Annotated in this window: 46 protein-coding genes, 3 pseudogenes and 1 riboswitch (1 of these 50 running past the window's edge); of the genes and pseudogenes, 15 read left to right on the top strand and 34 right to left on the bottom strand. The window is 50.4% G+C overall.

What is annotated here, in order from left to right; genetic code table 11:
• Nucleotides 1–2,456, top strand: partial view of an excinuclease ABC subunit UvrA gene (gene uvrA / locus DRI82_RS05320; protein WP_114192468.1) — the 3' portion only. Its footprint begins 400 nt before the window's first position; the window shows 2,456 of its 2,856 coding nt (coding positions 401–2,856); its start codon lies beyond the left edge, outside the window; the stop codon is at nt 2,454–2,456.
• Between the two features lie 121 nt (nt 2,457–2,577).
• Here the strand turns inward: uvrA and DRI82_RS05315 are convergent, their stop codons facing one another.
• The 3 genes from DRI82_RS05315 to DRI82_RS05305 form a co-directional block, all read right to left on the bottom strand.
• Nucleotides 2,578–2,931, bottom strand: a complete 354-nt coding sequence (locus tag DRI82_RS05315) for an MmcQ/YjbR family DNA-binding protein (RefSeq protein ID WP_114192467.1) — start codon at nt 2,929–2,931, stop codon at nt 2,578–2,580.
• A 2-nt stretch (nt 2,932–2,933) separates the two neighbouring features.
• Entirely contained in the window at nt 2,934–3,350 is a 417-nt protein-coding gene (locus tag DRI82_RS05310) for a secondary thiamine-phosphate synthase enzyme YjbQ (RefSeq protein WP_114192466.1), read from the bottom strand.
• A 130-nt stretch (nt 3,351–3,480) separates the two neighbouring features.
• Complete coding sequence (locus tag DRI82_RS05305) at nt 3,481–4,674, bottom strand: amino acid aminotransferase (protein ID WP_114192465.1); 1,194 nt, start codon at nt 4,672–4,674, stop codon at nt 3,481–3,483.
• Between the two features lie 173 nt (nt 4,675–4,847).
• On the opposite strand from DRI82_RS05305, the pseudogene DRI82_RS24260 reads away from it, so the two are divergent.
• Nucleotides 4,848–5,051, top strand: a pseudogene (locus tag DRI82_RS24260) (aromatic amino acid transporter AroP); the annotation flags it as partial.
• Between the two features lie 13 nt (nt 5,052–5,064).
• Nucleotides 5,065–5,841: a transporter substrate-binding domain-containing protein gene (locus tag DRI82_RS05295; protein WP_114192464.1), complete on the top strand. Its 777-nt coding sequence runs from the start codon at nt 5,065–5,067 to the stop codon at nt 5,839–5,841.
• A 69-nt stretch (nt 5,842–5,910) separates the two neighbouring features.
• On the opposite strand, the gene alr is transcribed toward DRI82_RS05295, so the two are convergent.
• The gene (alr, locus tag DRI82_RS05290; RefSeq protein WP_114192463.1) at nt 5,911–6,990 is read right to left on the bottom strand and encodes an alanine racemase; all 1,080 of its coding nucleotides are present in this window, start codon (nt 6,988–6,990) and stop codon (nt 5,911–5,913) included.
• A 30-nt stretch (nt 6,991–7,020) separates the two neighbouring features.
• Nucleotides 7,021–8,427, bottom strand: coding sequence for a replicative DNA helicase (dnaB, locus tag DRI82_RS05285; RefSeq protein WP_114192462.1), 1,407 nt, complete (start codon nt 8,425–8,427; stop codon nt 7,021–7,023).
• A 191-nt stretch (nt 8,428–8,618) separates the two neighbouring features.
• On the opposite strand from dnaB, the gene DRI82_RS05280 reads away from it, so the two are divergent.
• Nucleotides 8,619–9,608 carry a quinone oxidoreductase gene (locus tag DRI82_RS05280; protein WP_114192461.1) on the top strand — a complete coding sequence of 330 codons (990 nt, stop codon included), beginning with the start codon at nt 8,619–8,621 and terminating at the stop codon, nt 9,606–9,608.
• A gap of 421 nt (nt 9,609–10,029) precedes the next feature.
• On the opposite strand, the gene pspG is transcribed toward DRI82_RS05280, so the two are convergent.
• Together pspG and dusA are read right to left on the bottom strand one after the other, a co-directional pair.
• Nucleotides 10,030–10,248 (bottom strand): envelope stress response protein PspG, encoded by a 219-nt coding sequence (gene pspG, locus DRI82_RS05275; RefSeq protein WP_114192460.1) that lies wholly within the window; start codon nt 10,246–10,248, stop codon nt 10,030–10,032.
• A gap of 147 nt (nt 10,249–10,395) precedes the next feature.
• On the bottom strand, nt 10,396–11,442 hold the full coding sequence (dusA, locus tag DRI82_RS05270) for a tRNA dihydrouridine(20/20a) synthase DusA (RefSeq protein WP_114192778.1): 1,047 nt from the start codon (nt 11,440–11,442) through the stop codon (nt 10,396–10,398).
• A 268-nt stretch (nt 11,443–11,710) separates the two neighbouring features.
• Here dusA and zur point away from each other — a divergent pair, with 268 nt between their 5' ends.
• Entirely contained in the window at nt 11,711–12,220 is a 510-nt protein-coding gene (zur, locus tag DRI82_RS05265; protein WP_114192459.1) for a zinc uptake transcriptional repressor Zur, read from the top strand.
• Between the two features lie 263 nt (nt 12,221–12,483).
• On the opposite strand, the gene DRI82_RS05260 is transcribed toward zur, so the two are convergent.
• From DRI82_RS05260 to DRI82_RS05250, 3 genes are all read right to left on the bottom strand, one after another.
• Nucleotides 12,484–12,693, bottom strand: coding sequence for a CsbD family protein (locus DRI82_RS05260; RefSeq protein WP_114192777.1), 210 nt, complete (start codon nt 12,691–12,693; stop codon nt 12,484–12,486).
• A 519-nt stretch (nt 12,694–13,212) separates the two neighbouring features.
• Nucleotides 13,213–13,821, bottom strand: coding sequence for a transcriptional repressor LexA (lexA, locus tag DRI82_RS05255; protein WP_114192458.1), 609 nt, complete (start codon nt 13,819–13,821; stop codon nt 13,213–13,215).
• A 117-nt stretch (nt 13,822–13,938) separates the two neighbouring features.
• Nucleotides 13,939–14,307 carry a diacylglycerol kinase gene (locus tag DRI82_RS05250; protein WP_114192457.1) on the bottom strand — a complete coding sequence of 123 codons (369 nt, stop codon included), beginning with the start codon at nt 14,305–14,307 and terminating at the stop codon, nt 13,939–13,941.
• A gap of 126 nt (nt 14,308–14,433) precedes the next feature.
• Between DRI82_RS05250 and plsB the strand changes: the two genes are divergently transcribed.
• Complete coding sequence (gene plsB, locus DRI82_RS05245) at nt 14,434–16,911, top strand: glycerol-3-phosphate 1-O-acyltransferase PlsB (protein ID WP_114192456.1); 2,478 nt, start codon at nt 14,434–14,436, stop codon at nt 16,909–16,911.
• Between the two features lie 70 nt (nt 16,912–16,981).
• Here the strand turns inward: plsB and ubiA are convergent, their stop codons facing one another.
• From ubiA to DRI82_RS05215, 6 genes are all read right to left on the bottom strand, one after another.
• Nucleotides 16,982–17,860, bottom strand: coding sequence for a 4-hydroxybenzoate octaprenyltransferase (gene ubiA / locus DRI82_RS05240; protein WP_114192455.1), 879 nt, complete (start codon nt 17,858–17,860; stop codon nt 16,982–16,984).
• 23 nt (nt 17,861–17,883) lie between these two features.
• Entirely contained in the window at nt 17,884–18,405 is a 522-nt protein-coding gene (gene ubiC, locus DRI82_RS05235; RefSeq protein WP_114192454.1) for a chorismate lyase, read from the bottom strand.
• A gap of 238 nt (nt 18,406–18,643) precedes the next feature.
• Nucleotides 18,644–19,567, bottom strand: coding sequence for a maltose operon protein MalM (gene malM / locus DRI82_RS05230; RefSeq protein WP_114192453.1), 924 nt, complete (start codon nt 19,565–19,567; stop codon nt 18,644–18,646).
• A 174-nt stretch (nt 19,568–19,741) separates the two neighbouring features.
• Nucleotides 19,742–21,037 (bottom strand): maltoporin, encoded by a 1,296-nt coding sequence (locus tag DRI82_RS05225; RefSeq protein ID WP_157968018.1) that lies wholly within the window; start codon nt 21,035–21,037, stop codon nt 19,742–19,744.
• A gap of 32 nt (nt 21,038–21,069) precedes the next feature.
• The gene (malK, locus tag DRI82_RS05220) at nt 21,070–22,179 is read right to left on the bottom strand and encodes a maltose/maltodextrin ABC transporter ATP-binding protein MalK (RefSeq protein ID WP_114192451.1); all 1,110 of its coding nucleotides are present in this window, start codon (nt 22,177–22,179) and stop codon (nt 21,070–21,072) included.
• Entirely contained in the window at nt 22,172–23,167 is a 996-nt protein-coding gene (locus tag DRI82_RS05215) for an alpha-amylase family glycosyl hydrolase (protein WP_114192450.1), read from the bottom strand. Before DRI82_RS05215 ends, malK begins: the two co-directional genes overlap by 8 nt.
• A gap of 393 nt (nt 23,168–23,560) precedes the next feature.
• On the opposite strand from DRI82_RS05215, the gene malE reads away from it, so the two are divergent.
• From malE to malG, 3 genes are all read left to right on the top strand, one after another.
• Complete coding sequence (gene malE, locus DRI82_RS05210) at nt 23,561–24,772, top strand: maltose/maltodextrin ABC transporter substrate-binding protein MalE (protein ID WP_114192449.1); 1,212 nt, start codon at nt 23,561–23,563, stop codon at nt 24,770–24,772.
• Between the two features lie 80 nt (nt 24,773–24,852).
• Entirely contained in the window at nt 24,853–26,424 is a 1,572-nt protein-coding gene (gene malF / locus DRI82_RS05205) for a maltose ABC transporter permease MalF (protein ID WP_114192448.1), read from the top strand.
• Between the two features lie 12 nt (nt 26,425–26,436).
• The gene (malG, locus tag DRI82_RS05200; RefSeq protein ID WP_114192447.1) at nt 26,437–27,327 is read left to right on the top strand and encodes a maltose ABC transporter permease MalG; all 891 of its coding nucleotides are present in this window, start codon (nt 26,437–26,439) and stop codon (nt 27,325–27,327) included.
• A gap of 133 nt (nt 27,328–27,460) precedes the next feature.
• Here the strand turns inward: malG and psiE are convergent, their stop codons facing one another.
• From psiE to pgi, 6 genes are all read right to left on the bottom strand, one after another.
• Nucleotides 27,461–27,868 (bottom strand): phosphate-starvation-inducible protein PsiE, encoded by a 408-nt coding sequence (gene psiE / locus DRI82_RS05195; protein WP_114192446.1) that lies wholly within the window; start codon nt 27,866–27,868, stop codon nt 27,461–27,463.
• 156 nt (nt 27,869–28,024) lie between these two features.
• Entirely contained in the window at nt 28,025–30,112 is a 2,088-nt protein-coding gene (locus tag DRI82_RS05190) for a YjbH domain-containing protein (RefSeq protein WP_114192445.1), read from the bottom strand.
• On the bottom strand, nt 30,112–30,867 hold the full coding sequence (locus DRI82_RS05185; RefSeq protein ID WP_114192444.1) for a capsule biosynthesis GfcC D2 domain-containing protein: 756 nt from the start codon (nt 30,865–30,867) through the stop codon (nt 30,112–30,114). Before DRI82_RS05185 ends, DRI82_RS05190 begins: the two co-directional genes overlap by 1 nt.
• Nucleotides 30,864–31,511, bottom strand: coding sequence for a YjbF family lipoprotein (locus tag DRI82_RS05180; protein ID WP_114192443.1), 648 nt, complete (start codon nt 31,509–31,511; stop codon nt 30,864–30,866). Before DRI82_RS05180 ends, DRI82_RS05185 begins: the two co-directional genes overlap by 4 nt.
• A gap of 99 nt (nt 31,512–31,610) precedes the next feature.
• Nucleotides 31,611–31,844, bottom strand: a complete 234-nt coding sequence (yjbE, locus tag DRI82_RS05175; RefSeq protein ID WP_114192442.1) for an exopolysaccharide production protein YjbE — start codon at nt 31,842–31,844, stop codon at nt 31,611–31,613.
• Between the two features lie 530 nt (nt 31,845–32,374).
• Complete coding sequence (gene pgi, locus DRI82_RS05170; protein WP_114192441.1) at nt 32,375–34,024, bottom strand: glucose-6-phosphate isomerase; 1,650 nt, start codon at nt 34,022–34,024, stop codon at nt 32,375–32,377.
• Between the two features lie 223 nt (nt 34,025–34,247).
• Nucleotides 34,248–34,440, top strand: a riboswitch (Lysine riboswitch).
• Nucleotides 34,441–34,554: 114 nt separating this feature from the next.
• Between pgi and lysC the strand changes: the two genes are divergently transcribed.
• Together lysC and panS are read left to right on the top strand one after the other, a co-directional pair.
• Nucleotides 34,555–35,931: a lysine-sensitive aspartokinase 3 gene (lysC, locus tag DRI82_RS05160; protein ID WP_114192439.1), complete on the top strand. Its 1,377-nt coding sequence runs from the start codon at nt 34,555–34,557 to the stop codon at nt 35,929–35,931.
• Nucleotides 35,932–35,991: 60 nt separating this feature from the next.
• Entirely contained in the window at nt 35,992–36,915 is a 924-nt protein-coding gene (gene panS / locus DRI82_RS05155; protein ID WP_114192438.1) for a ketopantoate/pantoate/pantothenate transporter PanS, read from the top strand.
• Nucleotides 36,916–37,115: 200 nt separating this feature from the next.
• Here the strand turns inward: panS and DRI82_RS23780 are convergent, their stop codons facing one another.
• Complete coding sequence (locus tag DRI82_RS23780; RefSeq protein WP_157968017.1) at nt 37,116–37,292, bottom strand: hypothetical protein; 177 nt, start codon at nt 37,290–37,292, stop codon at nt 37,116–37,118.
• A gap of 28 nt (nt 37,293–37,320) precedes the next feature.
• On the opposite strand from DRI82_RS23780, the gene DRI82_RS05150 reads away from it, so the two are divergent.
• Nucleotides 37,321–38,301 (top strand): fimbrial protein, encoded by a 981-nt coding sequence (locus tag DRI82_RS05150; protein ID WP_157968016.1) that lies wholly within the window; start codon nt 37,321–37,323, stop codon nt 38,299–38,301.
• Between the two features lie 78 nt (nt 38,302–38,379).
• On the opposite strand, the gene DRI82_RS05145 is transcribed toward DRI82_RS05150, so the two are convergent.
• From DRI82_RS05145 to DRI82_RS05120, 6 genes and pseudogenes are all read right to left on the bottom strand, one after another.
• Entirely contained in the window at nt 38,380–40,020 is a 1,641-nt protein-coding gene (locus DRI82_RS05145) for a Na/Pi cotransporter family protein (protein WP_114192436.1), read from the bottom strand.
• Nucleotides 40,021–40,166: 146 nt separating this feature from the next.
• On the bottom strand, nt 40,167–41,159 hold the full coding sequence (locus tag DRI82_RS05140) for an ABC transporter ATP-binding protein (protein WP_114192435.1): 993 nt from the start codon (nt 41,157–41,159) through the stop codon (nt 40,167–40,169).
• 2 nt (nt 41,160–41,161) lie between these two features.
• Complete coding sequence (locus DRI82_RS05135) at nt 41,162–41,947, bottom strand: ABC transporter permease (RefSeq protein WP_114192434.1); 786 nt, start codon at nt 41,945–41,947, stop codon at nt 41,162–41,164.
• Between the two features lie 35 nt (nt 41,948–41,982).
• Nucleotides 41,983–42,825 carry an ABC transporter permease gene (locus DRI82_RS05130; RefSeq protein WP_114192433.1) on the bottom strand — a complete coding sequence of 281 codons (843 nt, stop codon included), beginning with the start codon at nt 42,823–42,825 and terminating at the stop codon, nt 41,983–41,985.
• Nucleotides 42,826–42,916: 91 nt separating this feature from the next.
• Nucleotides 42,917–43,075: pseudogene (locus tag DRI82_RS24255) on the bottom strand (alkaline phosphatase family protein); the annotation flags it as partial.
• Nucleotides 43,076–43,100: 25 nt separating this feature from the next.
• Nucleotides 43,101–44,162 carry an ABC transporter substrate-binding protein gene (locus tag DRI82_RS05120; RefSeq protein ID WP_114192432.1) on the bottom strand — a complete coding sequence of 354 codons (1,062 nt, stop codon included), beginning with the start codon at nt 44,160–44,162 and terminating at the stop codon, nt 43,101–43,103.
• 217 nt (nt 44,163–44,379) lie between these two features.
• On the opposite strand from DRI82_RS05120, the pseudogene DRI82_RS24250 reads away from it, so the two are divergent.
• Together DRI82_RS24250 and DRI82_RS05110 are read left to right on the top strand one after the other, a co-directional pair.
• Nucleotides 44,380–44,544: pseudogene (locus DRI82_RS24250) on the top strand (MFS transporter); the annotation flags it as partial.
• 225 nt (nt 44,545–44,769) lie between these two features.
• On the top strand, nt 44,770–46,224 hold the full coding sequence (locus tag DRI82_RS05110; protein ID WP_114192431.1) for a DASS family sodium-coupled anion symporter: 1,455 nt from the start codon (nt 44,770–44,772) through the stop codon (nt 46,222–46,224).
• Between the two features lie 141 nt (nt 46,225–46,365).
• On the opposite strand, the gene metH is transcribed toward DRI82_RS05110, so the two are convergent.
• Nucleotides 46,366–50,049, bottom strand: a complete 3,684-nt coding sequence (gene metH / locus DRI82_RS05105; protein WP_114192430.1) for a methionine synthase — start codon at nt 50,047–50,049, stop codon at nt 46,366–46,368.
• 245 nt (nt 50,050–50,294) lie between these two features.
• Between metH and iclR the strand changes: the two genes are divergently transcribed.
• Nucleotides 50,295–51,131 (top strand): glyoxylate bypass operon transcriptional repressor IclR, encoded by an 837-nt coding sequence (gene iclR / locus DRI82_RS05100; protein WP_114192429.1) that lies wholly within the window; start codon nt 50,295–50,297, stop codon nt 51,129–51,131.
• Here iclR and aceK read toward each other — a convergent pair.
• The 4 genes from aceK to metA all read right to left on the bottom strand — a co-directional run bounded on the left by aceK (nt 51,128) and on the right by metA (nt 57,228).
• Nucleotides 51,128–52,870 carry a bifunctional isocitrate dehydrogenase kinase/phosphatase gene (gene aceK / locus DRI82_RS05095; protein WP_425452623.1) on the bottom strand — a complete coding sequence of 581 codons (1,743 nt, stop codon included), beginning with the start codon at nt 52,868–52,870 and terminating at the stop codon, nt 51,128–51,130. The genes iclR and aceK overlap by 4 nt on opposite strands.
• An 81-nt stretch (nt 52,871–52,951) precedes the next feature.
• Nucleotides 52,952–54,259 carry an isocitrate lyase gene (gene aceA, locus DRI82_RS05090; RefSeq protein ID WP_114192428.1) on the bottom strand — a complete coding sequence of 436 codons (1,308 nt, stop codon included), beginning with the start codon at nt 54,257–54,259 and terminating at the stop codon, nt 52,952–52,954.
• A gap of 57 nt (nt 54,260–54,316) precedes the next feature.
• Complete coding sequence (gene aceB / locus DRI82_RS05085) at nt 54,317–55,915, bottom strand: malate synthase A (RefSeq protein WP_114192427.1); 1,599 nt, start codon at nt 55,913–55,915, stop codon at nt 54,317–54,319.
• A gap of 383 nt (nt 55,916–56,298) precedes the next feature.
• Nucleotides 56,299–57,228 carry a homoserine O-acetyltransferase MetA gene (gene metA, locus DRI82_RS05080; protein ID WP_114192426.1) on the bottom strand — a complete coding sequence of 310 codons (930 nt, stop codon included), beginning with the start codon at nt 57,226–57,228 and terminating at the stop codon, nt 56,299–56,301.
• Nucleotides 57,229–57,671: the final 443 nt, after the last annotated feature.

The following is a 57,671-nucleotide window of genomic DNA, read 5'->3' as shown; positions in this document are numbered from 1 at the left end:
AGATGGTGGATAACGTTCTGGCACAGCCGGAAGGCCGGCGACTGATGCTGCTGGCGCCGGTGATCAAAGATCGTAAGGGCGAGCACACCAAAACGCTGGAAAATCTGGCAACGCAGGGCTATATCCGGGCACGAATTGACGGTGAAGTGTGCGATCTCTCCGATCCACCCAAGCTCGAACTGCAAAAGAAACACACCATTGAAGTGGTGGTCGATCGTTTCAAGGTTCGTGAAGATCTGGCGCAGCGTTTGGCGGAATCGTTTGAAACCGCGCTGGAGCTCTCTGGCGGTACCGCCGTTGTGGCGGATATGGACGACGAAAAAGCCGAAGAGATGCTCTTTTCGGCCAACTTTGCCTGCCCGATTTGTGGCTACAGCATGCGTGAACTGGAACCGCGTTTGTTCTCGTTCAACAACCCGGCGGGTGCCTGCCCGACCTGTGACGGTCTGGGCGTACAGCAGTTTTTCGATCCCGATCGGGTCGTACAAAATCCTGAGCTGTCATTGGCAGGCGGCGCGATCCGCGGTTGGGATCGGCGAAATTTCTACTATTTCCAGATGCTGCGCTCACTGTCCGAGCATTACAAATTTGATGTGGAAATGCCTTACAACAGTCTGGGCGAAACGGTGCAGAAAGCCATTCTTTCGGGTTCTGGCAAAGACACCATCGAATTCAAATATATCAACGATCGTGGTGATACCTCGATTCGCCGTCATCCGTTTGAAGGCGTACTGCACAATATGGAGCGTCGCTATAAAGAGACGGAGTCCAATGCAGTCCGCGAAGAACTGGCGAAGTACATTAGCAACCGTCCGTGCGCATCCTGTCATGGCACCCGGTTACGTGAAGAGTCGCGCCATGTCTTTGTGGAAAACACCACGCTGCCGGAAATCTCGGACTTCAGCATCGGCCATGCGATGACCTTCTTCCAGAGCATGAAGCTCAGCGGTCAACGGGCGCAAATTGCTGAGAAAATCTTGAAAGAGATTGGCGACCGCCTGAAATTCCTGGTCAACGTCGGTCTGAATTATCTGTCACTCTCCCGTTCTGCCGAAACGCTGTCCGGCGGCGAGGCGCAGCGTATCCGTTTGGCCAGCCAGATCGGTGCCGGTTTGGTTGGGGTGATGTATGTGCTGGATGAACCCTCCATCGGCTTGCACCAGCGTGATAACGAACGCCTGCTCGAAACGCTGATTCACCTGCGTAATCTCGGGAATACCGTGATTGTGGTAGAGCATGATGAAGATGCGATCAGGGCGGCTGACCATATCATTGATATCGGTCCAGGCGCTGGCGTTCACGGCGGTGAAATTGTTGCGGAAGGTACCGCAGAGGACATTATGGCCAATGAGAATTCATTGACCGGACAGTTCCTCAGCGGCAAGCGGGAAATCGCCATTCCTGAACAGCGTGTTCCTGCCGATCCGGCCAGAGTGCTGAAACTGGTGGGTGCGCGGGGCAATAACCTCAAGAATGTGACGTTATCGCTGCCCGTTGGGTTGTTCACCTGTATCACCGGCGTGTCCGGTTCAGGGAAATCGACGCTGATCAACGATACGCTGTTCCCTATCGCACAGCGCCAGCTAAACGGGGCGACGCTCGCTGAACCCGCCCCTTTCCGTGAAGTTCATGGTCTTGAACACTTCGACAAAGTGATCGATATCGACCAGAGCCCCATCGGGCGGACGCCGCGTTCAAACCCGGCGACCTATACGGGGATTTTCACCCCGGTGCGTGAACTGTTTGCGGGCGTACCCGAGTCACGTACCCGTGGCTATAATCCGGGGCGATTCAGTTTCAACGTGCGCGGCGGGCGTTGTGAAGCCTGTCAGGGCGATGGCGTTATTAAGGTTGAAATGCACTTTCTGCCCGATATTTACGTCCCGTGCGATCAGTGCAGAGGTAAACGCTATAACCGTGAAACGCTGGAGATCCGTTATAAAGGCAAAAGCATTCACGAAGTGCTGGATATGACCATTGAAGAGGCGCGTGATTTCTTTGATGCCGTTCCGGCGCTGGCGCGCAAACTGCAAACCTTGATGGATGTAGGTTTATCCTATATTCGTCTGGGTCAGTCGGCGACCACGCTGTCTGGCGGTGAGGCCCAGCGCGTTAAGCTGGCGCGCGAACTGTCAAAACGCGGTACCGGGCAAACCCTGTATATTCTGGATGAACCGACTACCGGTCTGCACTTCGCCGATATTCAGCAGTTGCTGGCGGTTCTGCATCAGCTCCGCGATCAAGGCAATACCATCGTGGTGATTGAGCATAATCTGGATGTGATTAAAACTGCGGATTGGATTGTCGATCTCGGCCCTGAAGGCGGAAACGGTGGTGGTGAGATCCTGGTATCAGGAACGCCGGAAACCGTGGCGGAATGTCAGGAATCGCATACGGCACGCTTCCTCAAACCGTTGCTCGCTCGCCATCTGGACAAGCGCAAAAAGTCAGCATAACGCTTTTACCAGGCGATACGATTTGTCAGGGTGATCTATTTATCAGGGCGATGTATTTATCAGGGCGATCAAAGTATCGCCCTTTTTATCGAACCTGGAACTTTTCAGGCGTCAGGTTTTTTCAAACCCCCAGCCCGTGCCGGACATCTTCCGGTAGTCCCGAAACCACCAGTTGGTAGGAACTGTCGATCATATAATAGAATTGGGAATCAGGCAGATCGCCTTCAAGAAATATGGTGTTCCAATGGGCCTTGTTCAGATGTTCGCCGGGTACGATCTGGGCATACTTTGCCCGCAATCTATCGGCAACTTCCGGGCTGGTTTTCAGGGAGATCGCAGGTCGGCCCTGAATATCGTTCACCATGGCAAACATCACCTCGCCCACTTTTATCTGATTCGCATTCCATTGATTGTCTACGCTTTGGTCCGCGCCGGGTTTGGACATGCAGTATTCAAGAAGGTCCGAACTTGTCATCTTTATTCCCCTTGTAAGGTAACGACGATTCTACGCTGACCGCCGTGTATCCGATGTTCTCCCAACCAAATGCCCTGCCAGGTTCCCAGCACCAATTTGCCGTGTTTCACCGGTAAGGTTAATGATGCACCAAGCAGCGACGATTTAATGTGAGCCGGCATGTCATCAGCCCCCTCATCGTCGTGTTGATAAGCTGCATTCTCCGGTACATGCCGCAAAAAGTGTTGTTCCATATCAGAACGGACGGAAGAATCGCAATTTTCATTCAACGTCAGCGATGCTGAAGTGTGCTGTAGCAGCAAGTGAACCAGTCCCACTTCCAGACGATGCAGGGTTGTCAGTTCGTCAACGATCTCGTCAGTTATCAGATGAAATCCACGCGCCTTGGCACTGAGGACGATGATTTGTTGATGCCACATAATCTTGCCCACCTTAATCAGTATATACCCTCGGATTGCTCCCAGATGCACATAAACAACAAGGGCGATATCTCTATCGCCCTGATAAAGGGTATCGCCCCCTGAGAAAACTGCTTTTTGCCACTGGCCATTACTGTACGGCGGCAAAAGCCTCGGCGACACGCTGCACGTTACCGTGGTTCAGGCCCGCCATACAGACGCGGCCACTGGCGATCAGATAGACACCAAACTCTTCACGCAGTCGATCAACCTGAGCAACGCTGAAGCCGGTGTAACTGAACATACCACGCTGCTCCATAAGATAATCGAAATTACGCCCAGGCACGGCTGTTTTCAGTGTTGCCACCAACGTTTTGCGCATTTCGATAATGCGGGTGCGCATACGCTCAACTTCGGCCTGCCACTCGGCACGCAGTGCATTGTCGTTGAGTACTTTAGCCACAACCTGCGCACCAAAATTCGGCGGACTGGAATAGTTGCGGCGCACGGTCGCTTTCAACTGCCCCAAAACGCGGTTGGCTGCTTCACTGCTCTCACAGACGACAGACAAGCCGCCAACGCGTTCGCCATACAACGAGAAGATTTTAGAGAAGGAATTACTGACCAGACACGGCAATTCAGCTTGCGCCATCGCGCGGATGGCGTACGCATCTTCGTTCAATCCGGCACCAAAACCCTGATAGGCAATATCAAGGAACGGAATCAACTGGCGCTCTTTGGCCACCAGAATCACTTTGTCCCACTGTTCATTGGTCAGGTCGGAACCGGTCGGGTTATGACAGCACGGATGAAGCAACACGATACTTTTCAGCGGTAATTTTTGCAGGCTGGTCAGCATCGCCTCAACATTGACAGACAAGTTCTCAGCATCAAAGTACGGATAAGTATGAACGTTGAAACCGGAACCGGAGAAAATTGCAATGTGGTTTTCCCAGGTTGGATCGCTGACCCATACCTCAGAATCCGGGAAATAGCGCTTAAGGAAATCGGCCCCCACTTTCAGCGCACCCGATCCCCCCACCGTTTGGATGGTAGCAATGCGCTGTTGCTGCAACATCGCGTGATCGGCACCAAACAACAACTGCTGGATAGCAGCGCGGTAAGGCTGCAAACCTTCCATCGGCAAATAGACGGAGGCACCCTGTGACGTTGCATTCAGTTGCGCTTCGGCGGCTTCAACCGCTTTCATCTGCGGGATCACACCGTGCTCGTCATAATACAGCCCGATACTCAGGTTAACCTTTTGCTCTCTCGGATCTTTTTTGAAACTTTCCATCAGCGACAGAATGGGGTCACCCGCGTAGGCATCAACATTTTGGAACATGGTGCTACTCTCCTTGGTTCGTTCTTTTTCAGGGTAAGGGGTTATACGCTAACGCGCCGCGTAATGTTATCGACATGATCACTGCATAACAGCCTACCAGTTTTTCTGCCTTTGGCGATCCCTGACGAGCACAAAGCGATACTCATGCCGCGCCGTTGCCCCTTTTCGGTTAATTCTCCCGATTGCAATATCCGCTGACGAATATTCCTGGCCTACTGTTCCTGAGCGGAATTCTGGTTATTATGTACTTGACGCCCGGTATTCAGATGTCGGTCTTACCGATCCCCGTCTGGTTATTGGCGTTGGCAATAGGGTATCGAAGCAAAAAAAGGAAACTCACTCTAACGGCAGTCAATGCGCCTGCCGATAATGCATAATCCGGGATAGATAATGAACAAAACACTATTAGCCACTTTATTACTGATCGTCGCGGGCAGCGCAAGCGCTGCACAGTCGCGACTGGATCAGGTTTTACAGCAGGGTACACTTAACGTTTGCACCACCGGTGATTACAAGCCTTACACTTACCTACGCGAGGACGGTAAGTATGAAGGGATCGATATTGCCATGGCGGAATCCCTGGCTGAAAGCCTCGGTGCCAAGGTCAATTTTATCAAAACCACCTGGAAAACCCTGATGCCAGATTTCCTGTCTGGCAAATGCGATATTGCCATGGGTGGTGTGTCGGTGACGCTTGAGCGACAGAAGAAAGCCAACTTTACGGATATCGTCGACATTGACGGCAAGATTCCATTTGTTCGCTGTGAAGATGTGAAGAAATACCAGACCATCAAGCAAATCAATAAACCCAGCGTTCGACTGCTTGAACCTGCCGGTGGAACAAATGAAGCATTCGTGCATGCGCTCCTGCCTGAAGGCAATCTGACCCTCACGCATGATAACGTAGCTATTTTTCAGCAACTCGTTGATAAAAAAGCAGATGTGATGATAACGGATGCGTCAGAAGCGCTGTTCCAGCAGAAACATTACCCACAATTATGTGCCGTAAACCCGAAAAAACCGATGCAGTACGGGGAGAAGGCATATATGTTGCCGCGTGATGATATCAACTGGAAACTGTACGTGGATCAGTGGCTTCACCTGACAAAAGCCACGGGCAAGTATGAGGAAATTATCAGCGTATGGCTGGCAACCCCAACCAATTAATGTATTAATGAATCAATAAAGAAATGAGTCAATCTCCTCCCCCAACCTTCTGGGGGAGGAAATCCAGCCTCAGTCGCCAATATATTCCATGGCAACGCGCGAGGTCAGTTTAGTAATGAGTTCGTAGGCGCTGATTCCGCTGGCGGCGGCAATTCGCTCTACCGGCAGATCTCTCCCCCACAGAATCACTTCATCACCCACTTTGTCCGGCGATTCTGGCCCCAAATCGATAGAAATCATATCCATCGAGACCCGTCCTGCGATGGGCACTTCCCGGCCATTAATGCGTACTGGTGTGCCACTGGGCGCACTGCGTGGATAACCGTCGCCATAACCCATGGCGATCACGCCCAGGCGCGTATCGCGATCGCTGATCCAGGTGCCGCCATAACCCACCGGTTCGCCAGCTTTATGCTCGCGCACAGCAATCAGGCTGGTTTTCAGCGTCATGACCGGCTCAAAGCCATAATGACTGGCATACGGGTGTTCAAGCGGGGAAACGCCGTACATGATAATGCCGGGACGCACCCAATCACGATGCGCGTCAGGCCACAGCAAGATACCGCCGGACGCTGAAATGGATTGCATACCCGGTTTCCCCTGCGCAAAGGCATCGAAACAGGCAAGTTGTTGTAAGGTCGTTGCCATCTCGGGTTCGTCAGCACGACTGAAATGACTCATGATGTTGACCGGTTGATTGACGTTTTTGCAGGCCAAGAGGCGCTGGTAAAACGCCTCCGCGTTATCAGGCCGTACGCCAAGCCGGTGCATACCCGTATCCAGTTTCATCCAGACATTCACCGGTCGCGACAGCGTGGCCTGCTCGAGTGCCTCAAGCTGTTCAATGCTGTGCACTGCGGTATCAATGCTATTGGCGACCAGAATTGGCAAGTCGCTGGCGGAGAAAAAACCCTCCAGCAACAAAATAGGTTTTACGATGCCACCCGAGCGCAGCATCAATGCTTCGCCAAGTCGCGCAACGCCATAACAATCAGCGTCTTGCAACGTGTGGGCCGTTTCCAGCAACCCGTGTCCATAAGCGTTTGCTTTCACAACTGCAATCAGGTGACTCTGGGGTGCCAGACGGCGCACCTGCTGCAGGTTGTGTCGCAGAGCGCGGCGATCAATCACTGCCGTTGCCGCTTTCATCTCTTATCCTTAGCTAAGTATTGTCTTCAGTTATTCTTCATCAAATTGCGGACCGGCATAGTTATCAAAACGCGACCATTGACCGTTAAATTTCAACCTGACAGTCCCGATCGGGCCGTTACGCTGTTTACCCAAAATAATCTGCGCGATCCCTTTTTCATCACTGTTGTCGTGATAAACCTCATCGCGATAAATAAACATGATCAAATCCGCATCCTGCTCAATCGAGCCTGATTCACGCAAGTCGGAGTTGACCGGACGTTTGTCGGCACGCTGCTCCAGGCTTCGGTTGAGCTGCGACAGCGCAACGACCGGAACCTGCAATTCCTTCGCCAGCGCTTTCAATGAACGCGAGATTTCAGCAATCTCCAGCGTACGGTTGTCAGACAGGGAAGGAACACGCATCAACTGTAGGTAATCGATCATGATCAGGCTCAGCCCGCCGTGCTCGCGGAAAACTCTTCGCGCACGGGAACGAACTTCCGTTGGCGTTAACCCCGAAGAGTCGTCGATATACATGTTGCGCTTTTCGAGCAGAATTCCCATCGTACTTGAGATACGCGCCCAGTCCTCATCATCGAGCTGACCGGTACGGATTCGCGTCTGATCCACGCGCGACAGCGAGGCCAACATACGCATCATCAACTGGTCGCCGGGCATCTCCAGACTGAAAATCAGCACCGGTTTTTCCTGCATCATCGCGGCGTTTTCGCACAAGTTCATGGCGAAGGTGGTTTTACCCATAGAGGGACGCGCGGCCACGATAATCAGATCGGATTTTTGCAAGCCAGCGGTTTTTTTATCCAGATCGCTATAACCGGTCGACACGCCCGTTACACCATCGTGAGGACGCTGGAACAGGTCTTCGATACGTGCAACCGTACTCTCCAGAATCCGATCAATACTTTTGGGTCCATCATCTTTATTGGCGCGGCTTTCTGCGATCTGGAAAACGCGTGACTCCGCCAAATCCAGCAGATCTTCGCTGCTGCGTCCCTGCGGGTCGTAACCGGCATCCGCAATTTCATTGGCAACGGAGATCATCTCGCGAACTACCGCACGTTCGCGGACAATATCTGCATAAGCACCAATGTTCGCAGCACTTGGCGTATTTTTTGATAGTTCAGCCAGATAGGCAAAGCCGCCCACGGAGTCCAGATCGCTCTTCTGCTCCAGCGACTCGGACAGGGTGATCAGATCGATCGGCTTACCCATTTCCAGCAGGCGGTGCATCTCGGTAAAAATCAACCGGTGTGGCCGACTGAAAAAGTCATTAGCGGAAACGCGCTCAGCGACGTTATCCCAACGTTCATTATCCAACATTAAACCGCCCAGCACGGACTGTTCAGCCTCCAGCGAGTGTGGCGGCAATTTGAGACCCTCCATCTGACGGTCCCGGGTGTCGAACATTTTGCTGGTGGGTTGTTTTGCTGCCATGAGTTGCATTTTCCTGCTACGAAAGTGTTCAGTTTCTGATGTCGCTGTGATTAATCGACGCGTCAGTATACTCAATTATAAGACCTTGTGATTCCTCATTTCCAAATGGTCTTATGACCAGACGGGTGATGGCTGGATCGACACATTCAAATAGCGTAGGGTGAAATCAAACCCTATCAGGAGGAGTTATCATGGCAAAGCGCATTCAGTTTAGCGAAACCGGCGGTCCAGAGGTTTTGCAGTATGTCGATTATACACCGCAAGATCCTGCCGCTGGTGAAGTTCAGGTTGAAAACAAGGCGATAGGCATCAATTATCTTGATACCTATATTCGCAGCGGCCTCTATGCCCCCACGCAACTTCCTTCCGGCCTCGGTACCGAAGCGGCTGGTGTGGTGACCAAGGTCGGCGCAGGTGTCAGCGGAGTAAAAGTAGGCGATCGCGTGGTCTACGCACAATCCTCACTCGGTGCTTACAGCGAATACCATAATGTATCAGCAGATAGAATCGCCCACTTACCCAATGCGGTCAGCTTTGAACAGGGTGCGGCATCCTTCCTGAAAGGCCTGACAGTACACTATCTGCTACGCCAAACTTATGAAATACAGCCCAATGAAAAATTCCTGTTCCATGCCGCGGCAGGCGGAGTCGGTTTAATTGCCAGCCAGTGGTCAAAAGCGTTGGGAGCAAAACTGATCGGTACGGTCGGTTCGGATGAGAAAGCGGAGCGGGCAAAACAGGCAGGAGCCTGGGCGACCATTAATTACCAACATGAAGATATTGCCAAACGGGTCGAGGAATTGACCGACGGTGAGAGAGTCGCGGTTGTTTATGATTCGGTGGGGAAAAATACCTGGCTGGACTCCCTGAACAGCCTGAAACGCCGTGGGTTGCTGGTCAGCTTTGGTAACGCGTCTGGTGCAGTCACCGGCATTGATCTGGGAATTCTGAACCAGAAAGGTTCGCTGTATGTTACCCGCCCTTCTCTCAATGGTTATATCACCACTCATCAAGAGCTGGTGACTGCGAGTAATGAACTCTTTTCGCTGATTGCCAGTGGTGCGATAAAAGTGGACGTGGATGAAAAACAGAAGTTTCCACTTTCTGAGGCGCAACGCGCCCACGAAATGTTGCAAAGCCGCGCGACACAAGGCTCAAGCCTGCTGATCCCCGGGAAATAATCGCATCATCGGCACGATTCATCGCCACAAAATTCATCGCTACAAACTCATCATTACAAACAAAGAGGGCTCCGTTTAGGGAGCCCTCTGATGGTATTGTTGCTTTATACACCAGCGACACATTTGCCAGTTTGTAGGGGTACTACAGAGTAAAACCCGGTGGACGGTGTCGCTATTGCGACTATTATTTATCTCGCCAGGCGGATGAAAATGGGACCTGAAATCGATAAGGATAAGCATCCTATCAGTCACCCATGTTAAAAAATATCCTTAATCGCGGTTTGATCTGACTTAAGATAAAACCTGTGATCTCTGCCGCATAAGTAAAAGTTATATGCATTTTATTGCAATAGAGATTCGAAAACAAATATCCATCATACTGATAAATAATAAAAAACTGCATTCTCTTCCGTAAGACTATTCAATAACGCGGTAATTTTGGTCTTTGCATCGTCCGGTAAATCCAAACCACTACTACGGCCAGAACCAGCCACGGTAACATTTTTATAACCATGGCGAACAAACCACCCACCAGCATAAATAGCGCAGCGACAAACAGCGCAGCCACCATTCCCACTAACGAAACACCCGTGACGAGCAGCATCAGGAAAAACCCCACAATAAAGAAAATTTCTAGCATGGTATGTTCCTCAACATTATCACTGTGGAAACCAGAATCTATGTCAGGTATTACAAGAAACGTGCCAGAATTGCGGAAGGACTAACTCATTGAAAAGTAATACCACGCCCAAATCAGCTCTCATTGGACGTGGTCAAAAAAACCAACTTATAGTGAATTTCGCTGCGGACGAATAACGTGTTGCAGCGCCTGTTCAACCACCGCGACATCTGCGCCCGCTTTATGGGCATTTTCACTCAGGTGGCGACGCCATTGCCGTGCGCCAGGGATACTCTGAAATATTCCGAGAATATGGCGAGTAATATGACCAAGATAGGTCCCCTTCGACAACTCAGCTTCTATATACGGATAGAGCGCGCGCACAATATCCACGCTGTCTGGTACCGCGGCCTGACCATCAAACAGTTCGCGATCGACTTGCGCCAGCATGCCCGGATTCTGATAGGCTTCACGACCAATCATGACACCATCAAGATGCTGGAGATGCTGTTTCGCCTCTTCCAGAGTTTTGATTCCACCGTTAATCGCGATCGTCAGATGCGGAAAATCGCGCTTTAGCTGATAGACCCGCGGATAATCCAGCGGCGGTATTTCGCGATTCTCCTTCGGACTGAGGCCAGAAAGCCAGGCTTTACGGGCATGGATCGTGAACACCTCACAATTTCCCCGTTCAGCCACCGTTTGCACAAAATCACATAGAAATTCGTAGCTGTCCTGCTCATCAATACCAATGCGGGTTTTCACCGTAACCGGGATGGACACGACGTCACGCATCGCTTTAATGCAATCGGCCACCAGAGTTGACTGTGCCATCAGGCAAGCACCGAACATGCCGTTCTGTACCCGATCGGACGGACAACCTACGTTAAGGTTGATCTCATCATAGCCGCGGGCTTCAGCGAGTTTCGCACATTGCGCCAATGCGGCAGGATCGCTGCCACCCAGTTGCAAGGCTACGGGATGCTCCTGATCGCTATAGGCCAGATAATCACCTTTGCCGTGAATAATCGCGCCCGTAGTGACCATTTCGGTATACAGCAGCGCTTGCCCGCTCAGCAGACGATGGAAATAGCGGCAATGGCGATCGGTCCAATCCAGCATCGGCGCAATGGAAAAACGTTGCAGTGCAAAAGGCGCTGCGGGCGCTTGAGTTGGTAAAGTATGTAGGGTGTGTGAACTGTGATTATCTGACATGTAACGTGAATTCTTTTCCGGTGGCATCATCGGCATTCCTCACGCCAACACCAAGTGCGGCAACAGGAACAGAGCCGTGGATTATATCACAGAAGGTTGATCTGGCACCCCAGGCTGCACATGTGCTGAAACGTGGAACAGTGGGCTGATGCTTTGAATAGAATATAATCTATGAATACACGTTAACTCTCTCAGTTAGCGTCGCTATATCGGTGATTGGCGCTAAACATGATAAAATCAGTTTTCTTCATGTACCGGGAATATTGCTATGAACTCAACCAACCAGGAAAGGCTACTCGCGCAGGCGGAAAATCTCTGTCAGCAAAGGAATGTGCGCCTGACCCCGCAACGGCTGGAAGTCCTACGCCTCATGGCGCAGCAACCCGGGGCGATCAGTGCCTATGACCTTCTTGATCTGCTGCGCGTTTCAGAACCCCAGGCCAAACCGCCAACGGTCTATCGTGCGCTGGATTTTTTGCTTGAGCAGGGATTTATTCATCGCGTCGAGTCGGCAAACAGCTATGTTCTGTGTCATCACTTTGAAGAACCCACCCATACATCGGCACTTTTTATCTGCGACCGTTGCAGTCTGGTAACCGAGAAAACGACCGAAGGCATCGAAGAGGCGCTGGCCAAACTCGCGCAAGAGGCGGGATTTGCCCTGAGGCACAGCGTCGTAGAAGCCCATGGTTTATGCCCGCAATGTCGTGAAGTTGAATCTTGCGATCATCAGGAAAGTTGCGAACACGATCACAGCATCGTGTTGAAAAAGCGCTGATTGAAAAGCTGGGTTTTCGCCGTAAAAGCGAAACCCGATCGATTATTTCGGTGCGTATAAACTTCAATCAGGTTTTATCAGGACAGATGAGCAGAGTAGATAGGGAAAAAGTGCGGGTACATCCTTGTACCACTTTATCCTGGTCGTTGCTAATCGGGTAGGAGCAGCGGGAGCGACCAGAGATTTTTATAATACCGTCTTATTTAAAAGACATGAGTCCTAAAACTCTAGGTTTTAAAGAAAGAAGTGAGTGAAAATTTGACTTACCAGTGGTACTTATTACGACCTTCCCACTCTTTCACTTCTTTTTCAGCGGCTTCTCTTTGATAGCCATATCTTTCCTGGATCTTACCTATCAACTGCTCGCGTTTACCTTCAACGATAGTCAGATCATCATCGGTAAGTTTACCCCATTGTTCTTTCACTTTACCTTTAAACTGCTTCCAGTTACCGCCGGCTTCATCTTTATTCATCATAAAATCTCCATACCTTAGGTTTTAACTCCGTATGAATTTTCGTCTGACATCAACGAATTCGTATTCATACAGCTCTTCGTCAGTTTTAGATAAATCAGGCCTAACACATTTGTTTGATACTGCATTAAAGGGTTTCGACATCACTAACGATATAGAAACAAAGCAGAATTAAACGCTACAAACATGCTGACCTTGGTAATAACTATAGTGAAGAATTCGGAGTATCTGGCTTTTGACAGAGGTAATTAACTAATTATAAAAAAATTACTCGTCATGGGAAAGGTAAAAGAACAGTAAAAACAACGAGTAATGAGGCGATTTAGTCATCATCCAGATATGTAATTAAATATGTCTACAAAGCGTGACGCGGGGAGTATTCCGCTCAACAGACAACCTTGGGCAAGGTCGATAAAAACGACAACGCCCCAATTAAGGGGCGCGGTCTGGAAGGGGAAAGTGCTACCACCAATCTGGTTTGAACAAGTCTGGTTTGAACAAGTTGGTCAAGCGGAGGTGTTAGCTCCAGTCACCGTTGCGGATTACACCGACAGCCAATCCTTCGATAGAGAAATTTTGCTGGCGCAAATCAACAATAATAGGTTCAAACTCATTGTTCTCAGGCAGCAGATGAACAATATTGCCCTGTTTCTTTAGACGTTTAACCGTCACTTCGTCTTCAATGCGCGCAACAACAACCTGACCATTGCGGACATCCTGCGTTTTATGCACAGCCAACAAATCGCCATCAAGAATGCCGATGTCTTTCATCGACATCCCGCTGACGCGCAGTAGAAAATCGGCATTTGGTTTAAACATGGAAGGATCGACCTGATAATGGCCTTCAATATGCTGTTGTGCCAGTAAAGGTTCACCCGCAGCCACCCGACCTACCAACGGCAAACCTTCCACTTCTTCCATGAGCAGCCGGATACCGCGCGACGCCCCAGAAACAATTTCGATTACGCCTTTGCGTGCCAGGGCTTTCAAATGCTCTTCAGCAGCGTTCGGTGAGCGGAACCCCAGACGCTGTGCGATCTCAGCACGCGTTGGTGGCATGCCTGTCTGCGAAATATGATCGCGAATCAGGTCATAGACCTCTTGCTGTCTGGTAGTTAATGCTTTCATCCCGCCCCCTGGTTGTTTATACAGTCTTGCTGTGAGTATATACAGGTAAAGGGTGATTGAAAACCGGGCATTTAACAAAAACAGGGATTAAAGCGGATATTTTATACTTTTCTCGACTCAGGTCAGATAACGCCAGAGCAATGTCACCCAAATAAAGAGTGCCAATAGCAGACTGAGGGAGACGGCGGCCGATCCCATATCTTTTGCCCGGCCCGATAATTCATGCCATTCACTACCAATGCGATCAACGATAGATTCGAGCGCGCTATTCAGTACCTCGATGATAAGCACCAAAATAACGGATCCAATCAATAAAATTCGTTCTATGTTGGTCACATCCAGCCATAAAGCGATTAAAATAGCAGGAATGGCCATTACGGCTTCTTGCCGGAAAGCGGCTTCATTTTTCCACGCGGCGACGAGGCCTTTAATGGAATATCCTGCTGCTTTATATATTCTCAACAATCCATTTGTTTGATTTGCCATAATTTGCACGTCATGAGGTGGGCTTTACGGCATTTTAGCGTTTATTCGTTGTCTCAGCACCACAGATCTCCACCACGGATTCTGGTATCCTTGCGGCGCATTGCTAACAAGAGGCTTTAAGTTGTTATGTCAGGTTGGCGTAGATTATATTATAAGTTATTGAACTTACCGCTGAAATTGCTGGTAAGAAGCAAGGTTATCCCTGCAGATCCGGTCACCGAGCTACGTTTGGATCCGACCAGACCGATTCTGTATGTTTTACCTTACAATTCAAAAGCAGATCTGCTGACGCTGCGGGCACAATGCCTGGCGCAAGATCTGCCGGATCCGCTCATCCCTTTGGAGATCGATGGCGTCCAACTCCCCAGCCACGTGTTTATCGATCACGGGCCGCGCGTCTTTCATTACTACGCTCCCAAACAGGAATCGGTAAAGCTGTTCCACGATTACCTTGATTTGCACCGTAGCAATCCGGCGCTTGATATCCAGATGCTGCCGGTTTCAGTGATGTTTGGGCGTTCTCCCGGTCGCGAAGGCCAGAGTGCTCCGCATCTGCGGGTACTGAATGGCGTGCAGAAATTCTTTGCCGTCCTCTGGTTGGGTCGCGACAGTTTCGTCCGTTTCTCCAACACGGTTTCGCTGCGTTATATGGCGACCGAGCATGGCACGGATAAAACCATTGCGCAGAAACTGGCGCGCGTGGCGAGAATGCATTTCTCCCGCCAGCGTTTGGCTGCGGTTGGCCCAAGATTGCCGGTTCGCCAGGATCTGTTCAATAAATTGCTGGCTTCAAAAGCGATTGAAAAAGCAGTAGAAGATGAAGCGCGCAGCAAGAAAATTTCCCATGAGAAAGCCCAGCAGAATGCCATTGCCTTGATGGAAGAGATCGCTGCCGATTTTTCCTATGAGGCCGTGCGACTCTCCGATCGAATATTGAGCTGGACCTGGAACCGCCTTTATCAGGGCATCAACGTCCATAATGCAGAGCGGGTCCGCCAACTGGCGCAGGACGGTCAGGAGATCGTCTATGTTCCCTGCCATCGCAGCCACATGGACTATCTGCTGCTCTCCTATGTGCTCTATCATCAGGGATTGGTGCCACCGCATATCGCCGCCGGGATTAACCTCAATTTCTGGCCAGCCGGACCTATTTTCCGTCGGCTCGGTGCCTTCTTTATCCGGCGTACCTTTAAAGGTAATAAGCTCTATTCAACCGTATTCCGTGAATATCTGGGTGAACTGTTCACCCGTGGTTACTCGGTTGAGTATTTCGTTGAAGGAGGGCGTTCCCGCACCGGTCGCCTGCTGGAACCGAAAACCGGTACGCTGGCGATGACTATTCAGGCGATGCTGCGCGGTGGCAGTCGTCCGATCACGCTGGTACCGATCTATATCGGTTATGAGCATGTCATGGAAGTCGGAACCTACGCCAAAGAGTTACGCGGTGCGACCAAAGAAAAAGAGAGTTTCATGCAAATGATCAGTGGGTTGCGCAAACTGCGCAACCTGGGTCAGGGATACGTGAACTTTGGTGAACCGATACATCTGACCTCTTACCTGAATCAGCATGTTCCAAAGTGGCGTGATGCCATCGATCCTATTGAAGCACACCGCCCAAGTTGGCTGACCCCCATCGTGCAGGATTTGGCGGATCAGATCATGGTACGGATTAACAATGCCGCTGCCGCCAACGCGATGAATCTGTGTTCTACCGCGCTGCTGGCTTCGCGTCAACGTTCCCTTACCCGGGAGCAATTGCTTGAGCAGTTGGAATGTTATCTGCAGTTGATGCGCAACGTTCCTTATGCCAAGGATTCCACCGTACCGCAGCACAGCGCAGAAAAACTTCTCGATCATGCTTTGAACATGAACAAGTTCGAAGTCGAGAAAGATAACATCGGTGACATCATCATCCTGCCACGCGAGCAGGCGGTGCTGATGACCTACTACCGTAACAATATTCACCACATGCTGGTGTTGCCATCGTTGATTGCCAGCATAGTGATGCATCATCGCAAGGTGAGCCGTACCGAACTGTTACGCCAGATTAGCCTGATCTATCCAATGCTGAAGTCTGAACTGTTCCTGCATTACGGCATTGAACAACTGCCACAGGTGCTTCACACCCTGTGCGATGAGCTGGCGCGTCAGCAACTGATTATCGACCACGGTGAAGAACTGGCGCTGAACCCTGCCCGTATCCGCCCACTGCAATTACTGGCGGCTGGCGTGCGTGAAACATTGCAGCGTTATGCCATCACGCTCTCTCTTCTCAGCGCCAGCCCAAGCATCAGTCGTGGCGCGCTTGAGAAGGAGAGTCGCATCATGGCCCAGCGGTTGTCTGTTCTGCATGGAATCAATGCGCCGGAGTTCTTTGATAAAGCAGTGTTCTCCACGCTGGTAGCAACGCTACGTGCAGAAGGCTATATCAATGATATTGGTGATGCGATCCCGGCCCATACCTTGGCGGTGTACAACCTGCTCAGCGATTTGATGTCACCGGAAATAAGACTGACGATTGAAAGCGTGATTATGCCTGCCGAGTTGAGCCTGGAATCCAAGGAAGTCGACGTGGTCGAAGAACAGGATCGCGAAGAGAACTGATGGGTATGAATTGCCAAAAAAAGCACCGCAATTGAACTGCGGTGCTTTTTTTATGCCTCACGTTCAGCGATTACCAGCCAATTTGTGAGTAACTCAGAAAAATGCCGATAAACAGTACCAGGCCAACATAGTTATTATTCAAAAAGGCCTGGAAACAGGGGTCGCGTTGCCGCTTGGCGATGACTTTTTGCTGGTGAATAAACAGCGCACCGGCCAGTAAGATAGACCAGTAAAATGCCCCACCCAGTTCCGCCAGATAACCAACATACGCCATCAATAACAGCGTAACCAACTGCAATATGCCGATAATCAATTTATCGTAGCGACCAAACAGAACCGCTGTCGATTTTATACCAATCCGCACATCATCATCACGATCCACCATGGCGTATTGCGTATCATAAGCGACTGTCCAACAGATATTGGCGAGGAACAATAACCAACAACTGAGCGGTAGGGTCTCACTGACAGCGGCATAAGCCATGGGAATCGACCAGCCAAATGCGGCACCGAGTACCACCTGCGGCAAATGGGTAACCCGTTTCATGAAGGGATAAACCCATGCCAGCGCCAAGGCGGCCAATGATAGCCAGATGGTCATCGCATTGAGCGTCAGAACCAGGGCAAACGAAAGCAGTACCAGGCTGATGAACAACACTTTCGCTTCGCGTTCGCTAATAGTGCCACTGGGCAAGGGGCGACTGGCAGTGCGTTTTACATGACCATCAAACTTGCGATCCGCATAGTCATTTACCACGCACCCGGCAGCACGCATCATGAAAACACCCAAAACAAAAACCAGCAAAATTTTCAGTTGCGGGACGCCCTGTCCAGCAAGCCAAAGTGCCCATAACGTGGGCCACAATAACAACAAAGAACCAATTGGTTTGTCGATTCGCATCAGGCGGCAATAGGCCAACCATTTGCTTTGAGTCACACTTCCCTCCACTTATATCTCTCCCACTTTATTGCTTATTCTTCACTGTCCTGCACCCGATACAACGGTGATTCTGCCAGAAAAATTTCGGTCAGCAGCAAGGGCTTATCCGACAGCCGTAAACGAGATCGCCGTGCCCAGAACACACCTTGCTTACCTGTTTGAATATAGTCGCGGGTTAGATTGTCGCCACTGAAAAGATAACGGCCAAGTGGGAGCGTACCCAGATCCACCAGCGCCTGATCTGACCCGGTTAATGTCTGTTGCGGAATCACCGTTCTCCCCAGCAGCCAGGGCCGGCCATCACCGAACAAGACAATCTCCCTCAACCAGTATCGTTCACTGACAGGCAACTGCTCGGCCTCGTCCTTCCCAAGTTGCTCACGCGTGATGAAATATTCATTACGGGGCTCAACGGTGACCTTATGGCAATGTTCTTCAAAACGCCTGGTCATTGAACCCAGTTCCATCAACCAATCGGCAATTTCTGCAGGCACCGGTTCAGCGTCATCAAGCCATTGAATAGGAGGCAGAATCGACGTTTTACTTTCAGACATGCATTACAATTCCTGACGGACGCGAGGCCGCAATGGCCTGCTATGAATTAATAGAAGGCCATTGTAGCGCAATATAACGAAGCGGTAACTCGTGGTTTAACAGTCATTCAACAACATTGTAAAGAATTGGGGCATGGCGGATTCCAGTAAGAGGAGACTGTGGCGTGCAACAAGCAAAAAAGGTGCGCCAGGGGCGCACCAAACATCCAGCCAGAGTCGGCGGTGAGGGGTTTGTTAATTAACCCTTGCCTTTCACACTGCCGATAAACGTTTTACGCGCAGTTTTCGACCCTAAACGTTCTGCTTCATCCAGAAGTTTCAAGGCCTTATCAACGTCACCCTCTTTTACCGCTTGCTTGATGGCGTTATTAAAGTAGCTTTCAGTATCATTGAGCATCGGCTCCGACGGTTTCGCCGGGATGGTTTCTGCAACAGGGGTTGCACTCATCGGTGCTGGGGCTGGGGCTTGCCCTACCACGACGGGTGCCGCTGTTGGTGCAGGCTGAATCAGTCCGATCATCACATTTCCGGTGCTCTGCTCTGCTTTCACTTTCACTTTCAGCGTGCCAGTGGTGGCGTGGCGGGCGATCGGGTCCGGAATATCAGGAATGGCATTACCCACACCAGCCGCATAGGCTTTGGCAGGTGCCATCAGGGTGGTGGTTTTGGCAGCATCCTGACGGGTGGTATACACCAGCATATAAATCTGTTTTTGCCCCAAAGCTGGGGTGAGTTTCAGGGTCCCTTCCAACCGATCCTGTGATAACACACCGGGTTGTTCATAAGGGAAGTAGCTGCTTGGGTAAAAGGCGGCAGGACGCATTTGTTCATCGAGGATCAAGACACTCGGTGCATAAACCGACAACCCTTGCGCCAAGCTGCTGAGAGTAATTTCAAGCGATCCGCGATCGGCGGGAAGCGCAAAAGCAGCCACGGCACCTTCAATATCACCCAGGTTCAGCGTCTGACTGCTGGCGCTCAGGGTGACGTTCTGTGAAGTTGGTGGAACCAGCGGCTGCCAGGATAAACTTTGCAATGTCTGCGTCGGAATCGTCGGCGCGACGGACACATTGGAGGGCAGTGTAGTCTGGGCAGCCGTTACGGCGAAGGGGGCAACGCCGAGCAACAGGGACAGACTGAGGGAGATCAGGGTCTTTTTCATTATTATGTCCTTTCGTAACCAGCATCAATCCTGGCGCGCCACAGGCAAGGAGCGGCGCGCCAGCTAATTCATTACTTATCTATTTATACCCGAAGTCATTGACGGTGCAGGTTGGCAACAAGCCAGCGAATACCGGTAGCGACCTGCCTGCAACGTCAAGTCCAAAAGGTATAATTACCACCAGACTTCCATTTGTGCACCGAAGGTAAATTCGTCGTTATTACCACGGCTGAAGGTGTGAGTACTTGTATCGTTGTAAGCCGTACCGCTGGTATAACCGGTGTCGTCGTCGGTGGCATAACCCCACTTCTCATCCCAATTGGCATAGGTTGCGAAGATACGGATGGCGGGACGGGACCATATGCTATTACCTGCCTGCCATTGTTGGGCAAGGGTAATTTTGTATTGGCCGTTACGATCGCCCGTTTGCTGCGACTTCACGTTGTCGTAGCCTGCTTCAAGGAAGGTACTCATGATTGGCGTCCATTTGTACATCGGGCGCACACCCACGGTATACCAGGTGGTGCCATTGTTGTTGTCACGATCGATATCCTGATACATGGCAACGTACATCAGACCCCAGGTGTCGTTGAAATCGATAGCACCATGATCCAGCACACGGATCATGTTGCCGTTGTTATTGACGCTTGCGCCTTCAGAGTGACCTGAGTTGTAAGAAGTCATGGAGTCAGTGGCATACTGCACAACAAATTTGTTATAGCCGCTATAGATGCTCTGGGTATGCTCAGCCGTCAGCATTACACCATCTTTCGATGCATCATCATCCAGCACAAAATCGTCACGCTCATTGGCCCGACCATAATCAACGCCCAATTCCAGGGTGCCACCAGGGTTCAGTTGCAGACCACCGAGACGTACGTCATATACATCGTTTGCCGTCTTATCCCCCGTATCGCCTGGCTCTCTAATAAATCCGTAGGAGCCGCCGCTTTCGGTGTTACGGGTTGCTGCCAGAGACAGTTTGCCGAAACCAAGATCGATGTTTTCCAGACCCGCACCAGGACCAGAAATATCCCAGTAGTAGAAGTCGATCATGTGGACGTCATGACGTTGGTAGAAGCGCTTACCTGCCCAGATGGTTGAACCTGGCAACCACTCGATTAAGTTTTTACCCTGCACATTGGCTTCACGGAAAGCGGGATCGGTGGCTTCCCAGTCGTTTTGCTGCGAAACGGAGTAAGCCACGTTGGTGTCGAAATAGAAGCTCTTATCGCCCTCTTTCCACAATTCCTGGCCTAATTTTAATTCTGCATAGGTTTCACACTCGTTACCCAGACGATATTTACTTTGGGCACCGGTTGCTTGAAAACACTGTTGCTCACCGCCACTGCCGGTCCAGCCAATACCGGAACGGGCATAACCGTGAAAATCGACGGCCATAGCCTGTGAGGACAGGACACCAGCGGCAACAGCCAGTGCTAAAGGTACTTTGCGCAGAGTAGTCATCATAATTCTCCTGTTATAGGTACGGCGTGCGTGCTTTAAACGCCAGCCTCTGAATGCAGCCGTTTACACGCAGTCCCATCCTCGCGGAATAGATGACAACGATGTGGCGGCAGACCGATGGCGAATGTGGCACCTTCTTGTACCAGCACCACGTCATTCTGGCGGTAAACCAGGTTCTGACGTATTGCCGGGATTTGGATATGAATTTGTGTTTCATTACCGAGTTGCTCAACGACCTGAACATCACCCGACAACGTGACTTCTGACTCGCTGCTCGGCAGCAAATGTTCAGGACGAATACCCAGAGACATATTGGCGCCAGCCTGCACGCCTTTACCTTCTACCGGCAGCCAGACCAGTTGTTGGTTAGGCAGTTCGATCTGGACCCGCAACTCTTCTGCAGCGGTGACTTTCACCGGCAGGAAATTCATCTTTGGCGAACCAATGAAACCCGCGACAAAGCGGTTGGCCGGGTAGTGATAGAGTTCAAGCGGCTTGCCGATCTGCGCGACGCGTCCGGCATCCAGCACCACAATTTTGTCGGCCAGCGTCATCGCTTCGACCTGATCGTGGGTGACGTAAATCATGGTGCGCTGCAAACGTTTATGCAGGCGGGAGATCTCGATGCGCATCTGCACACGCAGTGCGGCATCCAGATTGGAAAGGGGTTCATCAAGCAGAAAAACCTGTGGCTCGGCAACCAGCGTGCGGCCAATTGCCACGCGCTGACGCTGCCCGCCAGATAACGCTTTCGGTCGACGATCAAGCAGGTGTGCCAACTGCAGGATTTCAGACACCTGATTGACCCGTTGCGCGATTTCCGCTTTTTTGGCACCCGCCAACTTCAGGCCAAAGGACATATTGTCCGCGACCGACAAATGCGGATAGAGCGCATAAGACTGGAAAACCATCCCGATACCACGTTCGGCGGGTGGGACGTCATTCATGCGTTTGTCACCGATCAGCAGATCACCGGACGTAATGTCCTCCAGACCCGCGATCATTCTTAATAACGTGGATTTCCCGCAGCCCGATGGCCCAACGAAGACCACAAACTCACCTTCTTCAATCACCAGATTGACGTCTTTCGAGATCACCGTCTCACCGAAGGCTTTATAGACGCTACGCAGTGTTACGCTAGCCATGCGTTACTCCCATGCTTTCGCAAAATACTTCTTGTGTAACTTCCTGTCGTGTAAATACAGCGCAACCGAAGCCCGCTATAACCCATTGATGACTCTCTGCCTGAGCGCCGAGCTGCCATGCCATTGACATGTTTGCCACAGAGGGCGCCGCCGCCTGAGTATATGGCTGCAGATTAATAAGCGCTTCAAGGCATTGATCTAAATGGGTAATAACTAATCTAACCATACCGTTTCGCTGACTGACTTCCATCAGTTCTCCCTGCTGGATCAGCGGCAATTGGCGTAATTTCAATAACAATTGGCAATAGCGCAGCGTTGAATGTTCATCTTGCTGCTGTCTGCTTACGGCCATTGCGCGATGCTCGATCGCCACGCGCTGGTACCAGTCGAGTTGCCCGGCAGTCGCTTGCTCAGGCGCTTCGTGCCATGGCATCGGGCTTTGTGCGCCCTGTGGCTCTTCCAGCGCGGCAGCATGGGGCAACCCCAGCTCTTCACCCTGATAGAGGCAGATTGTGGCGGGCAACATCGCCAGCAATGTCAGATAAGCGGAGGCGGAACGTAAATCACCCTGTCCCCAGCGGCTGACAACGCGGGCCTGAAACGCGTCGCCGGTCATCCACACGGACTGACGCAACGTGTCGCGACGCGCAGAGAGCGCGCTTACCAGTCGCTCGATGCTGTAAGGCACTACGTCAACAGCCAGTTCGCCACAGCTCAGTTCACGCACCAGTGGCTGCAATTGTTTCACGCTGCCGATCGCGGCGTCCTGCCAAACACCAAGACCATTCTCAACCAACTGGCGCTGCACGCTGCCCGGTATCACGACCCTTTCAGGCAACAACACCCCATTGATCGATAACGCTTTCAGATACGGCAGTGCGGCAATCAGCCCTTCCAAGTCCCCAATGCCATCACCGTTACCGTCACGGAAACTGGCAGGATTTACCCGGTACAACGCGGGATGGGATGCGGTGCGCACTGACAACATGACTGGCTTCCTGCATAGCGGGGTAAATGGATGTTGCAGATGGTGCGTTACCGACATGAATTGGTAATCATCCGTAACAAGGTTTTTCACGGGGGAGGAGATAGGAGGATGAGAGAAAGTCAGGCTTGTTTGAAAGTTCAACAGCAAAGTCAAATTCGTGATCTGCCTTACAAATTCGCAGCAGTATTTACGTGCCTGACCCCACAAAACAGCCTGCAATGTTAAGTAGATCACAATTACCCAGGGAGGGGCGTAGAGAGGGGGAGGATGAGCGTATGTCCGGTTGTGAAGGACTATGTCAGTGCTGAAAACCATATTCCTCACTGCGTGTGGCACAGGTTATCTTGCCGCACCAACGTCGATGCCCACAGAATTAGATAAAAGGATCGGATTATGACTCGCACTTTGAATAAATCTGGCGTAACGAAAGTCGCGCGCACCCTGGCGCTTTCCGCATTGGCAACGCTGGTACTCTCCTCCTCGGCCTTTGCCAAAATAGAAGAAGGCAAACTGGTTATCTGGATCAATGGTGATAAAGGCTATAACGGTCTGGCGGAAGTCGGGAAAAAATTTGAGAAAGATACCGGCATCAAAGTGACCATTGAGCATCCAGATAAACTGGAAGAGAAATACCCACAGGTAGCGGCAACAGGTGACGGTCCGGACATTATTTTCTGGGCACATGACCGTTTCGGCGGTTACGCGCAATCTGGCCTTCTGGCAGAAATCCATCCTTCCCAAGCTTTCCAGGACAAGATTTATCCATTCACCTGGGACGCCGTTCGCTTTGAGGGCAAATTGATCGGTTACCCAGTCGCGGTTGAAGCGCTGTCGCTGATTTATAACAAAGACATAATTAAAGATGCACCGAAGACCTGGGAAGAGATCCCGGCACTGGATAAAGAACTCCGTGCCAAAGGTAAAAGTGCCATCATGTGGAACCTGCAAGAACCCTACTTCACCTGGCCAATCATTGCCGCCAATGGCGGTTACGCATTCAAAAATGAAGGCGGCAAATACAATATTAAAGACGTAGGCGTAAATAACGCGGGCGCACAATCAGGTCTGCAATTCATCGTCGATTTGGTGAAGAACAAACACATCAATGCAGATACCGACTATTCCATTGCTGAAGCCGCATTCAACAAGGGCCAAACAGCCATGACCATCAATGGACCATGGGCCTGGGGTAACATCGATCAAAGCAAGATCAACTACGGTGTCACCCTGTTGCCAACGTTCAAAGGCAAACCATCCAAACCGTTCGTTGGTGTGCTGACCGCAGGTATCAACTCCGCCAGCCCGAATAAAGAACTGGCCACGGAATTCCTGGAAAACTACCTGCTGACCGATGAGGGTCTGGCACAAGTGAACAAAGACAAGCCACTGGGTGCGGTTGCGCTTAAATCATTCCAAGAGCAACTGGCGAAAGACCCACGCATCTCCGCCACCATGGAGAACTCGCAGAATGGCGAAATCATGCCGAATATTCCGCAAATGAGTGCCTTCTGGTACGCCATGCGCACTGCTGTGATTAACGCCATAAGCGGACGCCAGACTGTTGCTGAAGCCCTGAAAGACGCTGAAACACGTATCACCAAGTAATCCAAGGGACGCGGCAGGCTGTCGGGATGAGAGCCTGCTGCTACCGGAGAATGACCTGAGGTTGTAAAAGGAAGACCCCTATGCAGTTAGCTCTCGCCAATAATACCGGACGAAAAAAACCGAAGTGGTGGCAAAGCGATGTCCTGAAATGGCTGGTTATCGGCCTGTTCACGCTGGTCACCTGTTATCTCGTTGTTTTGATGTATGCACAGGGTGAATATCTCTTCGCAATTCTGACGCTGGTTCTGGTTAGCGCCGGACTTTATGTCTTTGCAAACCGCCGTGCTTATACCTGGCGCTATGTCTATCCTGGCATCGCCGGTATGGGGCTATTTGTTCTGTTCCCTTTGATTTGTACCATCGCGATTGCCTTCACCAATTACAGCAGCACCAACCAACTGACTTTTGAACGCGCACAATCGGTACTGATGCAACGACAATTCCAGACCGGTAAAACATTTACTTTTGCGCTGTATGGCGATGAAAACAAGTGGCGTCTGCAACTCACCAATCCTGATAACGATCAGTTGCTGATTTCTGACCCTTTCAGTTTTGATGCCATCCCAGAGCAATTGAAGCTGGCACCACAACAAGGTGACGCGCAGGGCGAGAAAGCCACATTGCGCGTCATCACCCAAAATCGCCAGACCATGAGCAATATGGTGGCAATTCTGCCAGACGGTGGCGAATTGCGAATGAGTTCGCTGCGCCAATTCTCAGGAACCAGCCCACTTTATAGTCTGGCTGAAGACAGTAAGACCCTGACCAACAAGCAGACTGGTGTAGTCTATCGTCCGGATATGGAAAGCGGGTTCTATCAATCCGTCAATGCCGAAGGCCAATGGCAGGGTGAGAAACTCAGCCCCGGATTTACCGTTACCACCGGTTGGAAAAACTTCCTGCGCGTTCTTCAGGACGAAGGGATCAAGAAACCCTTTTTGTCGATTTTCGTGTGGACGATCGTTTTCTCGGTCATGACGGTGATTCTGACCGTGGCAGTCGGTATGGTCCTGGCGTGTGTTGTCCAGTGGGAAGAGTTGAAGGGCAAGGCGATTTACCGCGTCCTGCTGATTCTGCCCTACGCCGTACCCTCCTTTATTTCCATTTTGATTTTCAAAGGGTTATTCAACCAAAGCTTTGGTGAAATCAACCTGATGCTGGGCCATCTGTTTGGTATTAAACCAGCATGGTTCAGCGATCCGTATACCGCGAAGAGTATGATTTTGATCGTCAATACGTGGCTGGGTTATCCCTACATGATGATTTTGTGCATGGGGCTTTTGAAGGCGATTCCTGACGATCTCTACGAAGCGTCAGCAATGGACGGCGCGACGCCGATGCAAAACTTTTTCCGCATCACGTTCCCGCTGTTAATCAAGCCGCTGACTCCGCTGATGATTGCCAGCTTCGCATTTAACTTCAATAACTTCGTCTTGATTCAACTGTTAACCAACGGCGGCCCGGATATGATCGGGACCACTACGCCAGCGGGCTACACCGATTTGCTGGTCAGCTATACCTATCGAATCGCCTTTGAAGGCGGAGGCGGGCAAGACTTTGGACTGGCGGCGGCCATTGCCACGTTGATTTTCCTTCTGGTTGGCGCACTCGCGATCCTCAACCTGAAAGTCAGCAAAATGAATTTTGATTAAGGAGAAGCGACAATGGCTATGGTTAAACCTAAATCTCAGCGGATGCGTTTGTTTATCACCCATTTTCTGATGCTCTGTTTCATCGCTCTGATTATGTTTCCGCTGCTGATGGTCATAACGATTTCGCTGCGTCCCGGTAACTTTGCTACCGGCAGCCTGATCCCCGATCAAATTTCCTGGGATCACTGGCGTTTGGCGCTGGGTTTCAGCGTGACACACGCCGATGGCAGTGTGACGCCGCCCCCCTTCCCGGTCATGCTATGGCTATGGAACTCGATTAAAATTGCGGTGATTACCGCGATTGGCATCGTAACGCTGTCCACAACGTGTGCTTATGCCTTTGCCCGCATGCGTTTTCGCGGTAAAAGCACGCTGTTGAAGTCGATGCTGATTTTCCAGATGTTCCCGGCGGTACTGTCGCTGGTAGCGTTATACGCCTTGTTCGATCGTATCGGTCAGTATTTGCCTTTCATTGGACTGAATACGCACGGTGGGGTGATTTTTGCCTACATGGGCGGAATCGCACTGCATGTCTGGACGATCAAAGGCTATTTCGAAACTATTGATAATTCATTGGAAGAAGCGGCAGCGCTGGATGGTGCCAGCCCGTGGCAAGCATTCCGTTTGGTTCTCTTGCCTCTTTCCGTGCCTATTTTGGCCGTCGTGTTCATTCTTTCATTCATCGCGGCAATTACTGAAGTGCCTGTCGCCTCGCTGTTACTGCGCGATGTGAACAGCTACACGCTGGCCGTGGGAATGCAGCAATACCTCAATCCACAAAACTACTTGTGGGGTGACTTCGCCGCCGCAGCCGTATTGTCAGCGATTCCAATCACCGCCGTATTCCTGCTGGCACAGCGCTGGCTGGTGGGCGGACTGACCTCGGGAGGCGTGAAAGGATAGCGGATCCTTCTTTCTCATCTGGCCAACCTGACGGCCAGATGGCAGAGACTACATATCATCATTAGCCACTGTTCTACTTGCTGTAATTGCCTGTGTCTTGGGCGGCCGTTGCGGGCCGCCTTTTTTATGGCGGTTATTCCCGTTTCAGCCTGTCGGTGTTCGCCAGATAGAGAGTCACAACCAGAACCAGAATCGCCGCAGCGTAGATAAGCGTATCGATTGGGTTTTTATGATCAACGATGATCAGACGGATAATCGCAGTGATCCCAATGTAGATAAAGTAGCGTAAAGGAAAGTGATAGCCAGAAGAGAAATACTTCACTATCAAGGCGATAAACTCAAAATAGAGAAAGTAAATAACGATACCTTCAATCAACAAATAGGACGAAGACTGATCGTTGTTGACGAAGAGAACCAGAGCCAGATGATAGGTTTCCCGGCCAAGGAAAAGTAGGAGTATGGCACCAAGCCCTAAAAGGAAAACGTTCAAAATTCGCTGCATTATTGTCGAAATCAGCATAGCGCGCTGAGAAACTGCCATAGGAATACCTGCCCTCTATAAAAAACCTTTTGGCAGAATAACACAGCGCTGTAATCGGCAGTAAACAGCGCTCCGTACCTAAAAAAAATGGCTCCCTGGATAAGGGAGCCATTTTCAGCAGATCACCCAGACAATGGGATCAATGACAGTGCGGGATCAATAGTAAGGAGAACGGCTGTCGGTCAAACCGTACAGCAGATATTTGCGTCCCAACATCTGACCACCATCACGCGTAAGCGGGATCCAGTTGATTTGCGCACGGCTTCTGGTCGGACGTACGGTCATCAGATCGAGCGGTACCGAAATATAGAAGCCTTTGGTGAAATCACCTTCACCATATTCATCTGCGGATACGTTGGTTTTCGTCGCAAAAGCACCGACGATGACGCCACTGTCGAAGCGTTTAGCCACATCAACCGTTGCACCTTTATCTTTCGCCAGATATTGGCCGACGCTGACGCGTACCAGGACATCATCCATAAACCGCGGTTGCCAATAGCCGGTAACGTGGCCAGTTTCTGCGGTATAGTCAACGAACTGCATCGGGTCATTCCAGTCACGTTGTTTAACGTAGTTGGCATCAACCCCAATGGCCCAGGAACTGTCAAGCGGCCGGTAGAGAACTTCACCACCCACACCACCAAACATCTGCTCCAGATAACCGCCGTATACCTGCCCATACCAACCATCTGCGATCTGATCGATATAAGTCAGTTGCAGGTTGTTCAGATAAACATCACTGTTATCTACGTATTCGCGGATATGGGTACGAACACGCGGCAGTGTACTGTCTCCCGGTGGCCCTTTATATTTGAATTCGTCGTAGTTGTTATAGAGGTTGAGGAACAAGGACGCAGATGCTAAAAAGTGTTCAGTCATCCAGAAATCAGCCGATCCCTGAACACCAACCTGATACATGTAGAAGTTTTCCGGGCCACCGATAGACTGGTTCAACACCGGCGCGATACCGAAGTTCAGCCGATCTTTTTCGATGTAATAGCCCTGGCGAGCCCCCTTCACATCGGTTGGTTCTTCGCGATATTGGTTCAACTGCTTTTCTTTACCCAGCGGGTAGCCTTGCAAATCACTCTTCAGGCTATCAACATCTGTTACCGTACTGACCAGCGGCAGATTCAACTTGGTTTCAGTGACGTTAATCGTGTCGATGCCATCCGGTAACCTGTTGGCAATGATACGGTTAGCCCGATCGACTGCATCTCCGGAGTAACGATAGCGGTTCTGCTCACCGGTCACGTACAGCGTCTTGTCTTTAATCTGAATATGCGGGTCTTCATAACCGGCGTTGTTGCGCAGTTCGGTCAACTGACTGGCCACCACCTGATGATTGAGTACCGCATCTTGTGGCTGCGGATTATACTTTTGCGGTGGCGAATCGATATGGCGCTGATGCAACGTATTGAAATTGGTGCGTAGCGAGAAACCGGCCATCAGCGTGTTACCACGCTCATAACTGATGTTCACATCTGCCCAATCAGTAATACGATAAATAGCCCCAACGTTCACCTTTGAGTCTTGCTTCAACTGTCCGGCAAAATCACCTTTATAGTCGTTGCCTTCATATTCCACTTTTAAACGCAGCGGTTGCCACGGCGTTTGATATTCAACACCGCCAAACAGGGACGCAGGGCCATGGAACATATCCGCACCGTTGAAGGACCCGGCCCTGTTATGCGTATTATCACGATAGCAGTAGCTGTCTTTAACTTCACAGAACGGGTTTTTTACATTTCCGCTATTACCGAGATAACCCCATCCCAGACCCAACGTAAAGTCGAGGGGCCCCCAGGCTTTTGACGCAGCAATAAATTCGCTGTCAAACAGTCCAGTACCGCCAAAGTCACGAACCCCAATCGAGGTTTCTGGTAACCAATACCCCTCTTCCCACAGGCGCAACTTCAGGTCGATCCCTTTATCTTTATAGGTTTGATCGCCACTGAAATCCTCATAGGGGCTGTATTTCTGGGTACGCACGTCGGTGTAACGGATTGTGGCTTCCAGCCATGGGAAAGCCTGCACGGAAACAGAATAAAAACGATACTGGTCGTTATTCCTAAAGTTGACGTTGAATTCCCCTTCCTTGGACATACGCCCGGAAGGGACCTGCAACAGCCCGGCTCCGCCAAAATCACTCTGGGAAGGACCAAGCGGTTCAGTATAAGGTGCCGCCTGAGATCCGCTCGCGACGGCAAGCGCCAATACGCTGATTAGTGAAGGTATTTTCATCAGTCAGGGATCCGGTTAGTCAGCAACGCAACAATCTGCACATTGATGTTGCGATAGGCTTCAGGGAGAGAATAAGAAGAGAAACCGACAAAAATTGTGCTGCCTGGAGCAGCCTCATGATGTCGTTTGTTCCAATAGGCAATTGGAACTTCTTCGCTCTGACTATCCGGCTGAATCAGCCAGGCATTATTGCGATCGCCACCGGCAAGGCGCTGGTGGGCATCGAGATACTCACTCACATCCTCGCCAATTTTAAGCGACTGCTTACCTGCTGGTGTCAGTAACCCCAATACGGTGACGGTAGACGGACGCCGCGCGGTATAAAGCGCGTAGTCCCCTTCAAGCTGACGATTGTCTTGTGGCCTCACCCGAACCAAATCAGGATCGAGCGTGACAAATTGCCGTCCAGTGACATTGATTGCCGAAAGTTGCTGGTGAAGCGCCTCAGCAGACTGCGCCAAGTCATCATCATTGTTTTGACGATAATAATTGGCTAATCCGGTGAGTTGAGCCAACACCTGCTGTTTTTTGGATTGCTGCCGAAAGGTGGCCTGTTTTTCAGCGATAACCGTCGCTGGCCACCAGGTGTGGCTGAAGACTTCGGGATGCGTGACGAGTTCGGCAAGATCTTTAGCGCCATCAATGCGGATAGTTTTTGTCCGATCAGGCGAATACACCGTGACATGACTGTCGGCAAATGCCGTTACGGTCAGACTAACGCACAGACTTACTCCCAGTAAGAGACGTTTTTTCATCGTGTATACGGATTCAATATAGTGATTTCAACAGGGAAGAATTCCGGTCCGACATATTGTTCGGCCTGGCTTACAGCACCGGAGGCGAGATCGATCCAGAAGCGGTTACGGTAGCGGGTATTCAGTTCCGGCACGTCGACATTCTCTTCGACGAGTTGATAGGTCTTCGTTACGCCCAGAATGGTCAGAGGCTCAGTACCGGCCAGATGGAAAACAGAATTGGCGGTCGCCATATGCAACTGCTTGTCTTGCGTCCAGGTCAATGTGCGGGTCCATTTCGCCCCCTCAACCAGACTCTTTGCGTTGAGCAAAGGATCATGCTGCAGATCGGTGACTTCGTTGAGGTTATCTTCAAGACCCGTGGTTTTTACCAGTCGCCCGTTTTGGGTAACCAACATTGCCCTGTCTTGCGTCAACCATTTGAGTTGTCCATCTTCGGCAAAAGCCAATACCACGAAAATTCGGGATCCGTCGTTAATGCGCGCGTACATGTTCGCATACGGCATATCCCGAATTTGCTGGTCGCTCAATTGAACATCAGGCGATCCGAAAATCGCTACTGAGATGGTGTCCCCAATACCCTGTTGAGTCTGGCTACACGCGGTAAGTAAGAAACTTAGCAAGAGTAATGAAAGATAGCGCACGTTGTTATACCAACTGTAGTTATACCAATAAGGTGTTTTTAGAATGAGACGGCATATTTAAAAATAACCACATCCCATGTGGTTATTTGTATCGCTTAACTATCTAAAAGTACTGGTGGTGGTACTGGTGCTTGGGCTACTAGACGAATCGTCATCATGGCCGCTCGCTGCCAAACCGATGCAAGCCAAAGCCGCAACACCACCTACCCCCACAGCCACCGCCTGACCTTTAGAAATTGTAGCTGCCGCTGCGCCTGCTACAGGAGCCGCGATAGCCGCTGAACTTCCTGCCAGAAAAAGCGCGATTGTTAATGCACCGAAAACTTTATTCATATTGTGTACCTTCCGCTAATTAGATAGAACACGACCCTAGTATTGAGGCCGCATATGAATAATGCAATAAACTGTTACGCCCTGTCACCATAACCAATATGAATAGTTTAATTCCTCCGGATTTTGTTATGACAAAGAGATAATAAGGTTGATTTCCATCTATTTGTTTTTAAAGATTTTTTATTTTTTGAAGTGAACATTCAGGAAGGGGAGAAACGTTGCGGACAAGAAGCGACTGTTTTCTATACTCTTTTTTGATAGCTGAAGAAACAGAATTTAACTCTGTTTTCATGTACATATCGCCCGCACCTCGCAATGCCGAACGTAAATTTAAGTAAATAACTCGAAAAAAATAACTAAAAACAGCAAATTAAACCATTTCTGCATAAATGATGCATTTTCAGACAAAGTCTCATTTTTTTTGCTTTCTTATGCTGCAAAAAGCCCGATTGTAACCAGCACAATCGGGCAATGTTAACACCATGAAAAGTAATGAATTAACTCATTTTAACTCATTCAATCATGTTCATTCAGGCGCGCCAGCCTTTAAAACGATTGATTAGCGCGTTCGTTGAACTGTCATGGCTGGTAACGTCTTCGTTTCCTGCCAATTCTGGCAAAATGCGATTCGCCAATTGTTTACCCAGTTCAACACCCCATTGGTCAAAGGTAAATATGTTCAGGATAACGCCCTGAGTGAAAATTTTATGCTCATACAACGCAATTAACGCCCCGAGGCTGAATGGAGTGATTTCACGCAGCAGGATGGAGTTAGTTGGACGGTTGCCCTCGAAGACCTTGAACGGCGCAACGTGTTTCACTTGTTCGGCAGTCTTGCCTTGCGCAGCAAATTCCTCTTCAACAACCTCAAGAGATTTACCGAATGCCAATGCTTCGGTCTGGGCAAAGAAGTTTGACAACAGTTTGGCGTGATGATCGCTCAATGGGTTGTGGCTAACCGCTGGCGCGATAAAGTCGCACGGCACCATTTTTGTTCCCTGATGGATTAACTGGTAGAACGCATGTTGCCCGTTAGTCCCTGGTTCACCCCAAATGATTGGGCCAGTTTGGTAGTCCACAGGATTTCCATTACGATCTACGTACTTACCATTCGACTCCATGTTCCCCTGCTGGAAATAGGCCGAAAATCGATGCATGTATTGATCGTAAGGGAGAATCGCTTCGGTTTCAGCACCAAAGAAATTGTTATACCAGATACCGATCAGAGCCAGCAGCACCGGCAGGTTCTTCTCTGCCGGGGTCTCGGCAAAGTGGTGATCCATCGCATGGGCACCGCTGAGTAATTTCTCGAAATTATCAAAGCCAAGCGACAGCGCGATAGACAAGCCGATCGCAGACCATAATGAATAACGACCGCCGACCCAGTCCCAGAACTCGAACATATTGTCAGTATCGATCCCGAACTCACCCACTGCCTTACCGTTGGTTGACAGTGCGGCAAAGTGTTTGGCTACGTGCTTTTCGTCACCCGCCGTTTTCAGGAACCAGTCACGCGCACTGTGGGCGTTGGTCATGGTTTCCTGGGTAGTGAACGTTTTGGACGCAACCAGGAACAGCGTGGTTTCTGGATTCAATGGCTTCAGGGCTTCTGCAATATGGGTTCCGTCTACGTTAGACACGAAGTGCATATTCAGATGATTTTTATACGGTCTCAGCGCTTCGGTCACCATGTAAGGACCAAGATCCGAACCACCAATACCGATGTTAACCACATCGGTAATCGGCTTGCCGGTATAACCTTTCCAGTCACCACCAATCACGCGGCCACAAAATTGCTTCATCTTCGCCAGCACTGCGTTGACTTCAGGCATCACATCTTTGCCGTCAACGATAATCGGGGTATTACTGCGATTACGCAGTGCAACATGCAGCACGGCACGATCTTCAGTACGGTTGATTTTTTCACCGGAAAACATCGATTTGATGGCGCTCTGCAAATCGGTCTCTTTTGCCAGGGCCTGTAATTTTTCCAGGGTCTCGGCGGTGATACGGTTTTTGGAGTAATCAACCAGCATTTGATCATCAAAGGTGGCAGAGAAACTGGAAAAACGATCGCTATCCTGAGCAAACAGCTCGCTTATCTGGATATCTTTCATCTTTTCAAAGTGTTGTTGTAATGCCTGCCAGGCTGCGGTTTGACTTGGATTAATATTTTTCATGGCTATGCTCTCGTTAAATTAAGAGTGAAATGTAAACGAAGAATAAAAAGCAATGGTCTGATTGTATCCCTTAACACTGAGCTTGAGATCCCTTTTCTTACGATAAGCGCGCTCTGCTACCGTTCTATCATGTTCCTGGATAATGAAAAACCCTCAATCAATGCACATTGACAGATGAATGATTAACAGTTATTCCTAATCACCTACTCACATGACCTTTGTGTGAGCCAGAAGAGGCGCGTCGCCCAGGTAAAGTGTCAGAGGAGCCGTAATCCGCTGAAGACATTTGAGGGGGAGCGACGCCGAGGTGCAATGAGGCGGCATTCATTGTATCGGCTACAGGGGCTGAATCCCCTGGGTTGTCACCAAGGATCGCCCTTGCCGGGTGGTCGGCAAGGTGGGGCGCTTCTGGGTGTATCGTAGTTTTATTCTCTACGTCTGCTCCCTGTTTACCGCTCTTCCCTTGTGCCAAGGCTATGGACTGAATTGCCATCGATAACTGATGGCCTCCCTGACACGAGGTTTTTAAAATGAATCAACCCACTCTCAGCAGCAACGGCGCACAAACCGTGGTGGCGAAATTTGGCGGTACCAGCGTAGCCGACTTTTTTGCCATGAATTGCAGTGCAGACGTCATACTCTCCAATCCAAATGTTCGCCTGGTTGTCCTTTCCGCCTCAGCGGGCGTGACCAATATTTTGGTCTCCCTGGCCGAAGGATGTGATGCCGACAACCGGATCTTCCAGCTCGAGGCGATCCGCCGTATTCAATACGCCATCATCGATCAACTCAACCAACCTGATGTGATCCGTGAAGAAATTGACCGCATGCTGGAAAATATCGCCATGCTGTCAGAAGCGGCCAGTCTCGCTACCTCCCCCGCATTGACGGATGAGTTGGTCAGTCATGGCGAACTGATGTCGACACTGCTGTTTGTCGAAATCCTGCGCCAGCGTGATGTGCAAGCCGAGTGGTTTGATATTCGAAAAGTCATGCGCACCAATGATCGCTTTGGCCGTGCAGAACCTGACACCGTTGCCCTGGCCGAACTGGCACAACAACAATTGCTGCCACGTTTGCAGGAATCACTGGTGATCACCCAGGGTTTTATCGGCAGCGAAGGCAAAGGGCGTACCACAACATTGGGCCGTGGCGGCAGTGATTACACGGCAGCACTGCTTGGCGAGGCGCTGAAAGTAGGCCGCGTTGATATCTGGACGGACGTTCCTGGTATCTATACTACCGACCCACGTATTGTGCCTTCGGCTAAACGCATCAATAAAATTGCCTTTGAAGAAGCCGCAGAAATGGCGACTTTTGGGGCGAAAATCCTGCATCCGGCCACACTTTTACCTGCCGTGCGCAGTGATATTCCCGTTTTTGTCGGCTCCAGCAAAGATCCTGCTGCGGGCGGCACCCTGGTCTGTAACACAACTGAAAATCCGCCGCTGTTCCGGGCGTTGGCATTGCGGCGCAAACAAACCTTACTGACACTGCACAGCCTTAACATGCTGCATTCGCGTGGTTTTTTGGCTGAAGTATTCAATATTCTCGCCCGCAACAACATTTCAGTCGATCTGATTACTACGTCTGAAGTCAGCGTTGCTCTGACGTTGGATACGACGGGTTCCACTTCCACAGGTGCCAGCCTGCTCACGACCTCCCTGCTGACCGAATTGTCGTCGTTGTGCCGGGTTGAGGTTGAGGAGAATCTGGCGTTGGTGGCCCTGATCGGCAACAAACTGTCGCAGGCTTGCGGTGTGGGGAAAGAGGTCTTCGGCGTACTCGATCCTTTCAATATTCGCATGATTTGTTACGGCGCCAGCAGTTATAATCTGTGCTTTCTTGTGCCGGGCAATGATGCTGAGCAGGTGGTGCAAACCTTGCACCGTAACTTATTCGAATAGTCGGTATTACCGTCAACAACATGCCGGGCACATGCCCGGCGATAAAAGGACTTATCCGTCATGTTAGCCAAAATAACCCGCTTGTTCCCACTGTGGGCCGTGTTGTTATCCGTTGTCGCTTATTATACACCCACCACATTTGCCCCTATCGGCCCCCACGTCTCTACGCTCCTGATGCTCATCATGTTCGCCATGGGTGTGACATTGCGTTTTGATGACTTCAAGCGGGTACTTTCCCGGCCAGGGCCTGTTGCCGCAGGGATTTTCCTGCATTATCTGGTGATGCCACTGGCGGCATGGCTTCTGGCGATGCTGTTTCGCATGCCACCGGATCTTTCTGCGGGTATGGTACTGGTCGGCAGCGTTGCCAGCGGCACGGCCTCAAACGTAATGATCTATCTGGCGAAAGGTGATGTGGCGCTTTCCGTGACCATCTCGTCTTTATCAACCCTGGTTGGGGTTTTCGCAACGCCTTTGTTGACGCGTCTTTATGTGGATGCCGATATCAAAGTTGATGTTTTAGGAATGTTATTGAGCATTATGCAGATTGTCATTATCCCCATTGGTGCCGGTCTGATTATCCATCATCTGTTTACCGGTCTGGTCAAACGCGTTGAGCCTTATCTCCCCGCCTTTTCGATGGTCTGCATTGTAGCCATCATCAGTGCTGTGGTAGCCGGCAGCCAGAGTTTTATCGGTTCAGTCGGACTGGTGGTGATTATTGCCGTGATTTTGCATAACACGATTGGCTTGCTGAGCGGTTACTGGGGCGGCAAATTGTTTGGTTTCGATGAATCCACCTGCCGTACGCTGGCAATTGAAGTCGGTATGCAGAATTCGGGTCTTGCCGCGACGCTCGGTAAAATCTACTTTTCACCACTGGCCGCACTGCCAGGTGCGCTCTTCTCGGTATGGCACAATCTTTCCGGTTCACTCCTGGCAGGTTACTGGTCAGGGAAACCAACGGAGAAAGAGACGAAGTAATTATTTTGCAGGTAATAATCGTGTCGTCGATATTCGACGGCACGGTATTCAAGTAGCAGCATTTCAATTAATCACATTTAAATATTATTAAAATATTAATTCGCTCTTAACTCGTTTCTGCATAGGGTTTTTATTGCTAGCTTAACAAGCTTCTTTCGCCAGCCATATTGCATAATCGTGACATATATAAAAGCCGTTAATCATAAAAATAAAATAATACTCACCAGCACCTTAACACTGCTATTTATCGCTGTTTTTTCTTTGCTGATATTATTGATATCACTCTCATCAGCCAAAGCCTGCCCCCCGCCACAACTTGCGCCACCCTGTGGCCCCGCACCTTGTCTCGTTATTTCAAACCAGCAGACCTTTGACATAAACATCTCTGAGCAACTGCAAGACAGGTTGAAAGATTTCACCTCTGATTTCAGTCAGGGTAGCCAAACCAGTGGTTTATATTATCTAACGACGCTGACCGGGAAAACAGAAATGTGGCATGGCGAAATAACCATATCCTGCGTAAACTACAATGATGCCGATGTGGAAGTTGATACCCAATATACATTAAATATCAGCCCGTCCTTGATAAAAACCGCATTCACTGTCAGTAACAATACCAACACGGGTAGCTATTATAAGTTAAATGAGAATATTGCCGTCGCTGCATCCGTCTTGCTTTTGGATCCCAATTACGGCCAGCAATATGTTTTCATACCGTATACCGCGTTTAAAAGCGTCTCTTACGATGGCACTTGTACAAAAGAATATTTACCTGAGTGCGTAATTAAAGATAGCTATCCTGCAGGAAGTCAGGGAAGACTGTATTTCAAAACACTGAAACCTTTTCTGGGCACTACCACCATCGCCAGAACGAAAATCGGTGACGTCATATTCAAGGACACACGTCGTTCAACTCCCGAGCAAAAGATCTCTGAGATCTTTGTCAGCGGCACAATCACTATTCCGCAGACCTGCACCCTCAATAATGGCATTGCGTTGAATATCGCCCTGCCCAAGACCAGCCTGGATCAGTTTTCCGGGGTGGGAATAAAGCCTGCCAGGTACAGCGCCCAAGAGGTAACCGTACCTTTTACCTGCCATGGAATATTGCCGGAAGATGCGCTGAAAATGACGCTGGAGGCGCTGCCCGTTGTCGATGGCAAATGGATTGGCACCACACTCGAAAATCTTGTTTTAGCCACATCAGTGGATAGCGAAGGCAAGACGCTGATTTCTGCGCAGAATGGTGAGTTACCTATCACCATGAACGCTGATAAAACCAAAGGGAGCGCAGATTTTTATGTTTACCCCACACTGTCATCAAGCACTCTGCCTGAAGTTGGCGATTATCAGGGTGTTGCCGTTCTTCGCGTGGAGTTCGAATAATGGCGTATAGAAATAATGGGGGTTATAAATAAATCGTATCGCGCAGGAGATCTTGCGGATCCCAGCGCGAGAGCGGTATTAAATTGCCTCATCCGCCATGCGGTCGTCGTCCCTTTCATCCTGATCCAGCACGTTATAGGCAACAGTACAAAACAGTGAATTCAATCGTTTCATGTCGCCAAGCAAACCAAGGTGCAGAGAACTGGTTTCTATACTCTGCACATTTTGCTGATGCAAACGATCAACGTGAGCATGTGCATAACGGCGATCGAGAATACGGAAGCGGTGTTTAGAACGGCGGAGTCTTTTGGCGCTGGTAATATCACTGCTAAGAAAGACCGAAAGGCTGAGACGCAAGTTACTGACCAAACGCTCGTGCAGCGTATCCAGTTCCTCCATGCCTGCGGGCGAGAATGCGCGTTGGACGGCGTGGGATTTGGCGGCGATATCGCCCGTCATTCTTTCGATAATATCGCCAGCCTGCTCAAGGTTCAGCGCCATTTCGATAATTTCCGCCCAACGCCGGGAATCCGCCTCCCCCAAATCCTCTTTCTGCATCTGCGCCAGATAGAGTTTAATCGCGGTATAGAGAACGTCGACATCATCATCCAATCGTCTTACTTCACGTTCTTGGGCAAATTTACCGTGCATGACTTCACGGTTAAGCACCAGCATATGTTCAACCACATCGCCCATCCGCAGGGTTTCCCGCGCTGCATTAGCCAGTGCCAGCGACGGTGTATCCAGCGCACTGATATCCAGATAACGAGGACTCAGGCGCGGATCTTCCTCGGGTATATCGGCGAGCATCATCTGACACAGACGCGCCATCGGTCCTGCGAGAGGGATCATCACCAAACAGCGCACCAGGTTGTAGAACATATGGAAATAGATCACCAGTTCCTCGTCAGCCACCGGCAATCTCTCCATTTGTTCTGCCAGAAGTCCGACAAAGGGCAGAACCACCACGCATCCCACCAGTTTGAACAACAGGCTTCCCAGCGCGACTCGTCGCCCGGCTGCGTTCTGTTTACTGGCATTAATCATTGCCAGTAAACCACTGCCAAAGTTGGCACCGATCACCAGGCATAGCGACACTTTCAAGGAGATGACACCAGTAGCCGTCAGGGTCGCAGTCAGAAGCACTGCCGCCAGACTTGAGTAACTGACAATCGCGAATATCGCCCCTGTCAGTGCATCCAGTAACGTATCACCCGTGAGTGACGAAAACAGTACTTTGACGCCTGAGGCTTGGGTAATGGGCGTCGCCGCCGAGACAATCAATTCAAGCGCCAGCAGAATCAAACCCAGTCCGATCGCCACGCGCCCCATTTGCCCGAGGCGGGTCTGTTTACGGCTGAGGAAAAAGGTGACCCCGGCAAAAATCAGTAGCGGCGAGAGCCAGGAGAGATCGAAGGTCAGAACACGGGCCATCAAGGCGGTACCCACATCAGCACCGAGCATGATCACCAACGCTGGCGAAAGCGCCACCAGACCTTGGGCGACAAACGAAGTCACCAATAGCGCCGTGGCATTACTGCTTTGTACCAGTGCGGTCACGCCAATGCCAGCAACAAAAGCCAGAGGTTTACGCTCAACGCTCCGGCTGAGTACCCGACGTAAGTCGGATCCGTAAACCCGCATGATGCCGGTTCGCACAATATGCGTACCCCACACCAGCAATGATACTGCAGAAAGCAAATGAAGAAGAGTTAACACTGAGGAGAGACTCCCTAACGCCAGGCATTAATAGGCTATCCTGCCTGCCTGACGTCTTGGAGCAGAATAGTATCCAGATTGACAACAGCCGGGCATCCTTCCCAGGTCAGCAACGGTTAAGATCGAACCAGTATCACGTGCCACATTCACGCAACTTCACGTAATGTCATGATATCTAACTGTAGACCAATTTGACTGCCATCGGCGTGCAAATCAGCCACTGAGTGGTTCAGTACATCCACCAATAGCTCAACACCACGAGCCAGTACCCGATAGCGGATCACATTTCCCAATAGAGTGCGGTTGACGATCACTGCATTGATGCCGTGATCGGATGGACCTACGATGATCGATTCAGGTCTTATCGCAACCTGCCCCGTATAATGGTGCCCGGTAAGTGTGTTGGCTTGCTCCGCACTGAGCAAATTATAGCTACCGATAAATCCTGCGGCGAAAAGATTAACAGGTTGAGTATACAGGGTTTGTGCATCGCCACTTTGCACTATCTGGCCTTTGTTCATTAACACGATACGATCGGAGAGCGTTAAGGCCTCTTCCTGATCGTGAGTCACGAAGATGGCGGTTAAATTCAACTCGCGCTGTATACGGCGGATCTGTTCACGCAGATGGCGACGAATACGGGCATCCAATGCCGAGAGCGGTTCATCAAGTAACAACAATCTTGGCCTCGTCACCAGCGATCGCGCCAGCGCCACGCGTTGACACTGTCCACCAGAAAGTTGGTGTGGATAGCGTTTGCTGAACTCGCCTAACTCAACCAAATCCAGCACCTCACCGACCCGTTGCCGGATTTCAGTGGCGGAAAGTTTCTGCATTTTCAAACCGAACGCCACATTGCCTTCGACCGTCATATTCGGAAATAGCGCATAGCTCTGGAAGACCATGCCGATCCCGCGTTTTTGCGGAGAAACCGGCACCAGATCCTGCCCTTGCAACAGAATTTGTCCACTGTCGACCGACGTTAGCCCGGCAAGGCAGCGTAAGAGCGTTGATTTCCCACAACCGCTCGGCCCCAGTAGCGTGACAAACTCCCCCTCGCCGGCAGTAAAATCTATCTGATTGAAAATCTGTGCCGATCCATAGCTCTTGTTCAGTTGTGTCACATTGAGGTACGCCATGCTCAGCCCTTCTCTTTGTTCAAATAATTGGCTATCCAGGTCACGACGAGAACGACCAGGAAATAGGAGATAACCAGCGCGCTGGTAAAATGACCACTGCCATTGCGCATGTTGTAGAGATAAACCTGTAAGGTTTCATAGCGGCTGCCCACCAGCAGATTGGCAAAAACAAACTCGCCGATGAGAAAGGAGAATGACAGCAGCACAGCAATCATCCCGCCCTTGCGTAAATTTGGCAGCACCACAAGCAAAGCGGCTTTCCAGGTGCTGGCACCGAGCAGATGCGCAGCATCCATCAAATCGCGCAGATTGATCGCCTGCATGTTGTTTGAAATAGCCCGATAAATGAATGGCAGGGCGATAGTGAAATAACAGCCAATCAAAATCCAGGGTGTACCCGTCAGCGCCAGTGGCGGAGCAGAATAGAGCTGCATCAGTCCCACGGAAGAGACTACGGGTGGGACAGCAAAAGGCAGCAGGATGAGCACATTCATGAGTGCATCAAGCCTGGGAAAATAGTAAGCAATCACAAACATAAGTGGCAGAATCAGTACCAGCGCTAATACCAATGAACCAAAACAGACCAGCAACGAGTGCCAGAGTGCTTGCAAAAAGCGGGGATCGCTCCACAGTTCGACCATCCATTTCAGCGTGAAGCCATTAGGTAAAATGGTGGCCCCCCATTCCGTGGCCAGCGCATAAATCAGCGTTGCGGCCAAGGGTAGTGCAAGAATCAGGAAGAGCAGCCAAACCACCACCCGGTGATACAGTGTTTCAGCGCGCGACATGGTTACGGCCTCCCCAGGTTATAATCATAGTGATATCAGGTACGTACATGAACGTAACTCCTGCGCAGCAACCACTGATGAATAAAGGTTATGAACGCCATGATCACCACCAGCAGCATGGCCAGTGCGCTGCCGAGATTCGGATCCAGAGAGATGTCACCCGCAACCAATGCGGCGATACGCACGGGCACGACGTTAAAATTCCCTGTCGTCAGCGCATAGACCGTCGCGTATGCTCCCAGCGCATTGGCAAGCAGAATAACAAAGGTGCCCATCAGCGCCGGAGCCATCACCGGTAACCCGATATGCCGCCAGTAGCTGAAACGCCCCGCGCCCAGCAATGCCGCAGATTCCCGCCAGTCCTCCCGCAGCCCATCAAAGGCGGGGTAAAGCAACAGCACACCGAGAGGGATCTGGAAGTAGGTGTACAACACAATCAAACCCGTTTTGGAGTACAGATTAAATGACTCCATGAGACCGTACTTTCGCAGAATCAGCGTCATACAACCGTTCAGACCCAGCAGAATCACAAAGGCGAATGCCAGCGGAACGCCTGCAAAGTTGCTCGTCATGTTGGTGAATGACATCACGAAGTCATGCACCTTCGTCGGCCCCATCTGGCGAAGTGAGTAACTGCCCACTAACGCGATGAGCAGGCCATAGACACTTGACCAGAGCGAGATATCCATTGAAAATTTTATCGCCTGTAAATAGAACGGCGAGGTGAGGATGTCGCTGTAATTCGCCCATCCCCAGGCCTCATTGGTCTCACTGTAGAAGCTGCTTACTGCGATCCAGATCAGGGGCGCTATCTGAAAGGCGATAAAAAACAGGGCGAACGGCAGCAGGCACAACGCAGCAATCCACTTACCTTTCATGATATTTCCTTTTAGTGCGTCATACGCATTAGTGTGGTGCAGAAAGGTTTGTCGTGGGGAATCTGTAGTAACGCACATAACGTCCCGCACAGATCATACATTCGTATAATGGTCTGGAAAGCGAGGGCAATTCGCTCTCCAATTGATATAAATGGCCGCGTCCTGCGGCATACTCTGCGTGTAAATACCCCATGGCAATCTGGGCGACCTGAAAATTCAGGTCGTCACGCATTACAAGAAAACTCTTCATTCACTTCATCCCGGCAAACGCTGGTCTACTGCTGCATATTTATGATCACGCTTTCTTGCCACAGGCGAGGGAGCGCTTTTGCACTCTTCTCCCAAGCGACAGGATCGGCAATCGGATGAGCGTTTTTGTATTGTTCGGCCGGTAACAGTTTTTCTTTTACGTCAGCAGGTAGCGTAATATGTTCCGCACGAATCGGGCGGGCATAACCGCGAGCCAGATTGATCTGCCCTGCATCGGAGAAGATATATTCACGCGCCAGCTTGGCCGCATTCGGATTTTTGGCGTATTTATTGATGATGGTGGTATAGCCTGAAGTGATTGAACCGTCAGAGGGGATCAGTACCTCAAAACGGGCTTTATCAATCTGGTCGCGATAGCTAAGACCATTGAAGTCCCACACTACGCCGACCTGAACTTCCCCTTTCTCCAGCGAAGCGATAACAGGATTGGTGAGGCTCAAACGCCCCTCTTTTGCCAGTTTGCCGAAGTATTCCAGACCCGGTTTCAGGTTCTTCTCATCACCGCCCATCGCATAGGTAGCAGCCAGTACACCATTTGCGGCTTGTGCTGCAGTGCCGACATCGCCAATCGTGACGCTGTATTTACCCTTCAGCAAATCAGCCCAGCTGTGCGGAATATCTTTGACCTGATCTTTATTTATGATGAACGCGATGGTACCTGTGTAAGCCAGTGCCCAGTGACCGTCCTTATCTTTTGCCCAATCAGGGACCTGATCCCAGGTGCTCGGTTTGTAGGGCTGGGTGACGCCTTTAACAACCGCAACAGGACCAAAAGAGGCACCGACGTCACCAATATCGGCGCTGGCGTTGCTTTTTTCTGCGTCAAACTTGGCGATCTCTTGCGCGGAGCTCATGTCGGTATCGCTGTGTTTCAAGCCGTATTTGCTGTTCAAATCATTCCAGGTATCTTTCCAGTTGGCCCAACTGTCCGGCATCCCGACACTGTTCACCTGTCCTTCGGCTCGAGCGGCTTTTTCCAATGCGGCTAAATCTGTATCTGCGGCCCACGCAGTAGAGAGGGAAAGGACGATAGCGCTGGTTAACACAGAAGCGAACAAATGTTTCATAACTGAAGCTCCAGATGATAGGGTGTTGTGAGTGCTGGTCTAGTCCAGCAAGAACCAAGCCAATCTAACGTTCAATTATGCTAATTATATGTCAGTACAGAAAACCGGCAGTTTTAACCGTGGCAATGCTAGCAAACGCACACTTTTGCTGGATATTGCAGCGTGGATTGGTGCAAAAACGCACTAAAATGAGGCTTTAAGAGAGATGAGTGACCAGCCACCATTGCTTCCTTTTATGGCGTCTAATGTTCTAAAAATATCCCCCGACAGCCCCGCTCGTTTCATCACTCGAATCAATAGAAATAGTGACGATCGCATCATGGATTGTGATTATGAATACTGGCGTTATGATGCGTTGCATATTAATGTTGAGCCGCAATAATTCTTAAATTCATTGAGCATGAAATAAATAATTACACTTATAATTCATCAAGATAATAGATAAAAACCGTGCTAAAAAAATTTTATCTAGAATGCCGCGTCAGGTCATAATAATTGCACTTTTTCTTTTACCCTCCCCCTTTTTCAGCGCTACCCTGAAGCAACCCTGTAACTACGTTTCGTTACGGAAAATCATTTCTCTTCAATCCTTATTAAGGGAAACAAGGTGAAGACAAAAACCGCTTATGGCCTCAATTGGCTTCCACTGGTAGTGATTCTCCTCATTGCCACTTTTTTCTGGCATATTGCGCCACCGACCGGCCTGAACCCAGCGGCCTGGCACTCAGCAATTATCTTCGTCGCAACCATTGTTTGTATCGTTGCCAATGTATTACCCATCGGGGCCATTGGTATTATCAGTATCACTATTTTTGCCCTGACATATGCGGCGGGTGATACTACGGCCAGCGGCGCTATTCAGACTGCTCTAAGCGATTTAAACAGCTCTCTTATCTGGTTGATCGTTGTCGCTTTTATGATTGCGCGCGGATTCATCAAAACCGGCCTCGGAAGACGTATCGCCTTGCAGATGATCCGCATTCTGGGCAAGCGAACGCTTGGATTAGCTTACGGTCTGGCTTTGGCTGACCTGATTCTTTCTCCCGCGATGCCCAGCAATACTGCCCGCTGCGGGGGAGTGATCTATCCGATTGCCGACTCGTTGGCCCGTAGTTTTGACTCGCGCCCTGAAGACGCCTCGCGTAACAAAATCGGGACGTTTTTGATTACCTGTATCGGTAACGTCAACGACATTACCGCTGCGATGTTTATGACGGCCTACACCGGCAACCTGCTGGCCGTCAAACTGGCCGCCAATGCCGGCGTGACTATCACGTGGGGAAGTTGGTTCGCGGCAGCCGTTGTGCCCTGCCTGATCTCATTGAGCATTGTTCCCCTTCTGGTTTACTGGCTGACCAAACCCGAAATCCGCCATACCCCAGATGCTCCCAAGTTGGCTATCAGTGAACTGCAGAAGATGGGATCGATGGGCCGCAGTGAGTGGCTGATGCTTACGACAGTTTTACTTCTGCTGGTCTTGTGGATTTTTGGCGATCTACTGGGAGTGGACGCCACAACGGCCTCCTTCGTTGGCCTTTCTTTCCTGCTGTTGACCGGCGTGCTCAGTTGGGAGGACATCAAGAGCGAGAAAGGGGCATGGGATACATTGATTTGGTTTGCTGCCTTGCTGATGATGGCAAACCAGTTGAAAAAGTTGGGCTTCACCAGTTGGTTTGGCGATTTGATAGGTAATAGCATCGGCCATATGATGCACGGTACCAGTTGGGTTTTGGTGTTATTGCTATTGAATGCCGCCTATTTCTACACCCATTACTTTTTTGCCAGCGGTAACGCGCAAATTGCCGCGCTGTACGCGGTATTTCTCGGCGTAGGCATCAACCTCAACATTCCACCGGTTCCTATGGCGTTCATGCTGGCCTTCACCAGCAGTCTGTACTGCTCATTGACGCAATACACCCATGCGCGGGGGCCAATCCTGTTTGGTGCAGGTTATGTCCCGACAGCGACGTGGTGGCGGATAGGATTCGTGGTCAGCTTGCTCAATCAGGCTGTTTTTATGACTGCGGGTTTACTGTGGTGGAAAGCGATCGGCCTCTTTTGAATCAGGCCGGAGAGTGAACCAGATCAATCGCCATATCAGCCGAAAAAATGGGCACCGCGAGCGTGCCCATTTCATGTCTATATAAATAGTTCGAGTTGCAGTCAACGCATCTGCAGCTCGACGTATGACGGGTATATCAGATCAGTCTGCGTCATACCCCAGATTCGGAGCGAGCCAGCGCTCCACTTCCGCTATCGGCATACCTTTACGCGCGGCATAGTCTTCAACCTGATCGCGTTGAATCTGCGCCACAGCGAAATATTTACTGTCCGGATGGCTGAAGTACCAGCCCGCAACAGAAGCTCCCGGCCACATGGCGTAAGACCCCGTCAGTTTCATACCGGTATGGGTTTGCGCATCAAGTAACTGCCAAATCTGGCCTTTTTCAGTATGTTCTGGACAGGCCGGATAGCCTGGAGCAGGACGAATGCCCTGATAGTTTTCCCGGATCAGCTCTTCATTGCTCAGGTTTTCGTTGCCCGCAAAACCCCAATACACTTTACGAACCCGCTCGTGAAGGTATTCAGCAAAAGCCTCTGCCAGACGATCGGATAGCGCTTTCACCATGATTTTATTGTAATCATCGTGCTGCTGGTCATAAGCCTCTGCCAGCGTATCCTCTTCCAGGCCACCGGTCACGGCAAACGCTCCCATGTAATCATGTTTACCGCTGGATTTCGGTGCAACAAAATCGGCCAGACAGTAATTGGGGAAGTCTGTTTTCTCGGTTTGCTGTCGCAGATGGTGGCTGACCACCAACACCTCACTACGCCGCTCGTCACGGTAGATCTCGATATCATCCCCAACACGGTTGGCAGGGAATAATCCGACCACACCACGCGGGGTCAATAATTTTTCGTTGGAAAGTTTATCCAGCAACTCGTTGGCATCGCTGAACAGGCGTTTGGCTTCCTCGCCCACCACCTCGTCTTCCAGGATACGGGGGTATTTACCCGCCAACGACCAGGTCATAAAGAAAGGCGTCCAGTCGATATAATTGCGCAGTGTTTCTATACTGGCTTCGACCTTCTGCACCCCAAGACGGTGTGCGACCGGGGGAGTATAATTGTCCCAATCGATCTCCAGCGCATTTTCACGCGCGGCTTGCAGAGAAACAGGTGGTGTGCGCGGTTTTTTCCGGGCATGCTGAATCCGCACCGTTTCATACTCTTTACGCGTCCGCGCGACAAAGTCATCGCGCTGTGTATCCGACAACAGAGCCGAAACCACCCCTACCGTTCGCGAGGCATTTTGCACATAGGTTGTGGGGCCACTGTAATTCTGTTCAATTTTAACCGCAGTGTGGGCCTTGGAGGTCGTTGCGCCGCCGATCAGCAACGGTAGCGTGAAGCCTTGCCGCTCCATTTCTTTGGCAACGTTGACCATCTCATCCAGCGACGGCGTTATCAGTCCAGACAAACCGATAATATCCACCTTCTGTTCAATGGCGGTCTTCAGGATTTTGTCCGTGGGTACCATGACGCCCAAATCAATGATTTCGTAGTTATTGCATTGCAACACCACGCCAACGATATTTTTACCGATATCGTGAACATCGCCTTTCACCGTCGCCAATAAAATCTTTCCGGCAGTAGAACCTTTTTGCTTGCTGGCTTCGATATAAGGTTCCAGATAGGCCACTGCCTGCTTCATAACCCGGGCGGATTTCACCACCTGCGGCAGAAACATTTTCCCCTCACCGAACAGATCGCCGACTACATTCATGCCATCCATCAGCGGCCCTTCGATCACTTCGATAGGGCGATCCGCTTCCTGACGTGCCTCTTCGGTATCCAGTTCGATAAACTCGGTAATGCCTTTCACCAATGAATATTCGAGGCGTTTTTTTACCGGCCAACTGCGCCATTCAGCCTGCTGTTTATTGGCTTCACCATCGTCTTTGCTGCCTTTATATTTTTCGGCCAGATCCAGCAGACGTTCTGTCCCATCATCACGCCGATTGAGGATGACATCTTCAACAGCATCGCGTAACTCGGCAGGTAAATCGTCATAGATAGCCAACTGTCCGGCGTTGACGATCCCCATATCCATTCCATTACGAATGGCGTGATAGAGGAAAACGGCGTGGATCGCTTCACGCACCCCATCGTTTCCACGAAAGGAGAACGAGACGTTCGAGACACCGCCAGAGATCAGGGCGTGAGGGAGTTGCGATTTGATGTCGGCGCAGGCTTCGATAAAATCGACAGCGTAATTGTTGTGTTCTTCAATGCCGGTCGCGACCGCAAAAATATTGGGATCGAAAATAATGTCTTCTGGCGGGAAACCCACTTTTTCGGTGAGGATTTTGTAGGCACGACGGCATATAGCGATCTTGCGTTCACGCGTATCGGCCTGCCCCACTTCATCAAAAGCCATCACCACAACCGCCGCACCGTAACGGCGCACCAGTTTTGCATGATGAATGAAAGCGTCCTCGCCTTCCTTCATTGAAATAGAGTTAACAATCCCTTTGCCCTGAATACATTTCAGCCCTTTCTCTATCACGTCCCACTTGGACGAGTCGATCATGATTGGCACACGGGCAATGTCTGGTTCACCGGCAATCAGGTTAAGAAAGCGCACCATCGCCGCTTCCGCGTCGAGCATGCCTTCATCCATGTTGATGTCGATAATCTGCGCGCCACTCTCGACCTGCTGGCGGGCAACTGCCAACGCTTCGGCATATTTTTCTTCTTTAATCAGCCGTTTGAAGCGCGCAGAACCGGTCACGTTGGTACGTTCACCCACATTAACGAACAATGACTTGGCATCGATCGTTAAGGGTTCAAGTCCAGCAAGACGGCAGGCAACCGGTATTTCGGGCAGTTGGCGGGGTGGGACACCCTCTACTGCGCGGGCGATAGCGGCGATATGCTCAGGTGTAGTACCACAGCAACCACCGACAATATTCAGGAAACCGGAACGTGCCCATTCGCCAATTTGCTTTGCCATTTCCCTGGCATCCAGATCGTATTCACCGAATGCATTTGGCAGACCCGCATTCGGGTGTACGGTCACATAACACTCAGCAATACGCGACAGTTCTTGCACATACTGACGCAATTCATCCGGGCCCAATGCACAGTTGAGGCCAAATGAGAGGGCTTTTACGTGACGCAGGGAGTTATAAAAGGCTTCCGTCGTCTGACCCGAAAGAGTACGGCCAGAGGCATCCGTAATGGTTCCAGAGATCATGACTGGCAATACAATGCCCAGTGCCTCAAATTCGCTCTCCACCGCAAATGTCGCGGCCTTGGCATTCAGCGTATCGAAAACAGTTTCGATCATAATCAGATCGACACCGCCCTCAACCAGCGCACGGGTGGATTCGCGATAGGCTTCCACCAACTGGTCAAAACTGACATTGCGAAAAGCCGGATCGTTAACATCTGGCGAAATAGAGGCCGTGCGGTTGGTAGGCCCGAGAACACCGGCCACATAACGCGGTTTTTCCGGGGTGCGCGCGGTCCATTCATCGGCACAAATTCTTGCCAAACGAGCCGCTTCGTAGTTAATCTCCGCCGATAGCGATTCCATATGGTAATCAGCCATGGCTATGGGAGTCGAGTTGAAGGTATTCGTTTCGAGAATATCCGCACCCGCTTCGAGATACCCGTTATGAATGGCGGTTATCACCTCAGGTTTGCTTAATACCAGCAGATCGTTATTACCTTTCAGATCGCTTTGCCAATCAGCAAACCTTGCGCCACGGTAGTCATTCTCCTCAAGCTTATAACTTTGGATCATGGTTCCCATGCCGCCATCTAACACTAAAATACGCTGTGCCAGCTGCTTACGCAGCGCTTCAACTCGATTTGTCACTGTAGCCCCTTCCACCCACGTTACTCACCCTATCCACATGCTGTACCGACGGAAACGATTGCCGGAAAATCAAACAGGCCATCCTAGCATAAGTTATTCATATGCAGTGCCTGCAACAAGTTGAGACTTTTTCAGCTAGCGCAGCCAACACATCGGATGAGCGCAATTAGCGGTTGCAATCCATAATGAATAAATGAAAATGAATTCCAAAATACTCCTTCGCCGCTTTGAATAAGGAATTGCATATGGCAACACCAACTCCCGTTAAACGCGGCAAGAAACCACGCGGTACGGCAACAACTGCCCCTGCGGCGACCGGTCAGGTCCAGTCGCTCACCCGTGGACTTACATTATTGGAATACATTGCCGAAGCGCACGGTAATGTCGCTTTGACCGATTTGGCCCAGCAAGCCGGTTTACCCAATTCTACGACGCATCGCCTACTGACGACCATGCAACAACAGGGTTTTGTTCGCCAGGTAGGCGATCTTGGACTGTGGACCATTGGCTCACATGCATTCGTGGTGGGCAGCAGTTTCCTGCAAAGCCGTAATTTACTCGCGATGGTACACCCGATGCTGCGTAGTCTGATGGAAGAGTCGGGCGAAACCGTCAATCTGGCCGTGCTCGATCACAGTGATTATCAGGCGATCATTATTGATCAGGTGCAGTGTACTGCGTTAATGCGCATGTCAGCGCCAATTGGTGGAAAACTGCCGATGCACGCCTCCGGTGCAGGTAAGGCATTTCTCTCAACCCTGCCGGACGACCAGGTGGCTCAGCTTTTACACAAAAAAGGACTGCATAGTTATACACCGAGAACATTGAGTTCTCCTGCCAACCTGAAGCTGGAATTAGCGGAGATCCGTAAACGTGGATATTCCTTTGACGATGAAGAACATGCGCTCGGACTGCGCTGTATCGCAGCCTGCATTTTTGATGAACATCGGGAAGCCTTTGCGGCGATCTCAATTTCTGGTCCGGTTTCTCGCATGACTGACGATCGCGTTACCGAGCTTGGTGCGCTGGTTATCCATGCCGCCAAAGAGATTACCCAGTCTTATGGCGGCTCAAGAAATTAACCTGCCAACTTAGGTAATTCAGGGGCTTGCCGCTGACTGAAACGTCGGCGGCGACGGTAGGCAAAGACATCCTCCACATGACCGTCGCGAATGCGCTGTTGCAGCCCGCGCCAATAGCCAGCGCGGAACAGATCGCCATGCAGTTCCTCAAAAATCGCCCGGATGCGTCGATCGCTACAGAGAAAATGGCGAAACTCTTCGGGAAAGACATCATTGGATGAAATGCTATACCAAGGCTCACTGGCCATTTCATCTTCCGGATAGCGCGGCGGTGGGATATCGCGAAAATTCACCTCAGTCATATAACAGATTTCGTCATAGTCATAAAAGACCACCCGGCCATGACGCGTAACACCAAAGTTTTTGAACAGCATGTCACCGGGGAAAATATTGGCAGCGGCCAGTTGTTTTATCGCATTGCCATATTCTTCAATCACATCACGCAATGGCTGACCTTCAACCTGCTCAAGGTAGAGGTTCAGTGGCGTCATTCGTCTTTCCATATAGAGATGACGAATAATAATTCTGTCGCCAATATCTTCCAGCTTTTCAGGCACCTCGCGCAATAATTCCGCCATCAGTTCCGTGCTGATCGCGCTTTTATCGATCACAAAGTTTTCGTACTCCTGCGTATCGGCCATTCGTCCAACCCGATCGTGCTCTTTGACCAATTGATAGCACGCCATGACCCGCGCTTCGGTCACCTCTTTTTGCGGTGCGAAGTGGTCTTTGATCACCTTGAAAACCCGATCGAATGACGGAAGTGTAAACACCAGCATCACCATGCCTTTGACGCCGGGGGCAATGATAAATTGCTCACGGGTTTTAGCCATGAAGGTCAAATATTCACGGTAACACTCTGTTTTTCCATGCTTCTGACAACCAATCGCCATATAAAGCTCAGCGGTGGTTTTACTGGGAAGTATTTCCCTTAACCACTCGACCAATGCGGCAGGAAGCGGCGCATACACCATGAAATAGGACCGGGCAAAACCAAATACGATACTGGCTTCGTCTTTACCGGTAAGGCAGGTATCGATAAATAATGCACCCTGATCGCTGTGGTGAATTGGCATTAAAAAGGGAACGATCTGCCCTTCCATTCTCAATTTCCCCACTAGCCAGGCCGCTTTATTGCGATAAAACAGCTCGTTGGCAATTTCAAACTGCGCTTCGCCAAGCTGCGAGGGAGTGAAGGATTGCTGCAATGATTGGATAATGTAATGGATATCACGATCAAGATTCTCCCACGGCAAACGCAGTGGCAGATCCTTGAGGATTGTCCGCAGCATCGTGGCAATATCACCCTGCGACATAAATCTACGCGACAGGGGACGGGAACTGTCGTGGAATCGACGTTCAGGCTGGGAACTGAAGACAAACAGCTTATCCGGCGTCAGATCGCGATGCTTGAACACCCGGCAATAGACGGAATTAAAGAAGCTCTCGGCAATTTCAAATCGCGGGTAATCCGGGAGCAGAGACGTGTAGATACTTTTTACCCGGGAAACAAACCCCGCATCATAAAAACGCGGCCCGGTAATGCATCTCAACTGCTCGACAACCAGCCCAACATGATGATCATAAAGATGAATCCGCTGTTTCATGGCTCCCTGTATGGCAGGCCAATCCGCCTGTTCAAAGCGCTGCTGCGCACCGGCGGTCACCTCCAGAAAGCGGCCATACTGTGCATCGAAACCCTGCAAAATTGTCTGCGCAATAAGTTTTTCCAAACCCATAGTGATCCCCTTTAAGCGCAATCAGCCAGAGCCTGCGATAAACAGGCTCTGGCGCGGCATGACGGTACGGTCAGGATTCGATTAGAATTGCTGCTCTTCTGTTGAACCGGTCAACGCTGTCACAGAGGAGGCCCCACCCTGAATAATGGTGGTGACTTTGTCAAAGTAGCCGGTGCCTACTTCCTGCTGATGGGACGCAAAGGTATAACCACGTGCAACCGCATCAAACTCAGGCTGCTGCACTTTTTCAACGTAATGCTTCATCCCTTCACCTTGCGCGTAAGCATGGGCCAAATCAAACATGTTGAACCACATACTGTGGATGCCAGCCAACGTGATGAACTGATATTTGTACCCCATCGCGGAGAGTTCGTCCTGGAAGCGGGCAATGGTGGCGTCATCCAGATTTTTCTTCCAGTTGAACGAAGGCGAACAGTTATAGGCCAGCAGCTTGCCGGGATATTTGGCGTGGATAGCTTCGGCAAAGCGGCGAGCCATATCAAGATCCGGTGTTGATGTTTCACACCACACCAGATCGGCATACGGAGCGTAGGCCAATGCACGACTGATGGCCTGTTCGACACCTGCACGCGTCCGGTAAAACCCTTCTGCCGTGCGCTCACCAGTAATAAAATCGCTGTCCCACGGATCGCAATCGGAGGTCAGGAGATCGGCAGCATCGGCATCAGTCCGGGCGACAACCAGCGTCGGGACACCCAGCACATCCGCTGCAAGACGTGCAGAAATCAATTTCTGAATCGCTTCTTGCGTCGGTACCAACACTTTACCGCCCATGTGGCCACATTTTTTTACCGCAGCCAATTGATCTTCAAAGTGAACCGCAGCGGCACCCGCTTCAATCATGGCCTTCATCAGTTCGAACGCATTCAGAACCCCACCGAAGCCGGCTTCGGCATCAGCCACAATCGGCAGGAAGTAGTCGGTATAGTTTTTGTCACCCGGCTCAATCTTATTCGACCATTGAATCTGATCCGCCCGGCGAAACGTGTTGTTGATGCGCTCAACGACCATCGGCACGGAGTTGACCGGATAAAGCGATTGGTCGGGATACATGCTGGAGGCCGAGTTGGCATCAGCCGCTACTTGCCATCCTGAAAGATAGATGGCCTCAATACCCGCTTTTGCCTGCTGCAAAGCTTGACCGCCGGTCAAGGCACCCAAACAGTTGATATACCCTTTACGCGCATCACCATGCAGCAAACGCCACAATCTGGCCGCACCCAATTGCGCGAGCGTACATTCCGGATTCACCGAACCACGCAGATTTACCACATCTGCCGCGCTATAAGGACGGGTAATTCCTTCCCAACGCGGTTGTTTCCATTCTTGTTCCAACTGCTCAATCTGCTGGGTACGTGAGGTTTTCATAACAGATGCTCCATTCTATTTATTTGTAGGGTTCAAAATGTTCATCAACGCGCCACATCACGCTAACAGGGCGTAACCTGGCAGGGTCAGGAAGTCGATCAACTCATCCTGAGTCGTTATGCGTTCCATCAATCGTGCAGCATCATCAAAGCGCCCGGAGCTGAAACGTTGCTCGCCCAACTCCTCCTGAATCACCCTCATTTCTTGCGCCAGCATTTCGCGGAACAGACTGGCAGTCACCGGTTGCCCATCGCTCAATGTCTTGCCGTGGTGAATCCATTGCCATATCGAGGTGCGTGAAATCTCGGCCGTCGCCGCATCTTCCATCAGCCCGTAAATAGGTACGCAACCATTGCCAGAGATCCAGGCTTCAATGTATTGCACTGCCACGCGGATATTGGCGCGCATTCCCTCTTCTGTGCGCTTACCTTCACAGGCTTGCAGCAGCAGTTCTGCAGGAATGGGGGCATCTTCTTCACGAAGTACGTCCAGTTGGTTTTTTCTTTCGCCAAGTGCCCGATTAAAAACGTCCATAACCGTATCTGCCAACCCAGGATGAGCAACCCAAGTACCATCGTGGCCGTTGTCTGCTTCCAGTTGCTTGTCCGCGCGGACCCGATCCAGAACCCAGGCATTACGTTGCGTATCTTTACTGGGAATAAACGCCGCCATCCCCCCCATCGCGAAAGCACCACGTCGATGACAGGTTTTAATCAGCAAGCGCGAATAGGCGCTGAGGAAAGGTTTTTCCATCGTTACGGATTGGCGGTCAGGCAAAACGCGATCGGGGTGATTCTTCAGCGTTTTTATATAGCTGAAAATGTAATCCCAACGACCACAGTTAAGCCCAACAATGTGATCACGCAGGTGATAGAGGATCTCATCCATCTGGAATACCGCAGGCAAAGTCTCGATCAATACGGTAGCCTTGATCGTGCCACGCGGCAGCTCGAAGCGATCCTCAGTGAAACTGAATACATCGCTCCACCAGGCGGCTTCCTGATAGGACTGCGTTTTTGGCAGGTAAAAATAGGGTCCACTACCCTTTTCCAGCAACGTGCGGTAGTTGTGGAAAAAATAGAGGGCAAAATCGAACAACCCTCCAGGTATGGCTTCACCCTGCCATTGAACGTGTTTCTCTGGCAGATGTAAGCCGCGAACCCGACAGATCAGAACGGCAGGATTAGGCTGAAGTTGGTAAATCTTCCCTGACTCATTGGTATAGGAAATTGTACCATTCACCGCATCCCGCAAATTTATTTGACCATCAATGACTTTATCCCAGCTCGGTGCCAGAGAGTCCTCAAAGTCAGCCATAAATACTTTAACGTTGGCATTTAGTGCATTGATGACCATCTTACGTTCTACCGGGCCTGTAATTTCAACCCGACGATCGAGCAGGTCATCTGGAACACCGAGTATTTTCCAATCACCATTACGAATGGAAGCCGTTTCCGAAATAAAATCCGGCAGTTCTCCGTGATCAATCTTCTGCTGGGCAGCAAGCCGGACTTGCAAAAGCTGATTGCGAGGAGCAGTAAACTGACTCACCAGGTCGGTCAGGAACTCTACAGCATCATGAGTCAGAATCTTCTTCTCGGCGGTGCTGAACTGCCGTGTGAAAGCCAGTTCGCGGCTTGCTATCTGTTCTGTCATTACCTTTCTCCTTACTTTTCAGGCCAGCAGCCCACCGCCATTTAAACAATTCAGCCGATGAGTCATGTTGGAATCACTGTCAGGGAGGGATTTATCACTGTTTGATTTTCGCCCCGACAGCTCTAAGAGTAATCAATAAAAACAAAAAATCAAAAACCATTTCCATTTTATTTTAAATTATTTTAATAAACCTTAGTTATCAATATGTTAAATTAATGTGTAAAGTCATCGTAATAGAGATGCTATTCCATTAATGCATAAATTATTGTTTAACCTGTTGATTAATCAGAGTTATGACAAAAAATGAGGGGTGTAAGATGCAGAAATGTGATCAAAAGAGGTGAAGACAGTGACCTTTATTTGGTCACTGTCTTAAGAAGTGATTACTCGAGAGTTGGATTCATTTGCCGTAAATCGAAAGGCGTTATCTGGTAGACGTAATAGTTAAGCCAGTTAGAAAACAGCAGATGACCATGGCTACGCCAAGAAGCCTTAGGTGAGAGCTCTGGATTGTCCTGTGGGAAATAGTTTACAGGCAAGGCTGGCGTCAAACCGGCTGCAAGATCGCGTAAATATTCTCCGGCCAGCGTTGCTGTATCGTATTCAGGATGCCCAGTGACGAAAGCCATACGTTTATCTTTAGTGGCAAAGAGATAAGCCCCTGCTTCTTCAGATTCAACCAAGATATCCAGATCGGTATACTTACGCAGTTCTTCTATTGGAAAGTCTGCGTAACGTGAATGCGGAGCAAGAAAGGTCTCATCAAAACCTCGGGTCAAAAGTGCCAGAGGCTGTAATGTCTGATGCTGATAAACACCCGATAGCTTCACTTCACGGGTCATTTTCGGCATGCCATACAGGACATTTAGCGCGGCCTGAACTGCCCAACAGACAAATAGGGTCGATGTAACGTGCTCTTTGGCCCAGTGAACAATTCTTTCTATCTGTGGCCAATAAGCAACATCACAGAAATCAACCAAGCCCAGCGGAGCGCCAGTCACGATTAAGCCATCAAAATTCTCGTTCTGAATATCTTCAAAGTCGCAGTAGAAATTATTCAAATGCTCTGTGGGGGTATTCTTTGACTCCCGGCTGTCAATACGTAACAGCTGGATATCAATTTGCAGCGGTGAATTGGATAGCAAGCGGAGAAATTGGTTCTCAGTTTCTATCTTCTTCGGCATCAGATTCAAAACCAGCACCTTCAAGGGACGGATTTCCTGAGTTTTAGCACGAGAAGACGTCATCACAAAGACGTTCTCGTTGCGCAAAAAGCTCACCGCTGGTAACTCATCTGGAACCCGAATTGGCATCGCCTTCTTTCCTCACAACATACGTTTATACGTTTAGACTTCTAGATGCCCGACATTAACGCTTTTTATTCTTAATGTCGAGCCTGCATTTTGTAGGTGAAAAAGTTTCATCCGGCCGCACCGGGCTTAGATCTTACAAGAGTAGAAAAGAGAAAATGGCCGGAGTTACGTTATGAATAAAGTAGACTGATCGAAGAGGGAATTATCGGGTAGCAGCAAAGCAAAAAACCCCAGTCTCTCGACTGAGGTTCTTTACTTTGTTTGATGCCTGGCAGTTTACGCCGGGCTCCTGCCCTGCGCCCTTCGGGTCAGCGCTATGCGCTGCTCAAATCCGTTCCCGACGGATTTGTCCTACTCTCTGCCCGAAAAGGCAATTACCGGGTTGCAGCAAATAACAAAGCCCCGTACTTGCGTACAGGGCTTTGTTATTTGTTTGATGCCTG

It is taken from the genome of Edaphovirga cremea (assembly GCF_003332275.1).
Lineage (GTDB): Bacteria > Pseudomonadota > Gammaproteobacteria > Enterobacterales > Enterobacteriaceae > Edaphovirga > Edaphovirga cremea.
Note: the sequence above shows the minus strand (reverse complement) of the source record. Positions and strands in the feature narration are given on the sequence as shown.

Bases quoted from the DNA above. Each gene is read 5' to 3' on its own strand.
- DRI82_RS05190 (WP_114192445.1), bottom strand. From the start codon at position 30,112: ATGAAAATACCTTCACTAATCAGCGTATTGGCGCTTGCCGTCGCGAGC.
- malM (WP_114192453.1), bottom strand. From the start codon at position 19,567: ATGAAAAAGACCCTGATCTCCCTCAGTCTGTCCCTGTTGCTCGGCGTT.
- DRI82_RS05295 (WP_114192464.1), top strand. From the start codon at position 5,065: ATGAACAAAACACTATTAGCCACTTTATTACTGATCGTCGCGGGCAGC.
- DRI82_RS05305 (WP_114192465.1), bottom strand. From the start codon at position 4,674: ATGTTCCAAAATGTTGATGCCTACGCGGGTGACCCCATTCTGTCGCTG.
- dnaB (WP_114192462.1), bottom strand. From the start codon at position 8,427: ATGGCAGCAAAACAACCCACCAGCAAAATGTTCGACACCCGGGACCGT.
- malF (WP_114192448.1), top strand. From the start codon at position 24,853: ATGCAGTTAGCTCTCGCCAATAATACCGGACGAAAAAAACCGAAGTGG.
- metA (WP_114192426.1), bottom strand. From the start codon at position 57,228: ATGCCAATTCGGGTTCCAGATGAGTTACCAGCGGTGAGCTTTTTGCGC.
- DRI82_RS05310 (WP_114192466.1), bottom strand. From the start codon at position 3,350: ATGTGGCATCAACAAATCATCGTCCTCAGTGCCAAGGCGCGTGGATTT.
- DRI82_RS23780 (WP_157968017.1), bottom strand. From the start codon at position 37,292: ATGTCAAAGGTCTGCTGGTTTGAAATAACGAGACAAGGTGCGGGGCCA.
- malG (WP_114192447.1), top strand. From the start codon at position 26,437: ATGGCTATGGTTAAACCTAAATCTCAGCGGATGCGTTTGTTTATCACC.
- DRI82_RS05225 (WP_157968018.1), bottom strand. From the start codon at position 21,037: ATGATGACTACTCTGCGCAAAGTACCTTTAGCACTGGCTGTTGCCGCT.
- ubiC (WP_114192454.1), bottom strand. From the start codon at position 18,405: ATGTCTGAAAGTAAAACGTCGATTCTGCCTCCTATTCAATGGCTTGAT.
- yjbE (WP_114192442.1), bottom strand. From the start codon at position 31,844: ATGAATAAAGTTTTCGGTGCATTAACAATCGCGCTTTTTCTGGCAGGA.
- DRI82_RS05215 (WP_114192450.1), bottom strand. From the start codon at position 23,167: ATGTTGTCAGTGCGCACCGCATCCCATCCCGCGTTGTACCGGGTAAAT.
- malK (WP_114192451.1), bottom strand. From the start codon at position 22,179: ATGGCTAGCGTAACACTGCGTAGCGTCTATAAAGCCTTCGGTGAGACG.
- alr (WP_114192463.1), bottom strand. From the start codon at position 6,990: ATGAAAGCGGCAACGGCAGTGATTGATCGCCGCGCTCTGCGACACAAC.
- aceB (WP_114192427.1), bottom strand. From the start codon at position 55,915: ATGACAGAACAGATAGCAAGCCGCGAACTGGCTTTCACACGGCAGTTC.
- lexA (WP_114192458.1), bottom strand. From the start codon at position 13,821: ATGAAAGCATTAACTACCAGACAGCAAGAGGTCTATGACCTGATTCGC.
- DRI82_RS05260 (WP_114192777.1), bottom strand. From the start codon at position 12,693: ATGAATAAAGATGAAGCCGGCGGTAACTGGAAGCAGTTTAAAGGTAAA.
- DRI82_RS05135 (WP_114192434.1), bottom strand. From the start codon at position 41,947: ATGTCGCGCGCTGAAACACTGTATCACCGGGTGGTGGTTTGGCTGCTC.
- psiE (WP_114192446.1), bottom strand. From the start codon at position 27,868: ATGGCAGTTTCTCAGCGCGCTATGCTGATTTCGACAATAATGCAGCGA.
- DRI82_RS05250 (WP_114192457.1), bottom strand. From the start codon at position 14,307: ATGGCAAATCAAACAAATGGATTGTTGAGAATATATAAAGCAGCAGGA.
- DRI82_RS05140 (WP_114192435.1), bottom strand. From the start codon at position 41,159: ATGGCGTACCTCAATGTGACACAACTGAACAAGAGCTATGGATCGGCA.
- pspG (WP_114192460.1), bottom strand. From the start codon at position 10,248: ATGCTAGAAATTTTCTTTATTGTGGGGTTTTTCCTGATGCTGCTCGTC.
- plsB (WP_114192456.1), top strand. From the start codon at position 14,434: ATGTCAGGTTGGCGTAGATTATATTATAAGTTATTGAACTTACCGCTG.
- aceK (WP_425452623.1), bottom strand. From the start codon at position 52,870: ATGGGTTTGGAAAAACTTATTGCGCAGACAATTTTGCAGGGTTTCGAT.
- aceA (WP_114192428.1), bottom strand. From the start codon at position 54,259: ATGAAAACCTCACGTACCCAGCAGATTGAGCAGTTGGAACAAGAATGG.
- lysC (WP_114192439.1), top strand. From the start codon at position 34,555: ATGAATCAACCCACTCTCAGCAGCAACGGCGCACAAACCGTGGTGGCG.
- DRI82_RS05120 (WP_114192432.1), bottom strand. From the start codon at position 44,162: ATGAAACATTTGTTCGCTTCTGTGTTAACCAGCGCTATCGTCCTTTCC.
- zur (WP_114192459.1), top strand. From the start codon at position 11,711: ATGAACTCAACCAACCAGGAAAGGCTACTCGCGCAGGCGGAAAATCTC.
- DRI82_RS05315 (WP_114192467.1), bottom strand. From the start codon at position 2,931: ATGACAAGTTCGGACCTTCTTGAATACTGCATGTCCAAACCCGGCGCG.
- panS (WP_114192438.1), top strand. From the start codon at position 35,992: ATGTTAGCCAAAATAACCCGCTTGTTCCCACTGTGGGCCGTGTTGTTA.
- pgi (WP_114192441.1), bottom strand. From the start codon at position 34,024: ATGAAAAATATTAATCCAAGTCAAACCGCAGCCTGGCAGGCATTACAA.
- dusA (WP_114192778.1), bottom strand. From the start codon at position 11,442: ATGTCAGATAATCACAGTTCACACACCCTACATACTTTACCAACTCAA.
- DRI82_RS05130 (WP_114192433.1), bottom strand. From the start codon at position 42,825: ATGAAAGGTAAGTGGATTGCTGCGTTGTGCCTGCTGCCGTTCGCCCTG.
- malE (WP_114192449.1), top strand. From the start codon at position 23,561: ATGACTCGCACTTTGAATAAATCTGGCGTAACGAAAGTCGCGCGCACC.
- DRI82_RS05280 (WP_114192461.1), top strand. From the start codon at position 8,619: ATGGCAAAGCGCATTCAGTTTAGCGAAACCGGCGGTCCAGAGGTTTTG.
- DRI82_RS05185 (WP_114192444.1), bottom strand. From the start codon at position 30,867: ATGAAAAAACGTCTCTTACTGGGAGTAAGTCTGTGCGTTAGTCTGACC.
- iclR (WP_114192429.1), top strand. From the start codon at position 50,295: ATGGCAACACCAACTCCCGTTAAACGCGGCAAGAAACCACGCGGTACG.